General features: G+C 51.2%; 35 protein-coding genes (2 of these 35 cut by a window edge). 34 read left to right on the top strand and 1 reads right to left on the bottom strand.

The features are described from left to right. The 23 genes from NST43_RS14715 to NST43_RS14825 form a co-directional block, all read left to right on the top strand. Positions 1 to 280, top strand: partial view of a HAMP domain-containing sensor histidine kinase gene (locus NST43_RS14715; protein WP_339225071.1) — the final stretch only. Its footprint begins 419 nt before the window's first position; 280 of the gene's 699 nt are visible here — the last part of the coding sequence; the start codon falls outside the window, past its left edge; the stop codon is at positions 278 to 280. A gap of 92 nt (positions 281 to 372) precedes the next feature. Next, a complete protein-coding gene (locus NST43_RS14720; protein WP_339225072.1) occupies positions 373 to 1,086 on the top strand; it encodes an ATP-binding cassette domain-containing protein in 714 nt (237 codons plus the stop codon). Beyond that, the gene (locus tag NST43_RS14725; RefSeq protein WP_339225073.1) at positions 1,083 to 1,868 is read left to right on the top strand and encodes an ABC transporter permease; all 786 of its coding nucleotides are present in this window, start codon (positions 1,083 to 1,085) and stop codon (positions 1,866 to 1,868) included. Before NST43_RS14720 ends, NST43_RS14725 begins: the two co-directional genes overlap by 4 nt. After that, the gene (locus tag NST43_RS14730; RefSeq protein WP_339225074.1) at positions 1,865 to 2,614 is read left to right on the top strand and encodes an ABC transporter permease; all 750 of its coding nucleotides are present in this window, start codon (positions 1,865 to 1,867) and stop codon (positions 2,612 to 2,614) included. Before NST43_RS14725 ends, NST43_RS14730 begins: the two co-directional genes overlap by 4 nt. Before the next feature lie 99 nt (positions 2,615 to 2,713). After that, positions 2,714 to 3,142 (top strand): VOC family protein, encoded by a 429-nt coding sequence (locus tag NST43_RS14735; protein WP_339225075.1) that lies wholly within the window; start codon positions 2,714 to 2,716, stop codon positions 3,140 to 3,142. A 317-nt stretch (positions 3,143 to 3,459) separates the two neighbouring features. Beyond that, positions 3,460 to 5,706: a hypothetical protein gene (locus NST43_RS14740; protein WP_339225076.1), complete on the top strand. Its 2,247-nt coding sequence runs from the start codon at positions 3,460 to 3,462 to the stop codon at positions 5,704 to 5,706. Between the two features lie 269 nt (positions 5,707 to 5,975). Next, a complete protein-coding gene (locus NST43_RS14745) occupies positions 5,976 to 7,700 on the top strand; it encodes an ABC transporter permease subunit (protein ID WP_339225077.1) in 1,725 nt (574 codons plus the stop codon). 11 nt (positions 7,701 to 7,711) lie between these two features. Continuing rightward, positions 7,712 to 8,998, top strand: coding sequence for a nitrate/sulfonate/bicarbonate ABC transporter ATP-binding protein (locus tag NST43_RS14750; protein WP_339225078.1), 1,287 nt, complete (start codon positions 7,712 to 7,714; stop codon positions 8,996 to 8,998). Further along, the gene (locus tag NST43_RS14755; RefSeq protein ID WP_339225079.1) at positions 8,985 to 9,377 is read left to right on the top strand and encodes a GNAT family N-acetyltransferase; all 393 of its coding nucleotides are present in this window, start codon (positions 8,985 to 8,987) and stop codon (positions 9,375 to 9,377) included. Before NST43_RS14750 ends, NST43_RS14755 begins: the two co-directional genes overlap by 14 nt. Before the next feature lie 173 nt (positions 9,378 to 9,550). Continuing rightward, a complete protein-coding gene (locus tag NST43_RS14760; protein WP_339225080.1) occupies positions 9,551 to 11,296 on the top strand; it encodes an ABC transporter ATP-binding protein in 1,746 nt (581 codons plus the stop codon). Positions 11,297 to 11,530: 234 nt separating this feature from the next. Further along, positions 11,531 to 12,367 carry a class I SAM-dependent methyltransferase gene (locus NST43_RS14765; protein WP_339225081.1) on the top strand — a complete coding sequence of 279 codons (837 nt, stop codon included), beginning with the start codon at positions 11,531 to 11,533 and terminating at the stop codon, positions 12,365 to 12,367. Positions 12,368 to 12,459: 92 nt separating this feature from the next. Continuing rightward, positions 12,460 to 13,491 carry a hypothetical protein gene (locus tag NST43_RS14770; RefSeq protein WP_339225082.1) on the top strand — a complete coding sequence of 344 codons (1,032 nt, stop codon included), beginning with the start codon at positions 12,460 to 12,462 and terminating at the stop codon, positions 13,489 to 13,491. Positions 13,492 to 13,527: 36 nt separating this feature from the next. Beyond that, a complete protein-coding gene (locus tag NST43_RS14775) occupies positions 13,528 to 13,830 on the top strand; it encodes a MazG-like family protein (protein ID WP_339225083.1) in 303 nt (100 codons plus the stop codon). A 101-nt stretch (positions 13,831 to 13,931) separates the two neighbouring features. Further along, positions 13,932 to 14,120 carry a hypothetical protein gene (locus NST43_RS14780; RefSeq protein WP_209994753.1) on the top strand — a complete coding sequence of 63 codons (189 nt, stop codon included), beginning with the start codon at positions 13,932 to 13,934 and terminating at the stop codon, positions 14,118 to 14,120. A gap of 113 nt (positions 14,121 to 14,233) precedes the next feature. After that, positions 14,234 to 15,790: a BCCT family transporter gene (locus NST43_RS14785; protein ID WP_339225084.1), complete on the top strand. Its 1,557-nt coding sequence runs from the start codon at positions 14,234 to 14,236 to the stop codon at positions 15,788 to 15,790. Between the two features lie 292 nt (positions 15,791 to 16,082). After that, positions 16,083 to 17,030: an ABC transporter permease subunit gene (locus NST43_RS14790; protein ID WP_339225085.1), complete on the top strand. Its 948-nt coding sequence runs from the start codon at positions 16,083 to 16,085 to the stop codon at positions 17,028 to 17,030. 13 nt (positions 17,031 to 17,043) lie between these two features. Continuing rightward, positions 17,044 to 17,913 (top strand): carbohydrate ABC transporter permease, encoded by an 870-nt coding sequence (locus NST43_RS14795; RefSeq protein WP_173137617.1) that lies wholly within the window; start codon positions 17,044 to 17,046, stop codon positions 17,911 to 17,913. 65 nt (positions 17,914 to 17,978) lie between these two features. Beyond that, positions 17,979 to 19,565, top strand: a complete 1,587-nt coding sequence (locus NST43_RS14800) for an extracellular solute-binding protein (protein WP_339225086.1) — start codon at positions 17,979 to 17,981, stop codon at positions 19,563 to 19,565. A gap of 115 nt (positions 19,566 to 19,680) precedes the next feature. After that, entirely contained in the window at positions 19,681 to 21,402 is a 1,722-nt protein-coding gene (locus NST43_RS14805) for a histidine kinase (protein ID WP_339225087.1), read from the top strand. Continuing rightward, positions 21,399 to 23,018, top strand: coding sequence for a response regulator (locus NST43_RS14810; protein WP_339225088.1), 1,620 nt, complete (start codon positions 21,399 to 21,401; stop codon positions 23,016 to 23,018). Before NST43_RS14805 ends, NST43_RS14810 begins: the two co-directional genes overlap by 4 nt. A 99-nt stretch (positions 23,019 to 23,117) precedes the next feature. After that, positions 23,118 to 25,334, top strand: coding sequence for an FAD-dependent oxidoreductase (locus NST43_RS14815; RefSeq protein WP_339225089.1), 2,217 nt, complete (start codon positions 23,118 to 23,120; stop codon positions 25,332 to 25,334). A 17-nt stretch (positions 25,335 to 25,351) separates the two neighbouring features. Continuing rightward, entirely contained in the window at positions 25,352 to 26,560 is a 1,209-nt protein-coding gene (locus NST43_RS14820; RefSeq protein WP_339225090.1) for a GDSL-type esterase/lipase family protein, read from the top strand. Between the two features lie 188 nt (positions 26,561 to 26,748). Then, a complete protein-coding gene (locus NST43_RS14825) occupies positions 26,749 to 28,212 on the top strand; it encodes an alpha/beta fold hydrolase (RefSeq protein WP_339225091.1) in 1,464 nt (487 codons plus the stop codon). Positions 28,213 to 28,288: 76 nt separating this feature from the next. On the opposite strand, the gene NST43_RS14830 is transcribed toward NST43_RS14825, so the two are convergent. Next, positions 28,289 to 28,978: a 4'-phosphopantetheinyl transferase superfamily protein gene (locus NST43_RS14830; protein ID WP_339225092.1), complete on the bottom strand. Its 690-nt coding sequence runs from the start codon at positions 28,976 to 28,978 to the stop codon at positions 28,289 to 28,291. A gap of 405 nt (positions 28,979 to 29,383) precedes the next feature. On the opposite strand from NST43_RS14830, the gene NST43_RS14835 reads away from it, so the two are divergent. The 11 genes in view from NST43_RS14835 to NST43_RS14885 are tightly spaced (at most 37 nt apart) and all read left to right on the top strand, a layout consistent with a single transcriptional unit that may run on beyond the window. Further along, entirely contained in the window at positions 29,384 to 32,056 is a 2,673-nt protein-coding gene (locus NST43_RS14835; protein ID WP_339225093.1) for a beta-ketoacyl synthase N-terminal-like domain-containing protein, read from the top strand. A gap of 1 nt (position 32,057) precedes the next feature. Beyond that, positions 32,058 to 36,530: an amino acid adenylation domain-containing protein gene (locus NST43_RS14840; protein WP_339225094.1), complete on the top strand. Its 4,473-nt coding sequence runs from the start codon at positions 32,058 to 32,060 to the stop codon at positions 36,528 to 36,530. Between the two features lie 14 nt (positions 36,531 to 36,544). Then, positions 36,545 to 38,110 carry a serine hydrolase domain-containing protein gene (locus NST43_RS14845; protein WP_339225095.1) on the top strand — a complete coding sequence of 522 codons (1,566 nt, stop codon included), beginning with the start codon at positions 36,545 to 36,547 and terminating at the stop codon, positions 38,108 to 38,110. Next, positions 38,107 to 38,814, top strand: coding sequence for an alpha/beta fold hydrolase (locus NST43_RS14850; RefSeq protein WP_339225096.1), 708 nt, complete (start codon positions 38,107 to 38,109; stop codon positions 38,812 to 38,814). The genes NST43_RS14845 and NST43_RS14850 overlap by 4 nt, the downstream gene beginning before the upstream one ends. An 11-nt stretch (positions 38,815 to 38,825) precedes the next feature. Continuing rightward, positions 38,826 to 48,746 carry an amino acid adenylation domain-containing protein gene (locus NST43_RS14855; protein ID WP_339225097.1) on the top strand — a complete coding sequence of 3,307 codons (9,921 nt, stop codon included), beginning with the start codon at positions 38,826 to 38,828 and terminating at the stop codon, positions 48,744 to 48,746. Positions 48,747 to 48,750: 4 nt separating this feature from the next. Beyond that, positions 48,751 to 53,199 (top strand): beta-ketoacyl synthase N-terminal-like domain-containing protein, encoded by a 4,449-nt coding sequence (locus tag NST43_RS14860; protein ID WP_339225098.1) that lies wholly within the window; start codon positions 48,751 to 48,753, stop codon positions 53,197 to 53,199. A 26-nt stretch (positions 53,200 to 53,225) separates the two neighbouring features. Next, positions 53,226 to 54,077, top strand: coding sequence for a 3-hydroxyacyl-CoA dehydrogenase family protein (locus NST43_RS14865; RefSeq protein WP_339225099.1), 852 nt, complete (start codon positions 53,226 to 53,228; stop codon positions 54,075 to 54,077). 19 nt (positions 54,078 to 54,096) lie between these two features. Then, complete coding sequence (locus NST43_RS14870; RefSeq protein ID WP_209993038.1) at positions 54,097 to 54,354, top strand: acyl carrier protein; 258 nt, start codon at positions 54,097 to 54,099, stop codon at positions 54,352 to 54,354. After that, positions 54,354 to 55,481 (top strand): acyl-CoA dehydrogenase family protein, encoded by a 1,128-nt coding sequence (locus NST43_RS14875; RefSeq protein ID WP_209993037.1) that lies wholly within the window; start codon positions 54,354 to 54,356, stop codon positions 55,479 to 55,481. Before NST43_RS14870 ends, NST43_RS14875 begins: the two co-directional genes overlap by 1 nt. 37 nt (positions 55,482 to 55,518) lie before the next feature. Further along, positions 55,519 to 56,841: an ACP S-malonyltransferase gene (locus NST43_RS14880; RefSeq protein WP_339225100.1), complete on the top strand. Its 1,323-nt coding sequence runs from the start codon at positions 55,519 to 55,521 to the stop codon at positions 56,839 to 56,841. Continuing rightward, a protein-coding gene (locus NST43_RS14885; RefSeq protein WP_339225101.1) for an amino acid adenylation domain-containing protein crosses the window boundary here: on the top strand, positions 56,838 to 57,671 show its 5' portion. Its footprint extends 801 nt past the window's final position; only the first 834 of its 1,635 coding nucleotides appear in the window; it begins with the start codon at positions 56,838 to 56,840; its stop codon lies beyond the right edge, outside the window. Before NST43_RS14880 ends, NST43_RS14885 begins: the two co-directional genes overlap by 4 nt.

The following is a 57,671-nucleotide window of genomic DNA, read 5'->3' on the forward strand; positions in this document are numbered from 1 at the left end:
TTGGAGAATAGATCCTAAGTGGATGACACGGGTGCTGGATAATGTATTCCAGAATATTCTGCGCCATGCCGCAGAGGGGAGATATGCTAACATTGTGGCGGATGTGGAACAAGAACGGATCATTGTGGCCGACAGAGGCCCGGGGATGGATAACTCTTCGTATGAGCATGGGGCGGGGATGGGCTTATCGACTGCAATTTATATGTTGAACCAGATGAAGCTGAACGCTGACTTCGCCTCCAATGTGAACGGCACGAGCGTAACGATTGGCAGAGCTTAACCTAAAGTTAACCCGGAAGTAAACAGGCGGATCACCGGGATGTAACTTTGCTTCGATATCATTAGAGCCATAACAGAAAGGAAGTGTTATGGTTGCTTACGATTCATAATCTGGTCAAACATCGCGGAGCAGAGGTCATCTTATCGGGGATCAGCTTTAGGGCGAGACCTGGCAGGATCACAGGCTTTCTGGGTCCAAATGGCGCAGGCAAAAGCTCCACCCTCCGTATCCTGCTCGGTCTCGACCGGGCCACCTCCGGCAGTGCGCTCATTCATGGCAAGCCATACGCAGAATTAGATCATCCCCTGGCTACAGTAGGTGCGGCACTGGATGGCTCCGGCGCTCACCCTATGCGGACAGGACGGGCACATTTGCACTGGATTGCCCGCGCCGCAGGCTTGCCCCGCTCACGGGTTGAGGAAGTGCTGGAACTAACAGGTCTGTCTGACGCCGCCGGCAAAAGGGTCCGGAATTATTCCCTGGGGATGGGGAAAAGACTTGGCATGGCAGCAGCTCTGCTTGGCGATCCGCAGCTGCTGGTGTTGGATGAACCTGTCAACGGTCTTGACCCCGAAGGAATCCGCTGGATTCGGACCTTCTTGCGTGAACGCGCTGCCTCCGGGAACACCGTGTTACTCTCCAGTCACCTCATGGGAGAGCTTGCCGAGACGGTTGACGATGTGGTGATTATTAAGCAGGGAACCATCGTTGCAGACGGAACCTTGGACGAGGTCATAGGCCGCCATTCCTCGCTGGAAGAAGCCTTTTTCGCCCTGACTGCCAGGCAGGCAGGTGACGGTGCATGAGAGCATTCCACGCAGAACTGTCGAAATTATTCTCTCTGCCGGGCATTTGGCTCGCTTGTCTGATTGGAGCGCTCGCCCCGGCAGTCATTGCAGCCTTGGACGCCATAGCCGAGAAAGAGGCGATTATAGCTGGAATTAGCACACGGCTGCCCGAAATGGGCTATAGCGGATTAGGTCTTGGTGTTCAAGGTGCCATTATTCTTGGCGTGCTTGCGGTCAGCAGTGAATATGTGACAGAGGGCAGTGAAGCGGGTGGAGGACAACAGATAACCACAAGCCTAGCGGCGGTTCCATCCCGGCTTCATTTCCTGCTGGCCAAAGCAGGTGCAGTGACAGTGATCAGCCTGCTGCTTAGTATGGTGGCCATTCTAACCACGGTGGCAGCAACGCAGCTCATTCTTGGGGACTATACACCTGAATTTGAAGGGTCCAGATTGATCGGTGCAGTGTGTTACTGGACATTCACGGCACTATTCGCCCTTGCGTTGACTTTGCTGACTAAGAATGGCATCATCCCGCTTGCTGTACTCCTAATTAATTCATCTCTTGTCTCCTTCAGTGTCTTGCTGTACAAGGTTACCAAGCTTGCGTTGTACTTACCGGACCGGGCTGGCTTTGAGATGTTCATGTTTACGGGCGGCGGGGTTCACACCCCGGGGACAAGCCCCTTATTCGTTCAATATCACACTCCGTTCACTGGCGGCTTAATCATGTTTGCCTGGGTAGCCGTGCTGCTCATACTTGCAGTCCTTGTGTTCCATAGGAGGGATGTTGCAGCATGAGTATCTCTTCCGGCAGGAAGATTACACGAATCTTTGGTGCTGAACTGGATAAATTAGTTACCCTTCCGATGATAAAACTCACTCTTACGGTTACATTCATTCTTAACTTCGTGATAGCCGCAGCATATACTTCGGTTGCTCTGCAAGGGGCAGCAGGAACGCAAAGTATTTTGAATACAGGACTTGCCTCGATGAGCTATCTTCAGGCAGGGTTCATTATTCTGGGGATCTTAGCGGCTTGCTCCGAGTATACGGGCGGACAGATACGAACGACTCTAACTGTGATGCCCTGGCGAGGTGTTCAGTTATCCGCGAAGATGCTGGTATTAGCGATGATTACCCTTCCTGCAGCGTTTATTAGTGCCGCATCAGGTGTGCTATATGCTTTTATCATGCTTGAAGACAAAGCACTAATGGCCGAGATAGACACAGTGATACTGACCTTAGCAGGTGCAACAGGCTATCTTACCTTAACCGCACTGCTCAGTGCAGCGGTAGGTGCTATATTAAGACGAACCACCCCTGCTGTAGTGATGCTGCTCAGTTATTATTTCATTGTCAGTCCATTGTCGAGAGATTGGCTGCCTGAATTTTTTCCGGATAAGGCTGGGCAGATTATGTATATGCGGCATTCCTCTAATGATCTGAACGTTCTTCCCTCTTTGCAGGGGGCGGCTATTTTAATGAGCTGGACACTGGTCCTTTGGGCCACAGCGGTTGCCTGTTACCGTAACCGGGATGCCTAAGAACAGACTAATGATTGAATGGCAAGGCCGCTGGACTTAGGGACGCTAAGTATATTAACATTAAAAATAATCTATTTAAAAATCTAAGGAGTGAAACGAATGTCAGTTGATGTTAATCTTATTTTTAATGGGAATGCTCGTGAAGCCGTTGAGTTTTACGCAGAGGTTTTTGGGATAGAAAAAAACCATTTTATGACCTTTGGAGAATTCCCCCCTCATCCAGACTATCCTCTTCCTGAAGAAGCCAAAAATTTAGTTATGCTCTCAAGACTTAATATTGATGGAAGCAATGTAAGGTTCTCTGATGTTTATCCAGGTTCGCCATTTATTGCCGGAAATAATATAAGCCTTTCCTTAGTTAATGCTGACATGGATAGAATTAAAGCTGCATTCGATAAACTTAAAGTAGGCGGCACTGTAGTCATGGAGCTTCAAGAAACCTTTTGGTCCAAATTATACGGTGGCTTAATAGATAAATTCGGGATTACTTGGCAGTTTAGTTACGAGGATGGTTCCATGAACATGTAATTTTAAATATACACGGAACAAATATTAAAGGATATAGAACTTTTCTTAGTGTTCATGCCTGCTTCAATCAATCGTTCATTAAGTAAGCATCACTTATTCTTGGCCTGTTCTTGGTATGACAAACGCTAATTTTGAGTTTGAGCCTTTTAAGTCCTGCCTTTTTCGCAAAAAAAGCCTCTAGCCGATTCATGCTTGAACCTTCAGGTGAAGGTTATAGTAAGCGTGTATCCAATGGCGTATTTGCGCCATTAACCCTACATAAATTGCATTTATGACGTATATACATATCTTGTAACGTGCAGAGGAGCGAGCAGGCGATGAGAAAAACATATTTATCCTTATTTACTCTGGTATTCTGGATTCCTGCGGTGATCCTTAGCTTCCTGGTCTGGAACGATTATTCCGGCTATGTGCGCAATGCAGCGGATCGCCTGCACCCGGTCAAAGCGCTGTATTATCTGGACCAGGGCAAGAAGGTGCTTGCGGTCACGGACAGCAGCAACGGGCTGATGGCGACGTTGTATGACGCTGGCACCCGTAAGGCTGAGCAGGAGGTGGAGCTGCGCTCGGACATCCACCGGCAGCGGCTGGTCTCTTATCAGGCCGGTAAGCTGGTGATCGCAACCAAAGATAAGACAGGTCTGCAGGTGAATGTTATTGATCCGGCGGATGGCGCAAAAGAGCTGGTACAGGGAAGCTTTAATATTCCAACATTTCTGAGCTCGGATGGACATGAATGGCGGGGCCGATTACTGTTCGCCGGGGCGGATAAAAGCTCAGCGGTCCATGTGGCAGAAGTCAGCCAGGCTCAGCTCCATTACGCGAATCTGAACGGATCAGCCGGGCTTCCCGCACGGCCGGTCTCGATCCGTGAAGCCTCCTTCAGCTTCATGGACGGGTATCAGCTTCCCTTCTATGAACTGGGACTCAAGGACGGGCGTACTGCTTATGCTTCTGCCCTCTTCGGCAAGGACGGCATACCTCTACTTGGGCTGAAGTGGGAGCAGGAGAGTGCTCCCGAAGCGCAGAAGAGGGTAGGGCAGGAGTTTGCCGCGCAGTTCGGACTGGACAATACCCGGCTACTGCGGGTAAGCAGCGAATATCCAAAACAGGTTCACTATTATAATGAGGCCGCAGGTAAATGGGGCGAAGCCGTCAAGACTCCGGAGCCGGTCTATCAGGCCAGGCTCTTCCCGCTGAACGACCAGGAGACGCTGATTGCCGGGTCCACCACGGAAGATGAAATCAATGGTGCCGTACATGGTTATTTGTATCATGGGCAGACCGGGGAATTTACGAATGTCAATGCCGCGCTTAAGACATTATCCTACGATCAGCTGCAAGATCCGAAGCTGAGCTTCTATAAAGAAGCGAATAATGATACACTGTACTATTCAAGTCCTGATTCATTGGGAGGCTGGCTGCTTGTCAAGGAGGGGCTTAGCGGACAGATCAGCAACGGGGAGCTGCAGCAATGGCAGATGGCTGCCGGGGAGGATCAATTATCTGCAGCGACCTTCAAGAACTATGTGCTGACATGGAATGCCCTGGTTGTGAACTGGGTGATCTGGCTCGTTATTCCTTTACTGATGGTGGTGGGACTACTCTGGCTGCCACAGCTTCTCATCCGTAAGCGGTGGCATAAGCTGGCCGAGGGGGTTCTGATTCAAGGCACGGTTATGAATCTGGCCGAGACGGGGATGCTGGTCAACGGACAACCACAGGTCCGGCTTACCGTCCGTTTCACGGACCAGGGCCAGAGTAAGGAAGTCCAGATCAAGCAGGTCATCTCTTATCTGAACCCGATCCGTCCAGGCGATCAGGTGATGATTAGCTATAACCGGAGCAAGCATAAGGCGATCCTGGTACGGGAGAGCGAGCTTAAGAACCAGGCGCCTCCCCGGATCATTCATGATGCGGTCTTAAGACAGATGGAAGCCTGCGGACCTGTAAACCGCGGGCAAGCACTGCTGCTGCACTTTGAGGCAGCAGGCCAAAGCTACAGTGTGCCTGTGGTTCAGCCCTCCGGCTTCGTCTACCGTACCGGAGAACGGGCAGATCTGATAATCACAAGCGGCAACGCCCGTTTGTTGAGATATGGTCCTGCGGAGCGGAGTGATCCGGCAACCCAGCTCACCTTAGAGGCTGAAATTACAAGAGTTCAGCGGTTGCCGGTGAAGATTGCCGGCCAGGATCTGCTGCTGCTTGAGATAGTGATGGTGAACGGGCAGGAACGTCTGAGCAAGGTGAACAGCCAGTTCGTCCCGGAGAATCTGGAAGTCACTGTAGGCGCGGTAGTTCCCGTAACTGCAAAGCCGGAGGAGGTTGCGCTTCAATCGCGGCTTCTGCAAGGCAAACAAGGCAGTGCCAGCGTTCGATCGGTCGACTACCGGGGAACGACCGGCGACCGGCCGCTCGCCACGATCACCGTCGAACGCGGCGGACAGAGCTACCGGATCCGGCAATCTATAGAACCGGTGTATGGCGTAGAAGCCGGGGATGAATTATGGATTGCCTACGATGAGCGCACCGGGGAAGCCACTATTGTTAATTATGCGACTTAGCAATTTATTATATGGATGCGGGAAGGGGAGAACGGATGATGGACAGTAGCAGTCGAATATGCGGTTCTAGGAATTTTAGGTTCCAGTTAAGCAGGAAGCACAACCTTCCCCATTGCAGTATAGGTCTGTCTTATTCAGTCTGTCTTCAGGGCCCTCTTGATGGCTGAATCGGACAGCCCTATATTTCTCATGAATGAAGGAATGTGCAACTCTCCCTGCTGATGCAGAGGAGAGTTTTTTTGATTTAGCTCAGATAGGAGTTGTTCACGATGCAATTGAATTTATTCAATAATGGTAATCCAAAAAGAACATTCGGCTGGGCGGATATTCTCGTCATTTCCTTGTTGTTATCCGTCCTGTATGCCGCAGCGAAGCTAGGCTCGGGGATGCAGGTACCTTTAGATCCAGAGGAACTGTCCTCGCTCAGTCTGGACCCCAAATGGCTGCCTTATTATGCAGGCCGCTCGCTGCTGCGGATGTTTATCGCTTTTGGAGCATCCCTGATCTTCACCTTCGTGTACGGCCGCATCGCGGCGTATAACCGGACTGCAGAGAAGTTTATGATTCCCGCCATTGATATCCTGCAATCCGTTCCTGTACTTGGATTCCTGTCGGCTACAGTACTGGCCTTCATGGCCTTGTTCCCGGGCAGCCTGCTCGGCGTGGAACTAGCTTCGATCTTCGCTATTTTTACCAGCCAGGTCTGGAATATGACCCTTAGCTATTATCATTCCCTTAAGACGATTCCGCGCGAGCTGAATGAGGCTGCCGCGATGAACCGATTGGGCGGATGGCATCGGTTCACGAAGCTGGAAGCCCCCTTTTCGATGATCGGTCTGGTATGGAACAGCATGATGTCATTTGGCGGAGGCTGGTTTTTCCTCGCAGCCAGTGAGTCGATCAGCGTGCTGAACCAGGATCTGCATCTGCCTGGAATCGGGACATACATGGCATTGGCCGCAGATGACGGCAATATTAGGGCGCTTATCTATGCGATCCTGACGATGGTTGTGCTGATTGTGATGGTAGACCAATTATTCTGGCGTCCGGTGATTGCCTGGAGTCAGAAATTCAAGAATGAACAGACGGAAGCAGGCGAAGCGCCAACCTCCTGGGTGTTAGAGCTTCTGAAGCGGGCCAGCTTTGTTCATTATCTTAACCGTAAGCTGCACGGCGGCGTTCATGACGGATTCCTGCGGCTTGCCACCCGAAGCGCACAGTTGAAGCTGCCTCATGTCCCGTCAAGGGTCAAAAAGGCCCTTCAATGGCTATTCCTGTCTGCGGCCGCTGTGCTGATGCTCAAGTATTTGTATTCAGGCATTCTCGAGATTGCCCAATTAAGCTGGGGCGAGCTGGTTCATGTGGTGTACCTCGGCCTGCTGACCGCACTGAGGGTAGTCGTCTCAACACTGCTGGCTGTAATCTGGACGCTGCCTGTAGGCGTGTTCATCGGAACAAATCCGCGGCTGTCAAGAATTGTTCAGCCTGTTGTACAGGTCCTGTCTTCTTTTCCGGCCAACATGGCGTTTCCAATATTCACGATTCTGTACCTGAAGTTTGGAATATCGATGGAGATTGGGGCCATTCCGCTGATGATGCTGGGTACACAATGGTATGTATTATTTAATGTGATTGCCGGGGCGATGGCCATTCCTTCCGATCTCAAGGAAGCCGCGGTAACTCTGAAATTGACGCGCTGGCAGACCTGGAAGACGCTCATTCTTCCCGCTGTTTTCCCCTTCCTCGTCACTGGCTGCATTACGGCAAGCGGAGGCGCCTGGAACGCCAGCATCGTCTCCGAAATCGTCTCCTGGAAGGATCAAGATCTGCAGGCAGCCGGGTTAGGTACATTCATTGCGCAAGCCACCACGAACGGGAACTGGCCGGAGATCATCTGGGGTATTCTCGTCATGTGCTTGCTCGTTGTGATCGTGAACCGTCTGGTGTGGCGCAGGCTGTATGCCTTAGCTGAAAGCAAATATCACTTGGATTAGAGGTGTAGAACATGACCACAGCATTGATTGAATTAAAGCAAATCACCAAACGTTATGATCAGCCGAAGCAGGCAAATGTGAGTATTCTGGAAGATATCAACCTTCAGATTAAAGAAGGCGAGTTAGTCTCGATCCTGGGACCTTCGGGCTCGGGGAAATCGACGCTTCTGCGCATCATCGCAGGTCTTGTGCCGCCTTCTCAAGGCTCGGTGCTCTATAATGGACAAGAGATAACCGGTACAAATCCGGGCGTCGGGATGGTGTTCCAATCGTTTGCATTATTCCCTTGGCTTACGGTCCTTGAGAATGTGAAGCTGGGACTGGAGAACAAACCGCTGCGCGAAGCCGACAAAATGCGTAAAGCACTCGCTGTCATCGATATGGTTGGTCTGGACGGCTTTGAAGGGGCATACCCCAAAGAATTATCAGGAGGGATGCGCCAGCGTGTGGGCATCGGCCGGGCGCTCGTCATGGAGCCGGATATTCTTCTGATGGATGAACCTTTCTCGGCTCTTGACGTATTGACCGCAGAGAATCTGAAACGCGACTTGCTGGAGCTGTGGACGGAGCGGCAAATTCCTACCAAATGCATTATTATGGTCACCCACAGTATAGAGGAAGCTGTCTATATGTCAGACCGGGCGATCGTCTTATCCAGAGATCCCGCCCGTGTGGTCTCCGATATTCCCATTGCGCTGCCGCACTGGCGGGATAAGCAAGAGCCGCAGTTCACCTCGCTGGTGGACCGCATCTATTCCATACTGACCCAAAGGGAAGTGAAGCCTGCCGGTCCGGCCGAAGAAAAGCAAAATACCATCGAGAAAATACCACCGGTTCCGGCAGGCGCCCTCACAGGCTTCATTGAACTGATTGACGATCTGGGTCAACAAGTGGACTTGTACAAGCTGGCCGATCAATTAAGTCTGAAACTGGAAGATTTCCTGCCCATCGTCGAGGCGGTGGAAATGCTGCAATTTGCTACGATTCTGCAAGGAGATATCGAGCTGACAGAGGTTGGACATCAATTCGCCGATGCAAGCGTCCTGTTGCGCAAGGAAATTTTCAAGGCCCAGGTGCTGGAGCATGTTCCGATCATGGACAAAATCATCTGGATTCTGCAATCAAAATCTAATAACAAGATGGAACGGGCCTTTTTCGTGGAGATTTTTGAGAAGCATTTTGAGGCAGAGGAAGCCGCACTTCAACTGGATATCCTGATCGACTGGGGCCGGTACGCGGAACTGATTGCCTACGACAAAAAAGCAAAGGTGTTGTATCTGGAAAATGATTCAGATTAACTTGGACATTCGCGCGGAGGAGGTTCCCGGTTTAAGAGAAGCCGTGGGCTGGTCAAGAAGAGACTCTGACTATCCAGCCCTGTTTCAGCGATGCAATTTCTGGGCGGGAGCCAGAGATCCCGAAGGGAGACTCATCGCTTTTGGCTATGTTGCCGGAACGGGTCTGGAGCACGGGTATATGGAGGACATTATCGTCCATCCAGATTATCAGAGGCGTGGAGTAGGACAGCAGCTCGTAAAAAAACTATTAGCTGAATCCACCTTACGCGGATTGGAAATTGTTACCCTCACTTATAGCCGTGAGCATAAGGAATTCTATGAAAAGTGCGGATTCTCGTCTACAGCGGCCGGGATCTGGCGGGCGGAGGAAGGAAAGTAATTCATACAAGAACTGAGAAGCCAGCGAACCCTCATGGACGCTGGCTTTTTGGCGACCGTAAACCGACAGTAATTCTATAATATGTAAGGTGATTTACTATTATTAGGCAGGTTAATTCCATCTTCCCGATCCGTTATGATTACATAATCTGCGCCCTTTGAAGGAGGTTCTGCATGCCTATGAATCCGACCCGGACATTGATTAAGGAGATATTGTCTGACAGCAAGAGAACTCTTTTTTTGATTCTATTCTTCAATATCTCAGCCGCATTGGTCTCGACTCTTCAGCCCCTCCTGTTCAAAGACCTGTTCGACGACATCCTGCCAGACAAGCAGATCGGGACGGCTGCATTCTATATGCTCCTGCTTATTCTAATTCCCGTAATCTACGCCGCCTTGAACAGCGTCACCTCTTATTACAATAATGAGTTGGGTAACCATTTATCCAAGAATCTGCGCCTGCGGCTGTTCTCTGACGTACTCCAGACCCGGCCAAGTAACGTGTACAGCATCGGCAAGGGCGAAATCATCAACCGGATCACTTTGCAGGTGGGGATGCTGTGTGAAATTTTCGTGGTAGACACCCTGATGTCCATGGTATCGAATGCTATTCTGCTGATCGCTACCCTGTGGATCATGTTCTCGATGAGTACCGAGCTTACACTCGCGGCCATCCTCTCATTCCCTCTATGTATGTACGGCTTCAAGCGCTTCAGGAGCAAGACAGAGCGCCTGGATAAGCAGTATCATGGTATTTTGGATAAGGGCATCAATTATTTGAATGATTTCTTCACGAATCTGAAGGCGGTCCACAGGTGTAACGGACATCAGGCAGAGCAGAAGCGCTGGAGGGAGTGGAATGACGAGGCGTGGAGGATATCCAGACAGTCCAGGCTATTTCATCATGTGGTGTTGAACCTGGTCGCGGATACGGTCATTTCCATCATTACGGGCATCATTTACGGCTATAGTCTGTTCCTGATTCTAAAAGGCCGCATCTCACCAGGCACATTGCTGGCCTTCATTGTGATTCTTCCAAGGCTGTATCACATTTTCAAGTCGCTGTTAACGCTGAACATCGATAGGAGCCGGATGACGGTCATTATTAACAACCTGAATGACATCCTTGAACTGGAGAAAATCGGATCGGGAGCTAACGCTCCTGACTATAGCCGTGTCCCCCTCCTGCAGATGAGGAATGTCTCGTACCGGTACGCTCCGGCAGATTCTTTTGGGATCACGGACTTTAATCTGGAGATTCAGCCAGGAGCCTTCGTGGGGATTGTTGGATTAAGCGGCTCAGGAAAATCTACGATATTCGAGCTGATCCACAGGTTCATAGAGCCGGATGAAGGAGATATCTGCCTGGACGGCGTTCCGATCCAAGAACTGGACATTCATGAACTAAGACGATATGTCGGCTATTCCCCGCAAAAGGGAGTGTTATGGAACAAGTCCATTCTTGACAACATTATTTATCCTTTGCAGAAGGAAGACATGAATGAAGAGACATGGCGGAAATTCAGCACTGCTGTTAACCTTGCCCATGTAGACCCATTTGTTCTATCCATGCCTGAACAATATGACAAGCAGGTGGAGAACCACGGCGACAATCTCTCCGGCGGCGAGATCCAGCGGATTCTATTAGCACGGGCCTTCATGAGTGAACCCCGGATTCTGATGCTGGATGAGTACACCTCAGCTCTCGACGCCTTGACAGAGAGTGACCTGAACGATACCCTGCTGAGCCTGAAGGGGAAGCCGACGATCCTGGTAATCGCGCACAGGCTGTCCACCGTGAAGAATGCAGATGTCATCCTGGTCGTGGATAAGGGCCGCATTGTTGAGCAAGGAAGTCCGGCAGAACTACTGTCCCAACAGGGGTTATATTACAAGATGGTGGAGAAGCAGAAAATTTAGACGAAAGAGGACCTCAAGCCCAAAACTTCTCCGGAGTCACGGTAGTCCCACACTGAGGAACTTTTGTTTGGAAACTTTAGTTTGGGAAATTTAGGATGCCAAATGAGCCGAGGCTTAGTATAATAGGTGCAGACGGATTCCAAGGAGGTGGTGGTTGTATGAGTGCAGGCGATATTAGCGACATTAGCGGCATTACTCCGATGTTCCAATTGAATATGAAAAGGAGAGGCTTTCATGAGCTACAACCCCGAAATCCCGAGAACCCGGTATGACACCTATGGTGACCGTGAATGGACACGGCTTACGAAGGATGGGCCAGGCGAGCTTTTGTATCAGGTGCATCTGGATATTCTTCAGCGTTACACTAAGCCTACAGATACCGTGCTGGAGATTGGTGCAGGTTCAGGCAGGTATACTAAGGACCTCGTGACCATGTGTTCAGAATTGACCGTTGCTGACCTGTCCAGCCATCAGATTGAATTCAATCAATCCAAAATGCAAGAGCTGTCCCTGGCGGACAGAATCAAGGCGTACCATGTACTAGATGTGCTGGATATGAGCGTGTTTGAAGATGCTTCATTCGACACTGTGGTATGTATCGGCGGTGTAATTAATTATCTCTTGGACAAAGAGACGGATGGAATCCGGGAGCTGCTAAGAGTAATGAAGCCGGACGGGATACTGATTCTGGGTTCCATGAGCTTCATCGGCTCTTCCATGTATTATCTGGACGGCATCCGTTATGAGAAAGACCAGTTCGGCATTGAAGCTACCAAGTGGATCATGAACACAGGGATACAAGACGAAGAGCATTATCCCGTTCCGAGCAAGCATTACGTCCATATGATGAGAAGCGCTGAATTAGATGCTTTATTTGCCCAGTTTCCGGTTAATATTCTGGAGAGAAGCTCCGCTGGACTATATACGCAAGCTGGAGACGCTGCCTTGGAGAATGCCCGGGAGGACCAGGAATTCTGGAAGCTGATTGTCGAACAAGAAATTGCGTTCACCAAATTACCTGGCACGCTTGATTGTGGGATGAATCTCATCTACGTGGTGCGCAAGTTATAAGGCTGTCGCTCTATAAGCATGGCTTAGTCAAAATCCCGTCTGCCACAAACAGGCGGGACTTTTCATATCCAAACGAACGGGGGATCACGGGAATGGGAGTATGGACTAGTTCTATGAACGGCGCACCTTGGACCAAAAGTAAAATGAGTACAGCGGTGAAGCAATTGCGCGAACGGGCGCTTATTTCGTATGTCATCGATGTGGACAAGCTCCATGATCTGCAGGAATTAGATCAGCATGTATTTGCCGAACGCCCGGATCTGGTCTTGTCAATTAGCCAAGTGGACGGGAAAGTGCGCTATCCGGAGGAATTGCTGCAGACTTTAGCGGAACTACAGCACATCACAGCCTTAGAGTTGAATCTGTTTCATAGTGTGGATCTGAGTGTGCTTGGCAAGTTAGCGCGGCTTCAGTTTTTATCCATTTCGGCCAAAAAGCCGATTGACCTAAGCTTTCTCGCAAGCTTCAAGCAGCTGCAATATCTCTCGGTCCATGGACCATTTCAGGACTTAACGCCGATAGGCGATGCTTCCAGCCTGGATACCTTAATCTTGCGGACTACGATTCATGAGCTGGAATTTGTGCGCCGGTTGCCAAAGCTACTGTGCCTCTTCATTCATGACTCCATCTTGAAAGGATCACTGGAGGCGCTTGCAAATTCTACAGTCCCCATGCTGAGTCTGGCGGCTATCCGTAACTTAACGGAGGTGGGTGCTTTGGAGTCCATGAGCAATCTTACATACCTGCACTTATCCTTGCCGAAGCTTGCGGCTTTGTGTGACTTTTCGAATATGCCGGGGCTCATACAGCTTGAACTCGATCAGATGAAATCCCTGGAGGATATTGATCCTTTATGGACCGCAACGAAGCTTGAAATGTTACAGCTAAGAGAGATTTCAGCAGCTGTGACCGCGAAGGAGTTAGAGCCTTTGACCGCAATGGAGCATCTGAAGCAGGTGGACTTCCAGTTCCTTGATCTCAAAAAAGGAAGGATCGCAGCCTTACGTGAGTCGTTTACCCAGGCAGGCAAGAGCCACCTTCTGTATGAGAATATCGCCGAAGCCCAGCGAATCCAGCCCATGATGTTAGTGCATTTGCGCAAGCATATGGGATTAGTTCAATAAGTTAGTTCAATAAGACAGAAGATAGGAGTGATCACAGTGATTGATTTAGTACAACTCCAGAAGAGAGTGTATCAGAACAAGCTGGAAAAGGGGTTCAATATCACAGATATTTATCAGGAATTCTGCCTGACCCACGGCGAACTGTCTGAGGCCTGCGATGCTTACCGGAAGAAGAAAGACGACCTCGGTGAAGAGTTGGCTGACGTTGCCATCTACCTGATTGGACTGGCGGAGATTCTGGGGATTAACCTGGAAGAAGAGATTATGAACAAGATCGACAAAAATGAAAAGAGGAGCTATGAGAATAGGGACGGAGTGCTAATAAAAGTGAAGGAGTAGAGCGCATTCTCCAATCTTCGTGCATAAGCACCCCGATAGTATGGAAAAACTTCTATAGTGCAGATAAACAGCATGAATAGATTTCTCAGGAGGTTAGCGTGATGACAACTCAGGACCCGAAGGAGCTTTTGAAGCTGAAGCATGAGCAGGACGAGGAGAAGAGACAGTTCACTACCTTTGCCCGGGCTGTATCCGAAGACGGGGAAGTAGAAGCAGGTCAGGAATTCAGTCATGACCGGGTGCCTGACGACCAGAACCGTATGAAATCGGTGGAGAACAGACAGAACTGAGCAGGACCCTGACGGAAAAGTACAATGGATGGACCCTCAGGAAGCCTTTTATGCGTTCCTGAGGCTTTTTTTGTTTATTTTGTATACATACACTACTCATGGAGGTTCATTTAATGGTTTTTATCATCTCAATTACTATCGTAGCGATTTTTGCAATATGGGGAGCAGTGGCGCCTGACCAGATGGCCAGTACCGCTAATGCCGCGTACACTTTTTCCATTCATAATTTCGGCTGGTTCTATTTGCTGGCGACTCTGTTTTTCTTGATCTTCACTTTTTATTTGGCCTTCAGCAGGTTTGGCAGTATCCGGCTGGGTGACGATGACGATGAACCGGAATATTCCACAGTCTCCTGGCTGTCGATGCTATTCAGCGCAGGAATGGGGATCGGGCTTGTCTACTGGGGAGTGGCTGAACCGCTGTCCCATTATTTATCTCCGCCGGAGGGCGTAGCGGGAGGGACGACAGAAGCTGCACGGATCTCCATGCGCTATTCTTTTTTCCATTGGGGACTGCACCCATGGGCCATCTATGCCGTCATCGGATTGACACTTGCTTATTTCCAGTTCCGCAAAGGGTACAAAGGCTTGATCAGCTCAGCGTTTATTCCTCTACTCGGGGAGCGGCTGGTATCCGGCTGGCTGGGCAAGGCCATTGATATTTTGGCGGTGATTGCCACTATATTTGGGGTAGCGACTTCGCTGGGTCTCGGGGCTCTGCAGATTAACGGAGGTCTGCATTATTTATTCGGACTTCCGAACACCGTAGCCGCTCAGATTGCAATTATTGCGGTAGTGACCGTGCTGTTCCTCATCTCCGCTACCAGCGGCTTGGACAAGGGAATCAAAATCCTCAGCAACACCAACCTGGTGATCGCCGTTCTTTTGATGCTGTTCGTATGGATAACGGGTCCAACCTCGTTTATCTTTGATACCTTTACAACCACATTAGGCAGTTATCTGCAAAACATCGTCAATATGAGCTTGAGGCTAACGCCTTTTTCCAAGGGAACCTGGGTCGGGGCGTGGACATTATTCTATTGGGCCTGGTGGATTGCCTGGGCACCCTTTGTCGGAACGTTTATCGCGAGGGTATCCAAGGGAAGAACCATTAAGGAGTTTGTCATTTGCGTGCTGATTGTACCGAGTCTGTTCGGATTCGTCTGGTTTTCGGTATTTGGCGGAACGGGCATGCAAATGGAGCTGTTCGACGGTGTCCAGCTGGCTGAAGCCGTTAAAGGAGATACGACCACCGCCCTTTTCGTCATGCTGGAGCAATTGCCCTTAGGCACCCTTGTATCGTTAATAGCTACGATCCTGATTATGATCTTCTTCATTACATCAGCCGATTCGGCTACCTTTGTACTGGGCATGCTGACCTCAGACGGCAAGCTGAACCCTAGCGCAAGAGTCAAATTAACCTGGGGAATTCTGCAATCCTCCATCGCTGTAGTGCTGCTGATTAGCGGCGGATTAGGCGGGCTTCAGACCGCTTCCATTGTAGCTGCGCTGCCTTTTGCCATTGTTCTGATCGGCATGTGCTTCTCCCTGCTTAAAGCGCTCAAGGAGGAGGACAAAGAGCGCCGTCAACGGGAAAAGCGCCAACGCCAAAAGCTGAAACGGCTGCTGGAGGAGCAAGAAGCGGCCCAGCCTAATGTTGATTCCATTTGATCATTCATTTGTGGTGTGTGTTAAAGATCACAACGGATACTCTTAGGACAGAGCCTAACGGGATGAAGCTAGTTGTAGAGAACTTAGAAAAAGATTTCGGCGCGGTTTAGCTTGAAGTAATATACAATGTATGAACCCTCAGGAACGCGATTCTAGCGTCCTGAGGGTTTTTTCGTAATCAGCCTTCATTCATAATTCAGATTAATATCTTATAAGAAATTCTTGAAATCACAGAAATTTGTCCGGGTAGGGGGTGCTACTATACAACTATAAATAGAGACGAGGTGATGAAATGCAAGCGAAATTGGCAGCGGACGCCATTCCCCTCTCCAAAAAGCGGAACTCATGGATAAGGACGATAAAAAAGTATAAAGTGATGTACGCGCTCTTGTTCCCGGCATTAATTTATTTTGCCGTATTCAAATACATTCCTATGGCGGGAATCGTGATTGCTTTTAAGAACTATAACCTGGCTTTAGGACTATGGGATAGCCCGTGGGTGGGATTTAGGAATTTCACAGACTTTATGAACGGCGTTTATTTCTGGGACATCATGAGAAACACGATTATCATATCGCTCTATAAGCTGTTGTTCGGTTTCTCCGCTCCTATCATTCTGGCTTTGCTGCTTAACGAAGTGTATACCCAATGGTTTAAGAAAATCGTCCAAACGATCACGTATTTACCCCATTTTCTGTCATGGGTCATTGTGTATGGAATGATGGTGGCTTTATTAGCCCCGGGGGATGGTCTGTTTAACATGATTTTGAAGGAAGCTGGAGTGGAGCCTATCTCCTTCCTGACAGAACCTGCCTGGGGCAGACTGCTGATTATCTTATCTGAAATATGGAAGGATATTGGCTGGGGAGCAATATTGTACCTTGCCGCATTAGCGGGAATCGATCCAAGTCTATATGAAGCGGCTAGAATGGATGGCGCTTCCAAATCGAGACAGCTCTGGCATGTAACCCTTCCCGGCATTCGGGGAGTTATGATTCTGATGCTGATCCTGAAGTTAAGCCATATCCTGGATGCTGGTTTTGACCAGATATTCATGTTTGCCAACAGCTTCAATCAGGAGAAGATCGACATTATCGACACCTGGGTATACCGGGAAGGGCTTGAGCGGCTTAAGATTGGCCTGGCTACGGCTGTAGGATTGTTTAAAGCGGTCATCGGATTTATTTTAGTGCTGACGGCGAATAAGATCGCCAAAAAATTCGACGGGCAAATCTGGTGAGGGGGTGATCGAAATGATCAATTTAACAATCGGGGAAAAAGTCTGGCAAGCCGTCGTTTATTTTATTCTGATTCTGCTATCCCTGCTGTGCTTACTCCCCTTTCTATATGTGGTTGCAGTCTCAGTGACCCCGGAATCGGAAGTGCTAAGAAGAGGAATTGTGATTATACCAGAGACCTTTACCTTTCTAGCCTACAAAGAAGTATTCATCTCTCATGGCATCGGGCAGGCCTATAAAATCACCTTATTCCGGACGATTGTAGGCACTTTGCTGAATGTGTTTTTTACGGTAATTGCAGCGTATCCCTTATCCAAAAAATATTTGCCGGGGCGAAGCCCATTCCTGCTATTCATTGTCTTCACGATGATGTTCGGGGGAGGATTAATTCCGACTTATTTATTAGTCCGCTCGCTGGGATTGCTGAACAGTCCATGGGTACTGATCATTCCACAGCTCATCAGTGCCTTTAATCTGGTCATCATCAAAGGATTTTTCGAGCAATTGCCCGCAGAAATCGAGGAATCAGCGAGGGTAGACGGGGCAAGTGAGCTTCAGTCGTTATGGCGGATCATTTTACCCCTGTCCTTGCCCGTCCTGTCCACCATCTCCTTATTCTACGCAGTCGGGCATTGGAACAGTTACTTCGATGCTATTGTGTATATCAATGATTCGAGCCTGATGCCGCTTCAAGTCATCTTGCGTAACATCCTGCTTAACGTCGCCACCCAAAGTGCTGATTCGCTTGCCAATTCCGGAGCGGTGAGTACGTTCGCAGTGCAAATGGCTGCAGTTGTTGTGACTACCGTCCCGATCTTAATCGTCTACCCCTTTATGCAAAAGCATTTCACCAAAGGTGTACTCTTGGGGTCGGTCAAAGGTTAAAAAGCATTTCAACCGGAGTTGTTACGGGGAAACCGTGATAATATAGAAGCAAAGGAGAGGTCATTATGCAACGTAAAGCGATTTCATTGGCTATTCTGGCAGCAATGGTCGGGGTGGGAACGGTGTTGTCTGGATGTGGGGAAGCTAAAGAGGATACATCGACAGCTCCAGGTAATTCACAAGACCCGTCGAGTCCCTTTAAAACTAAACTAAAAATCTCGATGTTCAACCAGGGGACGTTCAATGCTGCTGCTCCGATTCCTCCCCGTGAAGAAGATATCCAGCGTCAAATGCTGGAGAAAGCCGTCAACATCGACCTGGAAATGATGATTCCTCAATCCGGGCAAGCAACGACTAAATTAAATACGCTCATTGCCGGCGGAGATATTCCGGATCTGATTTTCTTGAAAAGCCGGGCGGATCTCGCGCAATATTATGATCAAGGTGTTCTTGCGGATCTGACACCGTATCTGGATCAATTCCCTGAATTGAAGAAACGGTTCAGCAGCGACTCCTGGGAGGCGGTGTCCTATCAGGGACAAACCATTGGGGTTCCCGGTTATGATAATGTGAACGGGATCAGCCGAAGCTACTTCATCCGCCAGGACTGGCTGACCAAGCTGAATATGGAAGTGCCCACGACACCTGACGAGCTCTTTGAAGTTATGAAAGCCTTTACAGAGAAGGACCCGGACGGTAACGGCAAAAACGATACGTACGGCTTCATAGGCGGTATGAATAAAGAAGGCAATCTGCAAACCTACGGCTTCGATAGCCTGATGTGGATGTTCGGCGTCAATCCGCCATCAGCCATTGATGTGAAGGACAATGAACCGGTGTTCCTGTTTACCGACCCCAAAATGAAAGAAGCGCTCGCCTATATCCATAAAATGATGGAAGCCAAGGTTGTAGATCCGGATTGGGTGACGATGAACACGCCCGATTTGCTCGACCAAAAGCTATTTAAGGGGAAAGTCGGCTTCATGATCAGAGACGCCCGCAGGCTGGAACCGGATTATCAGCAGAAAATGAAAGAAATCAGCGGAGAGGTGCCGGAATGGATCGTGATTCCTCCAATGACAGGTCCTTATGGTGATCAGATTGTAGAGAGAAAATCGTTCCAGGGCAATTCATGGGCCATCTCCAAAAAAGCGGATAAGGAGAAAATCATCCGCATCTTGTCCATGCTGAATTATTTCTTCACGGACCAGGAAGCCTATCCGAATTTTGCATACGGGATCAAAGGGATTCATTGGGATGTGGTGGACGGCAAGATCAAAAATAAAACCTCCGAATTATCGAAGGATATGAAAGAAAAGTACCTATGGGTCGATCATTATAGAATGCCGCGCCGCGGGGATGATGCGGAGTACTTCAGCTTCCAGAATCCCAAGACGGCAGAAGCTTTTGAGAACAACCAGCAATATGTGGCGGCTACCTTGCCCGGGAATCTATTGACTGAAGACCCGAATGATTCATTGGCAGCCGACCGCCAGCGTTACATTAATGAGAGCCTGGTCAAATTCATGACTGGCAAAGAACCTCTGTCGAACTGGGATAATTTCCTCGATACACTGGAGACCAAGTTTGACATGCAGAGATATAAGGAATCTGTAATCAAACAATTCAAAGAAGCAGGCTTAATCAAGTAAAATCAAACGAAGAGAGCGGCTAACCTTAGCCCCTCTCTTTGTTGTCATATGCTATGATTTGTTCAATACAGATGCAGAAGGAAGATGATCCATGCGAAGAAGAATCAGCTTGCCTTTGAAATTGTTTTTAATCGTGTTTGCCTTTGTGTTAAGCTGCATCATCTTGATCAGCCAGTTGTCTTACCGTTATGTCCAGAAGGAAATAAGAACCACGGATGTGTATTACACCAACCAGATTCTTGACAAGATAGACCAGTATTTCACCGTTAATTTCTCCTCCTTCCAGACGATCCTGTTCTCGGTCGAATCATCGGTGAAGGCCAACATTAACAATACGGATGTGATTAAAAAGCAATTAAGAGTGCTGTATGAACTTAACAGTAATTACGTCAGTAATATATATCTGATCAAAAGCGATTTATCCATTCTAGGCGGAAGCACACCTACCCGGATATTCGATGAACCTTTAGCGGAAAGAGAACCGTTGTTTGCTGCGGCTGACAAGGACAGAAGGACTACCTTTGTCAGCGACCCTTACAAATCCAAGTACTCCGGCTGGACAGTGACAATGGTCCGATATCTGAACGGCGCTCCGTTTCCTATAGCCATTGCGGTAGATCTGGATCTCAATGCCATTGAAGAAACCCTGTTCAAGATTAATCGGCAAGAACAAATGAATTTGGCTCTAATCACCGCATCGGGCAAAATCATTGCCGGATTCTCGGAAAATAAGGGCCCTCTGAATATTCAGGACCATACGTTCTCCATCGGTGAAACGTCAGCGGAACAAATTCTGGATACTGCAGAATCAAGCCTTCAATTGCATACGAGGGAGGGGATTCCCGTCTCCCTTCTGAAGAAACCGACGGAGAAATTCAACTGGACCATCCTCTCGATCAACGATGAATCTCGCCTGAAAGCGGCTTTGTCCAGATTGGAAACCTATTATATCGAGCTTCTGGCCGCAGGTTTTCTCTTAAGCCTGTTCGTATCCTTCGTCATTGCCAAATATATAAGGACCCCGCTCTATGCACTCAAAACAAAAATGAAGCGGGTGGAGCAAGGCCTTCTGACAACTACGATATCTATTAACCGGAACGATGAGTTTGGAGATCTCTCCCGGGCCTTCGACCGTATGCTGCAGCAGATTGTGGAGCTGATCCGGGGAGCAGAGCTTCACAATGAACTGGAACGCAAGCTAGAAATTCAAGTGCTGCAGTCTCAAATCAACCCTCATTTTCTGTATAACACGCTGGGTTCTATCAGCAATGTCATCCGGCTCGGACAAATCGAGAAAGTAGATGTGGTGATCGAGTCTCTGATTTCAATCCTGGAATACGGGATAGCTGACGCTTCGGAGAAGGTCTCACTGCGTCAGGAACTGCAAAATGTATCGGACTATATCGCGATCCAGAACATCCGCTATAACCGAAACTTCCAATTAATTGAAGATATTGAAGCAGGGTTAATAGACTTTCCTGTTTTCAGAATGCTGCTGCAGCCGCTTGTAGAGAATAGCATCTTCCATGGTTATAACGGAGGGGGGATCGAAGGCCCTATTACTATTCACGCTTACAGGGAGCGCGGCAGGGTCATCATAGAAGTCGTTGATCAAGGCGAGGGTATTCCAAGCGATAAGCTCCAGCATGTTCTAATCTCAGAACCCAGTGATGTGGAAGTGAAACGGAAAAGAATCGGATTAAACAATATTCATGACCGGATCAGACTGCACTACGGAGAACAGTTCGGACTCCAAATCATAAGCATACCCAAGGAAATTACCCGTGTTCAGGCCTTATTCCCGGCAGGCTTGTTTAAAGGAGATGCATCATTGTGAGAGACTACACCTGCTTCATTGTTGACGATGAGGATCTAATCATTCAGAGACTGGAATTGTTTTTTCATGAGCTTTCCCTTAGGGACAGGCGATTTCATCTGGTGGGCAAAGCGAGTAACGGGCTGGAGGGGCTGGAGGAGATCGTAAAGCTTAAGCCGGATATCGTGATCTCTGATATTGTTATGCCGCGAATGGACGGGATTTCCATGATTGAGCAGCTGAAGCCCATGCTTCCCCGGACCCAGTTCATTCTTTTGACCGCTTATTCATCCTTTGAATACGCCCAGAGAGCGATTCAAGCCAACGTACTGGAATACATTGTTAAGGTTCCGCTCAGGGAAGCCGATTTGAACCGGGCTTTGGATAAGGCGGCCGGAATTCTAAATGAGGTTAAGAAAAAAGAAGCGGAATTTCAATCGTTAAACGTATCCGTGCTGGAAAATAAATATAGAGTCCGCAAGCAATTTTTCAACGAGCTGATCAGGGGCGAAATTCCTTCGCACCGGGCATCGGATTTTGCCAACCGCATGCAGTTTCATTTCTTTCAAGCCAACTATCGCTGCTTCATTGTCGAAATGAATCGGTATGAGAGCTTCCGGAACGCGTATTCAGCTTCTGATCAGAACATCTTGAGATATGCGATTACGAATATCATCGAAGAAACGGTGATGAATGGCGGCAGTGGTGTAGCTGCGGATCTATCCGATAACCGTTTTATTGGCTTCCTGTCCTGGGAGAATAATCGCAGTGATCTGGAGACGGAATATGATTGCCAGGCATTAGGGGGACAGATCGTCTCCCATTTGGACCAATATTTGAATCAAAGGGTATCTGTCGCCTTCGGAGGGCCGCACCGGGGCTGGGAATCTATCAAACAAGCGTACACGGAAGCACACCATGTGAGTGACGATTTCTATTATCATACGGAGAAGGCCGTACAAACACCTATGCATCGCTTCCAATACCAGAATGACAGAAAAGAGGAATTTCAGCAGAAGCTGGCTGAATTTCTGGCCGGGGTGAAAAGAAAGGTCTCCAAGGAAGAGCTGGAGCAAGCCTTTGCGGAGCTGAACCAGTGGGTTACAGACCATAAAATCCATAAATCCATCATGGCGCCTATGCTGCGGGACTTGTACAGAGACATTACTGTGAAATTTAAATCAGGGAACAAGCTGACCACGGAAGTAGCGGAGTTTCCCATAGAATGTATGTCTTTCCGGGAGCAGCTTGCCTATATTGGTGACTTCACCTATGAATATGTACATGCCGGCCAGCTTTTACATCGAGTAGAGATCATGAGTGCTATCCGGTTTATAGAGCAAAACCTGAAACAGAGATTAACGCTTGAGGCGATTGCCGAGGAAGTGAATTTAGCCCCATCGTATTTCAGCAGCTTATTCAAAAAAACAATGAACGAAGGCGTTATCAGCTACATCAATCGTAAAAAAATCCATGTAGCTCTTGAGCTGTTAAATGTTCAGGATTATTCAATATTGGAATTGTGCGAGGAAGTAGGGATTGTGAACGAAGGTTATTTCTGCAAATTATTCAAAGAATACACCGGGGATACGCCTAAGCAATACCGGATAAAAATGACGCGGTATGAATCCAGATAACATTGCAACAATTGTATAATTTTTTCGTGAAATCATGTAAAAAAAAGCTCTTCAAAAAGCTTACCATGAGAGCAGGATCTAATCATGGAGGTTATCAAAATGGAGCTTATTAAAGCAGATGTAACTGTCATAGGCGGAGGGATTGCCGGGATCTGCGCTGCCATCGCTGCCGCACGCCAAGGGCTGCAGGTCTCCCTAATTAATGACCGCCCGGTTCTTGGGGGGAATGCGAGCAGCGAGGTCAGGGTTCATATCAACGGGTCGGCCTATCTCGGGAAAAGTCCATCCTATTATGCACGCGAGGGCGGATTGGTAGAGGAACTCAAACTGAAGATTTTCCACTACAATCCGTTGTACAACAAGAAGCTAATGCTGTCGCTATCGGATACGGTCTTGCTTGACATGGTCTATGGTGAGGCTAACATTTCTCTATTCCTGAATACAAGCATGCATGACACGGGCATGGAGAACGGCAGAATTAAGTGGGTGGATGGCCTTCAATTAGCTTCGGAGCGGAAATTCCGTTTCCAAAGCCGGACCTATATTGATTGTTCGGGAGATGGAATTGTCGGATATCAGGCAGGGGCGCTCTTCCGGCGGGGGAGAGAGGCGAAGCATGAATACGGGGAAGAATTGGCGCCTGAAGTGGCGGACCATTACACCATGGGCGATACGATCCTGTTTCAAGCCCGTGACGTAGGATATTCTGTTCCCTACCAGAGGCCTGGCTTTGCGTATGATATTACGAAGCTGGCTTTTTTCGATAGTATCCGAAAAGGCTTGAACCACCGGGCTTTTCCCAGAAAAATCAACGGGCTTGGCGGCTTGTGGTGGCTGGAATACGGCGGGCATCTGGATGTTATCAAGGATAATGAAGACATCGCCTTGGAGCTGCGGAAATTGGTGTACGGAATTTGGGACTATATCAAAAACAGCGGCGAATTCGATGATGTAGACTCTCTCATCCTGGATTATGTATGCCCGATTCCGGGAAAGCGGGAGTCAAGGCGGTTTATTGGTGATCACATGCTGTCCCAGAACGATCTTACGGCAAAGCCGCATTTCGAAGATGCTGTATCCGTCGGCGGATGGTATATGGATTTACATGCGAATAAGGGCATCTATGATGAGGGACCGGCTACAGCCTGGAATTTCGTGCCGGGACTATACAATATCCCTTTTCGCAGCTTATATTCACGGAATATTCCTAATCTTATGTTCGCCGGCCGCAATATAAGTGCTACCCATGTGGCCTTCGGATCGACCAGAGTAATGGCAACCTGCGGTTGTATGGGTCAGGCGGTTGGAACGGCTGCTTCGTTATGCCTGAAATATGAGATAGACCCTGCGGCCATAGCTGAGGATCATATGGGGGAGCTGCAGGCGCTGCTGCTCCGGGACGGGCAGACCATTGTAGGACTGCAAGAGGAATTGGACCCTTACTTAGCGGACGGATTAACGATTCGGGCCTCGTCTCAGCGCAGCTATGACAATCTTCATCCCACCGAAGAGATCTCCTTGGAGACCGGGTTATGTCTGGTCTTGCCGGTTCAGACAGCCGCGGCTGACAGCGTACAGATCAGAATTAAAAATAAGTCCGGGCATCCGGAAACACTGCATGTGAAGCTGCTTGGCGGGGACCGGAAGGAGAATTATATTCCCAACAGCGAGTTGAAAGACTACCGGTTGGCGATTGCAGCCGGTCATGACGACTGGATTACGCTGGACCTCGGCTGCAAGAAACCGGCTGACGACAAAATCTACATCGTATTGGAAGGTACGGCGGGCCTTGCCGTATATGGCAATGAAGAGAAAGTGACCGGAGCGGTCAGCTTCTATTATAGACCGGAAGAGCCGTCCAGACTGAAGAAATTCAACAAGAGCATCTGCTTCAAGGATCTGTTGCCCGCCCAGGATATGTACAATCCCGGGAATGTCGTCAACGGCTTCTCCAGACCTTATGGTCTGCCGAACAGCTGGATCTCTGAACGTACGGAAGGACACGAATGGCTGGAATTCAGTTGGGCCAGCCCCAAAAGTCTGGACGAAATCCAGCTTGTGTTCAATTCGCAGCTTGATCTGGAGCATTTCGACGATCCGATCCAGTCGCTTATCCAAGATTATGTTATGACCTTAACCTTAGAAGACGGAAGCGAGCGGACCATCATCACCCGGGGGAATTATCTCACCTTGAATAAACATAAGGTGGAGGCCAAAGGCGTCACCCGAATCCGCTTCGATTTCTATGCAACGTATGGTTCGCCTTATTTTGAAGTATTTGCTGTGAAATGCTTTGCTCCTAAAAACGATAAGTGAGGTCAGGTGAAGTCGAGATGAAGGAAGCATTCCCCCGAAGAGGGCTGCCTAATGTAATTCAGAAGCTGGAAAATGGGGATACCGTAACCATCGTCTATTTCGGTGGCAGCAATACGCGTTCGGAAGGATACAGGGTCATGACGGCAGACTGGCTGCGTGAGCAATATCCTCAGGCAGATATCCGCACGGTGAATGCAGGCATTAACGGGACAGGATCGGATCTCGGCTGTGCCCGTGTGGAGACAGATGTACTGCGTCACAAGCCTGATCTGGTATTTGTTGAATTTGTCGGTAACGATGGCGGAGATCCCGAATCCAAGGCGCGGATCGAGGGGATTGTCCGTCAGATCCGCAAGCGGAGCCGGTTTACCGATATCCTGTTCGTGTATACGCTGAAGGAGCGGGATGTGGCCTTATTTCAGGCCGGGGAATACCAGAAGGGGGCTCTGATGCAAGAGGAAGTGGCTGACTATTATGGTATTCCTTCGATTCATCTGGGCGTAGCGGTCAGTCATCTGGTGTCGAAGGGTCAACTCATATTCACCTCCAGAGAAGACGTATCTATTTCCGGAGCCGTTATTTTCACACATGATTCGATCCATCCGACCATTCCCGAAGGACACCAGATTTACACGGATACGATCACCCGGTCCTTTGAGCTCATTAGAGAGCTACAAGATCAGCCGGGAAGGTTCGTACATCACCTGCCTCAGAATCCGCTGGTCCCCGCTAATCCTTGGGAGTATGCGACCATGCTGCCACTGGATAGTTTGACTACTTTTTCTGCAGGATGGTCATATCTGACACCGGGTGATTCTGCTCTAGCTCGCGAGTACAGCTGGTTGTTTCCCGGCCTGTGGCGGGCAGCCGATCCTGGAGAGGCGGTCACGGTGCAGTTCGAGGGCACCCGTATCGGATTATTCGATATCGGAGGACCTGATTCCGGCAGATTGAAGGTGACGGTGGATGGCGGAGAACCCTTTATTGTCGATCGCTTCACACTATACAACGATCATAACCGGAATCAGTATGTATTCCTGCCGGAGCTCCCGAACGGGCAGCATACGGTCCGCTTCGAAGTCGATACCGGCAAGACAGACAAAGCGGCTGTGTTCGAGGCATCCGGCAATGAACGGAGCAGTGAGCATATCCGGCAGCATCCGGATTGGTATGATCAAACGGTGATCCGGCTTGGGAAGCTGTTATTGGTGCAGCCTCCCTTATAATGGCTCATTAGACATTATACAATGGATGAACCCTCAGGAACGAGATCCTAGCGTCCTGAGGGTTTTTAGCTTTTGTTTCATTTCTTTTGTCCGTTCATATTCAGTTCATATTGACGTCACGGGGAGTACACTTTCATTGGTTAAGCTTACATCTTAGCAAAAGGAGAAGTAGAAAGAGAGGGTGTCAAATGAGAATATTTGAGATACTTTTAGTTCTATCCTGTTTCGCGCTACTCGCAGATCTATTGTTTATCAGAAGAGGGGCAAAGACAACAGGACTGGTTTTGGGAATAGGAAGCAGCGTTATATTGGTAGTTCAATTATTTGTAGAGGGATACAGATGGCAGTTGCTTTTGGTATACATGATGACGGTGTTACTCATACTCATCGTTATACTCAGGCATTTAGGCAAGATGGGGAATATAGGGAATATAAAAGCAGGGAAGCTGTTGAAATATAGTTCATCTTCCATCATCGTCATTCTGCTTGTTATATCTACCGGCTTGTCTGTATACTTGCCAGTCTTTCATTTGCCGAAGCTTGAAGGTCCGGAGAAGGTGGGTACTCAAACCTTTCATTTTACAGATCAGAACAGAGATGAAATCTTAACTGAAGATCCTAGCGATAAGAGGGAACTAATGGTTCAAGTGTGGTACCCTACTGCAAATAGCAGTAACAAGAAGAGTGAAGCTCTTTTTCCAAAAGATAAAGAAATGTTCAAAAAGTATATCCAGACCTATTCTAATTCATTAAACCTACCAGACTTTGTATTCGATTACTGGAAGTATAGTAAAACCAACTCTTATGAAAATGTAGAAATATTGCCTTCTACAAGTCCTTATCCTGTGGTACTGCTATCTCACGGTATGGGAACCAGTCGGGTTCTACATGCTTCACAGGCCGAGAATCTCGCCAGTCATGGGTATATCGTGGTCACCATCGATCATACGTATAGCACCTTTGCTACCATTTTTCCGGATGGCCGTGTAACGGACTATACAACCAAGACGACTACCGTAGAAGATCGCAGAAGAATTGGTGATATATGGACGAAAGATGTGGAGTTTGTAATCAACCAAATTGAAAAGCTAAATTCAGGTGCAGTCGAAAGTCAGTTTAAAGGAAAAATAGATCTAAATCATCTAGGCGTAATGGGGCATTCCTTCGGGGGGGCAACGGCGTTTAATACTACTTATGTAGATCCTAGAATCAAGGCCGGAGTCAATATGGACGGGTCACTGATCGAAGTGGAACATAGAGATGATCTAAACAAGCCGTTTATGTTCATAAGATCGGGAAGCTTTAAAGACTGGTTAACAGATTTTAAGAAGGATACCAATCCGGATAACGAAGTCACTAAACAACTTGCAGAAGAGCTGCACATTATTAAAAATGTGATCAATCAGGGAGGGCGTGCAGTTTATGTTGAAGGTACCGAACACTTCAATTTCACGGACCTTCAATTCTATTCTGAGCTGATCAAACTGACTGGAATCACAGGCGATATAAATGGTAAAAGAGGATCAGACCTCGTAAATCAATATGTCCTCGATTTCTTTAATAAGCAGTTGAAAGGAGAAGGGGGACAACTGATTGAGGGTCCCAATGACAGCTATCCAGAGGTGAAATTTATAAAGCCGGAAGACCTTTAATATGAAATAATATACGATTTTGACATAATGATAACTGAAGCTATTGGAGGATATTCGCACCAAGACATTGTGAACCTCAATAGAGAGATCTATAGAGCTCACTGAGCTTAATAAAAGTGGCTGTTTCCGGCAGTGTGCAACAGCTTGAACAAGCGGCAGCTTTGTAGTCTGGGGCGATAGTATAGGTCTGTAAGTACATTGATTCTGCTTGTGTGATCAGACCAAAGCTGCCATCTTCACGCTGCTGTACCGTAAATGAATCAAGTGGCCGGGACAGCCCGGTGCCAATCGCCTTGACATAGCTTTCCTTCAATGTCCACAAGTCATAAAAAAAATCCTGCTGCTCTCCGGCAGACTTGCCCTGTAACGCCTCTCGCTCCTCCACAGAAAAAAACCGCTCCGCTATTTGAATATCTATAGGCCGTATCTGCTCAATATCTACTCCGAGAGAACCCTCATTCATTCCCCAGATCATCAGCACCCAATCTCCTGAATGAGACACATTATACTCAAAATCCGGCAGCCCAGACACCCCCGGTTTGCCGAATGCATTCTCCTCGAATTGAATATTTCCATTCCGTTGACCCAGCTGGCTGCAGAGGATGTAACGCACCAGTATCTCGCCAAATAAAGAACGATACGCATCTTCCTTATGGAAAAACCGGGCGAGCCGTGCACGACGTTCTTCTGTTACCTGTGCTGTAAAATAAGCATAGCTCTCCAGACTTAGCTGCTCCGGGAGCTTAAAAGCAAGAATTTTGGACATATCCAACACCTGTCTTAGAAGATTTTGATTTGTTTTCGTTATTGTGAAGCTTGCGAAATATGCAGTCCGTTCTCAAAACAGGATAGCTATACGATTCTACGATTCTAGCATATTAATTTGAAGTCACTCTATACCTAAATTGATACTAATAGCACTTTCCGGAATTTGCGCATTATTTAACTACTGGCATATTACGACATAATCGGACGTCGAATGCTGTTGATACATAGACTATTTTATTATTTAACTTAAATTTAAAATAATAATTTTTATTGTTATATAGTCCTAAAGTATGGTATTTATTTAAATATTTTCATAGTATAGTAGGTAATATCAAGCCCTCGTCAAAATCAGTTTTAATACTACAATGATATTGAATATAAGCAATATTACGGGAGTGATCTCATGTCATTGGAGCACGAATATGATGATAATAAGGCGGATATTGCCATTATCGGCCTCTCCATCCGTCTGCCTGGAATTGATACCGTTTCCCAATTTTGGAATTTAATTCTGGCTGGCGAAGAGGTCGTTGCTGACACATCCTTACAGGATACAGTAGAAGTTACTTCTGCGGAGGGAAAGCACAACTTTATTTGCACAAACACCAACATCCGGAACATTGAGAATTTTGATGCTACATTCTTTAATTTCAATATCAGAGAGGCGTCTTTAATGGACCCGCAGCATCGTCTGCTGCTGGAGATGGCTTGGGAAGCACTGGAGGCAGCGGGATGTGATCCGGGAACCTATGAGGGTCTTATCGGGATGTATGCTGGTGTGTACGCGAACTATTATCAGATGTTCAACCTAATGCCGCTTCTTAATGGCAACAGAGCAGCCTCCGAACTCCAAATGCAGATCGCAAGTGAGAAAGACCATGCGGCGATGATGGCCGCTTACAAGCTAGGCCTTACCGGGCCAGTGCTGAATGTCCAGTCTGCCTGTTCCAGCTCGCTGGTTGCTGTACATTTGGCGTGTGAGAGTCTGCTCACTTACTCCAGTGACATGATGATATGCGGAGGGGCGACACTTGGCATTCCCCAAACCAACGGCTATTACTATCAAGATAATGGGTTGTTGTCTGCTGATGGGCATCTCAGGGCGTTCGATAAGCAGGCTACTGGAACCCTATACAGCGACGGGGCAGGTTGCGTCGTACTGAAACGATACAGCGATGCCCTTGAGGATGGCGACACCATTTATGCTGTTATTAAAGGTTCTGCCGTCAATAATGACGGAGCCCTCAAAGCCGGATATACAGCTCCCGCTGTCACAGGTCAGATTCAGGTTATTGAACGCGCACAAATGAACGCTGACGTAAGCGCCAGGGACATCAGTTACATAGAAGCTCATGGTACCGGCACTCCTTTAGGAGATGCGATTGAGCTTGAAGCACTGCATGAGGTATTTGCCAGACATACTGAAAAAAACGCTTTTTGTGCTTTGGGTTCGGTTAAATCTAACGTCGGTCACACGGGACCAGCCGCAGGTATCGTTGGGTTAATCAAGACCGTCATGGCCCTGCGAGAGAGAATACTGCCACCCGCTATTCACGCAGATACACCACATGACAGGTTGATGACCGGCCAGAGCCCGTTTTATCTGAATCCAGTTCCGCTGGAGTGGAGCAGCCCCAATCAACGGCGTCTGGCTGGGGTCAGCTCATTCGGGCTTGGAGGTACCAATGCACATGTTATCCTGCAAGAAGCACCGGCGTTGCCGAAGGGACCTTCCTTGCGGCGCAGCAAATTGTTCGTACTCTCCGCCAAAAGTGCAGAGGCGCTCAAGAGGAAAAAGCACTCCTTGCAGCAATTTCTAAGCCCGGCTTCAGAAGAGCTGTTAGCAGATGCAGCCTTTACATTGCAAACCGGACGGAAGCTGTTTGAGCACCGGGCCATTTGGCTATACGGCTGTGGAGGGGAGACAGAGTGGATGGAACGGGAGACTGGGAAGAAAGATGCCCCTGAGCTTGCGGGCATGCCCTTGTTCCACTTCCCGGATCTATCCAGTTTCGAGACTCCTGAGCTTGGGGAATGGATGGCTGAGGAAAAGGTATTCTACAGCAACTTCGTGCAGGGTAACAACCTGGCAGAGGAATGGTTCAGCAAGGGAGTTGAGGCATTGCAGGCACAAGCCGCATACGCCTTAACCGTGCAGATCTCCTTATTCAAACTCTGGGAGAGCTGGGGAATCCATCCCTCGGGCTGCCAAGTTACAGGCAGCGGCTTATTTGCCGCCGCTTATGCCTGTGGCCTCCTGACTCATGAGGATGCTTTGTATCTGGGCAGCTCCTACACAGCCGCACTCGCAACTTCGGGGGAGGCGCAGGATACCATTGTCCGAAGCTACCGGCAACGCGTCTCCAGTATGAGAACGGGACCGATGAAAGTTCCGCTTGCAGCACCTCCGGGGAGGAGCCAGATGACTCATGCAGAGTGGAGCAGTAGTGATTATTGGACAGCGTATCTCACGGATGCCCTGGAAGACGGAGCCTCAGTACAGACCAGCAGTAGGAATGAGAACGATCGGCTGGTGCTGGATATGAATCTCGCTGAATCTTCGGGGAGTCATGGAACCACAGAATGGAAGAGCGTTTACCTTCTTCTCGGCAAAGTCTGGATGGAAGGCTACCCCGTCAATTGGAAGGCTTATTATCAAGGGGAGCGCCGCCGCCGCATTGAATTGCCTGCCTATCCATTTGAAAGAACACGCTGCTGGGTGGAGCGTGATGATTCTGCACTGGATACTACGGGACCGCTTCAGCCCATGGTGGAACCCGTCAACTTGCGGCCAGAGCAGCTGGGTGGATACATCGCACCAAGAACAGAGGTTGAACGGGAGCTGGTTGCAGCTTGGGAGCTGTATCTGGGGGTGGCCCCGATCGGAATCAACGATAACTATTATGAACTGGGAGGCAACTCGCTGCTGGCAGCTTCCTTACATGCACATCTATGTGAACAGCTTTGCGTGACACTTAGACTTGAAGTTTTTTTGGAGCAGCAGACGATAGCCCGATTAGCCGAATCCATTGAATCCTGGAGATTGAATTCTATATCTGCGAAAGGCGGACACTGACATGGATCTTGTGAATAAGGCCTTGCATCGTTTAAGCCATCCCCAAAAGAGAATTTGGTATACCGAATGCCTTCATCCCCAGACAGCCGTACATCATATTGGTGGCTGTGTCCGTATTCACGGAACGCTCGATTTCCCCCGTTTGGAAACTTCGATCCAGCATGTGATTCAGTCTCATGATGGCCTGCGCCTGCGTTTGCAGGCACAAGACGGTGAACCGCAACAATATGTAGCGGATATTCATTCGCTACAGCCGTTGCCCCACTACGACTTCAGTTCATATGCCGATCCCCAGACGGTTTTTGAGAGGTGGGTGAAGACCGAAGCGGCCCAACGATTTGAGCTTTTCGATGCTCCTTTATACCACATCGCTACCTTCAAGGTGGGGGAGCTGAATAATGGTTTTCTCCTGAAAGCCCATCATATCATCTGCGACGGCTGGTCCATGGACCTGCTGACCAGACAAATTCTCGGACATTATGAATCGCTGGGCAGGGAAGACATCTCTGACAGTGCTGTGTCCGAACCCTCCTATTTGACTTATCTCGATCTCGAAAATCAATACCTTAGCTCTCAGCGTTGTCAGAGCAACAAACAATTCTGGGAGAACAAATTTGATGTTCTTCCCGAACCGCTATTTGACAAAAGGGCCACTGCTCCCGCCGGCAGACGTTACACCCGCCTGCTCGACAAGCAGGCCACAGAGCAGATTACCCGTATTCTTCCAGAGCTTAATGTGTCATTGCCCCTATTTTTATCTGCCGCATTCGGTTTGGTATTAGGAAGGTATTACCAGAGAGAAGATGTAATCCTGTCTATACCCGTATCCAACCGCTCTTCTCACACCAAGGGAACCGTTGGCATGTTCACTGGCAATCTGCCGCTGTCGCTGCATCTGAAGGAAGGCCTGTCCATCCGGGCATTTTTACAACGGGTACGCCGTGAATATTCACGTAATCTCGCTAATCACAAGTATCCGTTCGATCTCCTTGCACAGCAGCTTCAGCTGCGGAAAAATGGGCATGGCAGCCTATACCAGGCCGCTGTGAATTATTATAATACCCACCTGTTAACCACCGTGGACAACATGAGGATTAGCAATGAGGAGTTCTACTCCGGCGAGCAGGCTTATCCCGTACAGTTGATGATCAAGGACTGGTCTGAGGATGGCACGTTATTGTTCACTCTGGACTACCAGACTCAGATCATTGGCAAGGATGAGGCTGAAACGCTGGTGGACTGTCTCCTGCATGTATTGAATCAGATGGTGCATACTCCAGACCTCCCATTGAAGGAACTGACCCTGACTACCGAAAGGCAATGGAAACAAACCTTGATTCATTACAATCAGCCTTCTATCCACAACTATTCACTTGAAAAGACGGTTATGGATCTATACGCAGAGCAGGTTCGGCTCCATCCCAACCGGATTGCCCTGAGCTGTGCAGAGGAGCAGCAGACCTTTGCAGAATTGGCGCAGCAGGTTAATTGCCTTGCGTCAGCACTGACCGCAGAATTCCCGCATGTGTCAGGCGTAATAGGTGTACGGATGCATCATTCTCCCGAACTGGTCATTGCAATCCTGGCGATTCTTCAGTGCGGTGCGGCTTTTCTGCCGCTTGACCCCGGAGTTCCGCCCGCCAGAGCGGAGTATATGCTTCGAGACTCGGGGGCAATATGCCTGTTGACCGATCTGTCAGAGGAACCGGCTTCCGGCTGGCTTATCCCCACGCGCAATCCCCGGCATCTGCTCCGGCATAGGCCGTTGTCTCAGGAGGCACAGCAGAGGTCGAGGCCTGAAGAAACAGCTTACATTCTATATACCTCGGGATCTACAGGAGCACCCAAAGGGGTAAAAGTTCTTCACTCTAACCTGGCCAACTATATCACTTGGGCAGCGGCAGAATACTTGACCTCGGAACACGAGGTGTTCGCCTTTTATTCCTCAATTGCCTTTGATCTGACGCTGACATCCTTATTCGTACCCCTAGTCAGCGGCACCCAGTTGAGGATATACCCCTCCAGTGGCGAGGACTATACCTTGAGCCGGATTCTGAACGAGAACAGGGCTACAGTAATCAAGCTTACCCCATCCCATCTTGCGCTTATGGGGCAAGAACGGAGGCCGAATGCTGCCTTGCGGACACTGATTGTGGGCGGGGAGAGTCTCAAGACCGGTCTTGCGGCGGCTGTTCAGCAAGCCTACGGTCCTACTCTGGCTATTTATAACGAATACGGGCCAACGGAAGCAACCGTAGGCTGTATGATTTACCGTTATGATCCCTTAGCAGACAAGGGAGCAACCGTGCCTATCGGAGTACCTGCTGCAAATGCGAAGCTATATATATTGGATAGGGATTTGCGGCCCCTGCCTCCAGGCGCGAAGGGAGAACTCTACATTTCCGGCCCCGGTGTTGCAGATGGCTACGTCCATCAACCCGGGCTGACGGCGGAACGCTTCTTGCCGGATGCAGTGAACAAAGGCAACCGGATGTATCGTACGGGGGATCTGGTCCGGTGGGGTGAAGGCGGTGTGATGGAATATATCGGCCGCTGTGATACCCAGCTTAAGGTTAGAGGCTACCGAATCGAGACGGAAGAGATCGAACATCACCTGCTGGAGATGGAGGGTATCCGTAATGCAGTTGTCATGACGGAGGGTGAAGGTCCCGGCATGGAACTGGTCGCCTGTATTGTCGGAGGCTCGCTTACAGCGCTCAATATCCGCAGCCGTCTAGCAGGCATCCTGCCTGGATACATGGTCCCGGGACGTATCATTTTTAGAACAGAGATTCCGCTCACTGCTAATGGGAAGACCAATCGGAGACAGCTTGCACAAGAACTAGATGACGCCGCAGTACAGGTCAAGGAGTACGAAGGGGGGGGCCAGACTGAATGGCTTTTATCCGCACTGCGGACCGTTCTGGAGCGTAAGGAAATCAGCCTGGAGGACCGTTTTTTCAATCTGGGCGGGGATTCCATCAAAGCCATTCAGATTTCAAGCCTACTCAAAAATCAAGGACTTCAACTCAGCGCGGCAGATATTCTGGATCATCCTCTCATTAGCGAAATGCTTCTGCATCTCACTGAAGATAAAGAGGTTCATACACAGGGGCCGCCGGAGGGAATCATCCCGTTGACACCGATCCTGTCGTGGTTCTTCTCCCGTGAGCTTGCGAATGAAGACTACTATCTGCAATCGATGCTGCTGGAGATCCGGGAAGATATTGCCATGCATACCCTTGAAGACAGTGTAAGGCAGTTGATTCAGAACCATGACTCCTTGCGCTTGTATTATGACTCTGTAGAGCAGCAGCTCTCCTATAACAACGAACTTTCTGTGGCTAAGTTTCAGCCTAATGTACTTGATTTGACCGAATTTGATCCTACACAACGGGAGCAAGAGTTCCTGACGTATACCTCTGCACTGAAGGCAGGCATACGCCTTACTAAGCAGGATCAGTTCCCTTTCCGCGCCTGCTTAATTATTGAGCCGGGACGTGCTAATCGTCTGCTGCTAGCGGCTCACCATGTCTGTATAGACGGTGTCTCATGGCGGATTATTTTGGAGGATTTGGGACGATTGCTTCGGGGAGAACGCCAGTGGCTGCCCAAAACATCATCGTTCAAGCACTGGGCGCTGGCACTGAGCGAACGCGCTGAACCGCTGGTCCAGCGGGAGCTGGAATATTGGAATGGAAATTACAACCTCCCAGATGATCATTGGCTTTGTTTTGGGCAACCGGGTAGTGGACGCACAACACTTCGTACGCTGACGTTCAGCCCTGCTGAAACGGGGCTATTGCTTGAACAGTGCCAGCAGATTAACGGTCTGCAGCCCCATGAGCTGCTGCAGACTGCACTTGCCCTGGCATTTCAGGATACCGGGAACTGGCAGACGCAGGTCATTTGGCTGGAAGGACATGGCCGGGAGCCCTTATTCCCTGACATGGATCTCTCGCGTACCACTGGCTGGTTCACCAGTCTGTATCCGGTCAGAATCACCGCTCAGGCCGGTACAACTGTAATCGAGAGGAGGGATAACATCCTCCAACAGTTCAGGGCGGTGCCCCGCAAAGGTCTGGGATATGGCATTTTAGCTTATGGATTGGGACTGATTACACCGGCTGTTCCCCGGATTGTGTTCAATTATCTTGGGGAATTTCAGGAGGATTACGCGAATGGGCTGTTGCGTGTTCTGAATGAACCCACAGGACCGGATATAGCTGAAGACAATGCAACACCATTCGTACTGGAGATCAACGCTTATATTCTGAAGCGCATACTGTATCTGGAGTTGCGTTCTCCCTCCAGTATGCCGGACAAGGTCATGGAGCAGTGGATGGAGCGGTATAAAGCCCACTTTGCAGAACTCCTCAGTCAACCGCCTGTTCATAGGGAGCCAAGCTGGACGCCCGCTGATTTTGATGCGGTGGATATAACGCAGGAGGAATTGGATTCGTTATTCAAGTAACAGGGGGGAATAACATGAACCGCTTGCTAATCAAAATGCTCTGTGTCTGTATGCTGCTTGGCATAGCTGCGATGCCGCCAGCTTCGGCAAATACTGCTAATAGCGGGATTTCAGCTGAGTCCGTTGATAAATATGTGCTTAAGCTGATGGATCAGATGGATCTTCCCGGTGTCTCTGTAGCGGTGCTTCGCGGTGACAAGACTTATGTTAAGGGGTATGGAAAAGCTGATGCCAGCCGGAATATACCGGTAACCCCAGACACCTTGTTCGAAATTGGCTCCAACAGTAAAGCCTTCACCAGTGTCGGTCTGCTGCTGCTTGTCGAACGAGGGCTTGTAGACCTGGAAGCGCCAGTAACCCGCTATCTGCCATGGTTAACACTGCAAGCAAGAGGGGAGTCTGCCGAACCAACGGTTGGGCATTTCCTTAACCAGACCAGTGGGCTGGGCAGTGATTCCGTTGCGCAGATAGATCCGTCCACCGAAGACACCGCACTTCAGGATACGGTGCGCGGACTAAGCGAGCAGCCGCTCTGGTCTAAACCGGGGACCCAATTTCTGTACTCCACCGGTAATTATGATGTGCTTGGTGCAATTATTGAAGCTGTGAGCGGGATGTCCTATGAATCTTATATGTCCGCTGAAATCTTTCAGCCTTTGGGTTTAGAGCTGACAACCGCAGGCAGGGCGATATTGCAAGGCGGCAAGGAAATCTCCCAAGGCTACAAGCCTGGACTTATCGGCAACAGAGAGTATCAAGCCCCCGTCTACCGCGGGAATACACCCGCAGGCTACATCTTGTCGAGCGCTACGGATATGGCCCGCTGGTTGAATCTGCAGATGAACCCGGCAGCGGCGCCTTCAGCGCTTGGGGGAGCCATTGCCCGTGCACAGATTCCTGATGAAACGGTCAAGGCAACACTAACTCCTCCGTATATAACATCTTTTCGCTATGGGGGTGGCTGGCTAGTATTTAACAAAGGAGATCATACCCTTTTTTCACACGGAGGCAATAATCCCAATTTCTCTTCGTACGTCTTGTTTGATCCAGTCCAACAAATCGGAGTTGCTGTTCTGGGTAACCGGAATACGACGGCGACTTACGCCATTTGCGAAGGACTATATGCCTTGCAGCAAGATCTGAGTCCTGCCGCCGCACCCATGGATACTATGGACACAGCGAATCTCGCAGGACAGATCATGATCCTTATTTGTACGGCTCTATGTCTCTGGCTGCTCTACGCATGGGTCAAGGATCTGCGCTTGATCCGCAATGGCAGACGGCTGCGCAGGGGACCTTCTTTCTCCCTATACGCCAAGACATCAGGTTTGGTGATCCTGGCCGCTCTTATTATGGGCGTGACCTGGTATATACCCAAAATGCTTTTTTGGGGTTATCCCTGGAGATTTATTGTCGTATGGGCACCGTTTACGATAGTTCCGGCTATGATTATGACCGCAATTACAGGAACGATGTTCTCCGCCTTAAGACTGTTAAAAATGTGGTTCCCGCTAAACCCAGCAGTGTTAACGGACAACCGGACACAGCCGCAAGTGATTCAAGAGGAGGCTTCCTTATGACTATCAAGCTTTTTACAATTCCTTATTCCGGCAGCTCCGCAGCCATCTATCTGAAATGGAGGACCCTGCTGCCGGCCAATATCGAAGTGGTTCCCCTTGAATTTCCAGGCAGAGGCAAACGGTTCGGGTCCAAGCTATGCGACAGTATGGAGTCATTGATTGACGATCTTGTACAGCATATGGGCAGCCAGCTTCAGGGGAGTCCCTATGCGCTGTACGGACACAGCCTGGGAGGACTGGCGGCTTATGAACTGAGTGTGCGGCTTCTGGAGAGCGGACAGGCGCTTCCGGTACATGTCTTCTTCTCCGGCTGTAATCCACCGCACCTGCGTTATGGAGAGGAGCAACTGCATAAACTGCCTGACGAGCTATTCCTTCAAGAAATTCTCAAGCTGGGCGGTACGGCTCAGGAACTGGTTAATCATTCAGAGCTAATGAGAGTTTTCCTGCCGATCATCAAAGCGGACTATAGAATCTACGAGTTGTATGCCGGCAACGGCCGGCGCGTGAAGCTTCCGGTGGATTGCACGGTCATGGTCGGCACCGATGATCCCTTGATGCCTGCAGAGAACGGGATAGAGTGGGAGCAGTATATCAGCGGGAGCATGAAGATCAAAAATCTGCCCGGCGGGCACTTTTTCATTCATGACCGTCAGGATGATGTGATCGCCGCCATTCAGGATGCACTTGCCGTTCATAAGTGAGGAGGCCCAACATGAAGGTTGAGAAAAACAACGTCCAGGATATATGGCCGCTGCGGCCGCTGCAGCAAGGGATGCTGTTTCATTATTTGCAGGAGGAATCCAAAAGTGAATACATGGAGCACCTTATACTTAGTCTACAGGGGCAAGTAGATAACCGGCTGTTCAATGCAGCCTGGCTCGCTGTCTACCGTGCGAATGACGCATTGCGGTCCGTGTTCAAATGGGAGGGGCTCCGGGCACCTGTGCAGATTGTGCTTCGGAACCGTGAACCGTTGCCGGAAATCTATGATTTCACGGGCGGAATGATCCCTGATGAATTCAAGGCCGTCCTTTCCACTGAAGACCAACAGGCACTGAAGCAGACGAGGAGCAAGAAAGAACGGATACAGCTAATTTCAGAAATCATAGGTAAACGGAACCGTACCATGCGCTTCGATCTGACCCGGGAAACCCTGCGAATCGTATTATGTAAGTTCGACGGGGAGTGCAGATTGTTCCTGACATTCCATCACATTGTGCTGGATGGCTGGAGTCTCGGCATTGTGCTGGAAGAATGGCTTCATGCCTACCGGGCACTCGCTGAAGATCAGGAAGTATCCCCTTCGGCAAAGCCGGGAATGAAGGCTTACCTGGCGGCTGTCAAAGGCTCACGCCAACCGGAACGTGAAGCGGTATATTGGGCTGATTGCCTGCGGGATTATGAAATAAAACAAACGATACAACCGTTCTACAAACCCCGGCGCCCGGGATTCAAACGGGTATCCCTGAGCATACCGGAAACGGCAGCGGCGGGAATGCGTCTATTCTGTCAAAACAATGGCATGCCGGTAGCCACCTTGATGAATGGTGCATGGGGCCTATTGCTCCAGCGGTTCAAACATGTCGATGATATTGTATTTGGCTCGACGTTATCCGGCAGGGGCGTTAGTCTTACCGGCATCGAGCGTATGGTCGGGCTGTTGATCAATACGGTGCCGCTGCGTCTTTCCAGCCGAAAGAGGGAAAGTGTTCTGGAATATTTGGCGGGCGTTCAATCCGCAATTACAGCCAGGCGTCCCTATGAAATGGCCGGTCTGTCCGAGATCCGGGGATACGCCGGGATTCAAGGTACCGAAGAGTTATTTGATACCTTGCTGGTCATGGAGAACTATCCGCTGGATAAGGTGCTCCTGGAGCAGCCAATGGCAGGTTCCGCAGCGGAGGGCCTAACCGGACAAGCTCCCTTGTCGATCAGCTCCTTTGAAATGGTGGAGCACACGCATTATCCGCTTACCCTGCTCATTCGGGAGAGCAGCGGTTTCGAAATGGACTTCATTTATGATCAGGAAAGCTATGACTATTTTGTGGTAAATCAGATGTCACAGTGCTTTGTGCAACTGCTGCACAATCTGGTCACGCAGCCGGAGGCACAGGTGTCAGACATTAGGATCGCCGAACCTGACGCCTTAAAAATGAACGGACTGCTATCCGCCGCCGGACCCCTGAAGCAGTTCCGTGAACAATCGATTCCGCAGTGGTTCACCACGATGGCACGGAGCCATCCCCAGAACATTGCCATCATTCATGAGCAAGTCAAGTGGACCTATGCTGAGCTTGACCGGAGGTCTGACCAGGTAGCCGCTGCACTGGTTCGTCTTGGAGCCGGGCCGGAGCAATACATTGGAATCGAGTCTCGGCGGAGCCCGGAGACGATCATGGGACTGCTCGCGATTCTGAAATCCGGGGCGGCTTATGTGCCTCTGCACCCGGATTATCCTGAAGAGCGGATCAGATTCATGATCGAAGATTCAGGGATGCGGCTTATGCTGTCTGACAGGGACAGCCGGCTTTCTTTTATGACATCGATGAATGTAGACACGCTGTGTTACCAAGATATCCTTGAGACAGAAGATACGGATCTGCTGGGCAGCTTCCCTTCTCCGCATGATGGCGGACACCGTGTAGCCTGCATTGTGTATACTTCCGGATCTACCGGAAGGCCCAAAGGCGTGATGATCGAGCATAGAGGGATCGTGCGGCTGGTGAAGCATACAGAGTTTGTTAATTTCAGCACCAGCGATGTGATTTTGCCGACATGTCCGTTTGAATTCGATGTCTCCAACTTCGAGATCTGGGGGGCACTGCTGAATGGAGCGTCACTGTACCTGATGGATCAGGATAAGCTGCTGATGCCTCAGGTATTAAAAGAAACGCTGCTCCAGCAGAAAATAAGCCTGATGTGGATGACTACACCGCTGTTCAATCAATTAGCCAGTGTGGATGCTTCGCTGTTCCGTTCACTGCGTTATCTGATTATTGGTGGGGATACGTTGTCGCCAAGACAGATTAACAAGGTGAGACAGGCCTGTCCCGCTTTGACACTTGTCAATGGCTATGGTCCATCCGAGAATTCGGTGCTGTCCACTACATTTGCGATTGAACGGGAATATGAGACCAGAATTCCGATCGGCAGGCCTGTCTCGAACTCCACTGCCTATATTCTGGACCGGAATCAACAGTTTTTGCCCGTGGGAGCGATTGGTGAACTATGCGTCGGGCTGGAAGGCGTGGCAAGAGGGTATCTGAACAACCCTGAGCTAACCGAGGCCAAATTTATTCCCGATCCGCTATATCCAGAGTACAGGATGTACAGAACAGGGGATTTAGCCCGCTGGCTGCCCGATGGGAATATTGATTTTCTCGGAAGAGCTGACAATCAGGTGAAGGTTCGGGGATACCGGCTTGAGCTGCAAGAAATCGAACATGAATTAAGCCGGTTGCCCGGAATCGAAGACTGTACGGTTATTATGATTCACTCAGTGGACCGGGAGAAGGAGCTGGCTGCTTATTTCGTAGCGGGTAACACACTGCAACCAGGTCCGCTAAGAAAAGCTATGCTGGAACGGCTGCCCTCCTATGCGGTGCCTACGCGTTACATGCAGCTTGCTGCGCTGCCGCTGACGATTAACGGAAAAATTGACAAGAAGGCGCTGCGCAACCTGCCGTTCCCTTCCTCAGTCACTGGAGGTACGTCTGTTAAATCACTGGCCTCAATGGAAATCACGGTGCTGGAAGCCTGGAAAGAAGCCTTAGGGGTGGAACAAATTGGACTGGATGCCCCTTTTTTTGATATCGGCGGCAATTCGCTCTTGACGATCCGTATCAGCGATACGCTGCGTGCTTCCACCGGTATTGAACTGTCGGTAACCGATTTATTCCGATATCCAACGGTCAGAGAGCTCGCCGCGTACATGGCAGCGAAGCAGTCAGAAGATAGTCCAAAGAACGACACCGATCATGTGGCTGCTGCCTCCCAAGTAGAGCAACCGCCGAAGGAAGACGCTTCCGTAACAACCAGTGATATTGCTGTCATCGGACTTGCGGGAAGGTTCCCAGGCGCTGCTGATCCGACGAGTTTTTGGAGCAATCTGCGGGAGGGGAAGGAGAGCATTTCGTTCTTTTCCGATGAAGAATTGCGTGCTACCGGAATTGCCGAGACGCTGCTGCGTGACTCCAGGTATGTGAAAGCGAAGGGGATGCTTGAGGATATCGAATACTTCGATGCGGAGTTGTTCCATTACAGTCCGCAAGAGGCCGAACTGATGGACCCCCAGCTTCGCATTCTGCATGAACTCGCCTGGGCGGGCCTGGAGGATGCCGGATACGATCCCATGCGGTACCGGGATGCCATTGGCTTATTCGTGGGCGCAACGGTCCATTTGAACTGGGTGAACCGGCTGTTCGATTCCCTGGAGGACGATACAGAACGCTGGAGGGCGGCCAATCTAAATGTACATTCCTTGAGCATGCCCGTCTCTTATAAGCTCAATCTGACAGGTCCGTCGTTAACCGTAGAAACCGCATGTTCTTCGTCACTGGTTGCGGTGCATCTAGCCTGCAATTCCCTGATGAGAGGAGAATCAGATCTGGCGCTTGCAGGTGGGGTGTCGATCTCAGTACCCAAGAAATCGGGCTACACCTACCAGGATGGCATGATTAAATCGCCCGATGGGCACTGCAGAGCCTTCGATACAGATGCCAAAGGAACGGTCAGCGGCGATGGTGCGGGTCTTGTGGTGTTAAAAAAGCTGGATCAGGCGGTTCGGGATGGCGATCACATCTACGCTGTTATTAAGGGTTCTGCGATTAACAACGATGGAACGCGCAAGGCTGGATTCACTGCACCTAGCGTTCAGGGACAAATAGATGTTGTGACGGCTGCCCTGGAAGCCGCAGCTGTCTCAGCGGAATCCATTAGTTACATTGAGACACATGGTACAGGCACCCCACTGGGTGATCCCATTGAGATCGAGGCCTTGTCCGGGTTGTTCCCCGCCTCCAATGGAACCGAAACAGCCATCGGGTCTGTCAAAACCAATATCGGACATCTCGATGCTGCTGCCGGAATTGCCGGATTCATCAAAACCGTGCTGGCACTGCATCACAAGCAGTTGCCTCCCAGCTTGCATTATAAGCAGGCAAATCCAGCCATTAGCTTCGACAAAAGTTCTCTGTATGTCAATGCCACGCTTCAGGATTGGCTGCCGCCGGAGGGTTCGCCGCGCCGTGCCGGCGTAAGCTCGTTCGGAATCGGCGGAACCAACGCGCATGTCGTCCTGGAGGAGGCCCCGCTTCCCGTCGCCGCAGATTCCGGGAACAGACAGAACCGGAGTGAGGGGTCACCTGAATTATTCTTATTATCCGCTGCGACAGAAGAAGCCCTGCTGCAAAAAACAGAAGACTTGCTCCATTATCTCAGTTCAGCAGAAGGGCAAGGGCAACAGATTGCGGATATTGCCTTTACGCTGAATACAGGCCGGCAAGAACTGAACTTCCGGATGGCATGGATTGCCACAGATGCTGCTGAGCTTGCTGCCGGCCTGCAGGCTTTCCTGAGTGGAACACGCAACATTGCCCGTATCCGGGAGGTTGTGCATGTGGTATTCGCATTCCCGGGCCAAGGAACCCAATACGCAGGAATGGCACGTTACCTGTATGATACGCAGCCGCTATTCCAGCGTGAAATGGATCGCTGTCTGGAGCTGGCCTCACCGATCCTGGCGACCGATTTGCGGTCCATCTGGCTTCCGCTGCAGGAGCCGGACCCGGGAGGGCCATCACTGCCGGCAACGGCTTTACACGCTATCGACCAGACCGAAATTGCCCAGCCGCTGCTGTTTATGGTGGAGTATGCGCTGGCCCGGCTTTTGCAGCATTGGGGCATCTCGCAGACGGCTATGATCGGGCATAGCCTGGGTGAATACACAGCGGCCTGCCTCGCAGGCGTGTTGACATTGGAGGAGACCATCCGGCTGGTGATCCGCCGATCCTCGTTAATGCAGCAGATGGAACACGGCGAGATGATTAGTATTGGCCTCGGGCACGAGCATGTGCTCCCACTACTGGGCGGAAGACAAGCTCTGTCCGTTGCTGCGACCAACAGCCCGGAACTCACAGTGGTCTCGGGACCGCCCGCATCCATTCGTGCCCTGTCAGCCGAGCTGCGGCAAAGTGGCCATGAGCCCTTCCATCTCCAGGTATCGCATGCCTTTCATTCCGCGATGATGGAGCCGATGCTCGGCCCCTACAGCAAAGCGCTCCAAGAAATCAAATGGGCGGCTCCGGCAATTCCGTATATCTCCAATGTTACGGGGGAGCTGATCACAGCCGAACAAGCGGTGGACCCTGAATACTATGTGAATCATGTCCGGCAAACCGTCAGGTTCTCGGAAGGCGTGGCAACGCTGGCGGAACAGCTTGAGCCTGTATTTCTGGAAGTCGGCCCCGGCCGGACGCTGGGTCAACTGATCCGCCGCAATCCGGGTGTCCGCAGCAATAGTAAGATTCTTAGCGTAGTACCCAAAGCCTCCGAGGCACAGGCTTCAGGTGTCCATCTGCTTCAGGCCTTGGGCGACCTATGGATGAGCGGAGTGGCTATCCACTGGGAGAGAGTATTTGAGAAGCGCAACGGACGGCGGGTTTCCCTGCCGGTATACCCGTTCGGGAAGCAATATTACTGGAAATACCAGCAGGGGAAGGCAGAGGATATCCAACCGGACAGCTCGATTGCCCGCAATCGCCCCGTTTCTGAATGGGCTTATGCCCCGGACTGGAGTGAGCAAGAGGACAGTATGGAAGACAAGCGTTCTGGCTGCAACGGACAGACGGTGCTGTTGTTCACTGAACGGAGCCTTCTCGCTGACCAGTATGCAGCGTTGCTGGAGGAGCAAGGGGCTCAGTGGATCAAGGTCTACCCCGAAGGGACCTTTCAGAGGGAGTCTGCTGCGGAGTATACCCTTGATCCAGGCAACCCGGCCCATTATGCTCAATTATTCGCAGGGCTTGCGGAAGCCGGGATACAGCCACCCGAACAGATCATTCATTTGTGGAGTCTCGAATTGGACCAAGCTGAGACCTTAGCTCAGGCCCAAGTAGCGTCTGGACGAAGCGGGGAGAATCTTGCCGACACTGAGGTGCTTAACCGCTGCATGTACAGTGTACTGGAGCTGGTGCGTGCTGCCGCTGTAGCTGCGCAAGGGAAGCCGCTGGAGCTAACGCTGGTCACAGATCAAATGGAACGGGTCCATCCGAACGACATCGTAGATCCGCTGAAAGCTACCCTGCTTGGGATAGCCAGCGTGATCCCGCTGGAGTATCCGCATATCCGGGTGCACACACTGGATCTCGATCAGGAGTCCATCGCCGCGAATCCCGGAATTCTGCTGACCCTGCCTTTCGAAGGATCGGCTAGTAAGGCTAGCCCGTTGCCCATCCGGCAAGCACTGCGGTCCTCACACCGATATGAACATGGTTTCATCCGGGTACCCCTTCCCCGGAGAGCCCTTCCGGCCGGAGCTTTGCGCAAGGGAGCGGTGTACCTGATCACTGGCGGCCTTGGCGGAATCGGCCTAGCACTCGCCGATTATCTGGCTAGTCAATATCAGGCCAAGCTTGTGCTGGTTAGCCGCAAGCCGCATCCGGTACAGGACCGGCTGGAACAGCTATATTTGAGCGGAGCACAGGTGCATGTCGAATATGCCGATGTCGCTGATCTTGCTTCGATGGAACGTGTCATTTGTGCAGCGGCGGAGCGCTTCGGCCCGCTGGACGGAGTATTTCATGCCGCAGGAGTGCCGGATGGAAGCATGATCCACATCGCAACAAGAGAGCAAACCGCAGCGGTGCTGCGGCCCAAAATCGCAGGGACCACAGTCTTATATGAGGTGCTTGCAGCTATGCAGCAGCCACCGGCATTTCTCCTGCTGTTCTCTTCGATCAGCGGCACATTCGGTGCTTTCGGACAGAGCGGGTACGCAGCGGCCAATGCCTTCATGGACGGATTCGCCCGTGCACATGCCGGGGATTCGTCTGGAATGCGAGTAGTCAGCGTGGATTGGGATGCTTGGAAGGAGACGGGGATGGCAGTCGAAGCTGTGAACCGATATAACGGCTCCGGCACAGATGAGGCGGAGCACCCGGCCGGCACAAAAGGGCAAGCGGAGCTCCCGCTGCGCATCACCCACCCGCTGCTAACCTCCAAAAGGGAGTCGGCAAGCGAGACGCAGACGGTCTATATATCCAGATTGTCGGCAGAGCATCATTGGATACTGGACGGCCACCGGATGCTCGGTTCCTCCATTTTACCGGGAACAGGTTATGTAGAGATTCTGAGGGCATCGTTTGAAGAGTTAACCGGAGATACCGGCCTGAACATTGTAGAACTGTTTTTTGTACAACCGCTTGTGGTCGAAGAAGGGTGTGAGCTAAGAACCGTATGGTCCAACAATAGCAGCGGCTGGGAATTCTCCATGTCCTCCATAGGAACAGCAGGGGAATGGATACAACATGCCAAAGGCTGCGCGGAGCGCCTGGATGAGCAGAATGATCGGACCCTCAGCGGCGCAGAGCTCAATAAGCTCCAGAACGGTCTACTGGCAGCAGCGGTTCCTGTAGAAGCAGAACGATCCGGCGAGAGCACGGGGGTACGCATGCAATATGGCCCTCATTGGAACAACATCCGCCGTTTCTTCCGCAACGGGAACGAAGCGGTTGCCGAATTGTCACTGCCAGAGGGTCTGGCAAGAGACTCGGCTGATTACGGAGTTCATCCTGCTCTGATGGACCGGGCAACGAGCCTGCTGGGCGGACAGTCGGAGGACAGCCGTGCGTATCTGCCTTTTGCCTATAAGAACCTCCAGATTCTCCGGCCGTTCTCTGCTAATCTCTACACCATTGTGCAAGAAGGGGAACAAAGTGAGGAAGCCCGGACATTCACCTGCCGCATTACCGATCTGGAAGGCAGTGTACTCATGGAGATTGAAGAATATGTCATGCACAAAGTCCGCAACCAGTCACTGTCAGACCCATTGCCGCTGGAACGCAATGGAACATTGCCTGAGGTCGGCAATTACCGGCTGGGATTAGCTGTGCCGGGTGAACTGAACAGCCTCCATATCCTGTCTGAATATCGGCTGCCTCCAGAACCGGATGAGGTAGAGATTAGAGTGGTAGCTAACGGCCTGAACTTTAAGGAAGTGCTGTATGCACTCGGTGTGCTTAAGCTGCCGGATTCCTATGGTTTCAGCTTCGGCCTGGAATGTGCGGGAACGGTAACGAGGGTGGGGGCAGGTGTAACCGATTGGCTGCCTGGAGATGAAGTGATGGCGATAGCCGGAGCAAGCTTGGGCAAATACGCGCGGGTCCCGGCAAGCTCGGTGGTACGCAAGCCTTCACGGATATCGTTTGCTGAAGCGGCAACCCTGCCGATTGCCTTTATGACAGCTTACTACGCGCTAATTATCCGTGGACAGCTCTCGTTGGGCGAGAAAGTGCTAATCCATACGGCAACAGGCGGCGTGGGTCTGGCAGCCGTGCAAATCGCCCAGTGGGTTGGAGCGGAGATTTATGCAACGGCCGGTACCGAAGAGAAACGAGACTACCTGCGTTCACTAGGTATCTCGCATGTGTACTCCTCGCGGGATCTTGCTTTTGCCGACCAAATCCGTGAGTCTGCCGGAACGGTAGACGTCATTCTGAATTCCCTAACGGGTGAGGCTGTCGAGCAAGGGCTCTCCTTATTGGCCCCGCACGGCAGATTTCTGGAAATGGGCGTAAAGGACATTATGGAGAACAGCACGCTGGGAATGCGGATTTTTGAGAAAGGAATTTCTGTGTCAGCCATCAGCATGGACAGCGGCCTGCCAGGCTACACAAGGCTGTTCCGAGAGCTTGCCCGGCATGTGGAAGAAGGTACGTTCATACCGCTGCCTGTGATCCCTTACCGGTTCGCAGATACGGAAGAGGCTTTCCGGTATATGGCATCAGCCAAGCATATTGGCAAAATCGTCATTACTCAGGAACATGCCGCAGCTCCAAAGCCGGAGATGGCGCAGCTCCAGGGTGGAATGACCAATGCTGAAGGAATGGATGTGCTTGAGCATATTTTATCCAAAGTCATGAGTGTAGAGTTATCACCCGTTCAGTGGCTGTTGTCAACGACCGACCTGAACACCCGCTATTCCTTACTTGAGGCCAACACGCCGGAGGGGATAAAACCTGTTAATAATAAGCCTCTCCCTACGGGGCGCAAGCGCAAACGGATGGCTAGCAGCACCGAATATGCACCTCCGCTTACACAGACACAGAAGAAGCTGGCAGAACTGTTCATGGACTATCTGGAGCTGGAGGCGATTGGGCTGCACGACAATTTTTTCGAAGCGGGAGCAAGCTCACTGGATCTGATTCAGATTAATGCCCAACTCAATGCTTTATCTGTCAAAGATACGTCGATTGTCAAAATGTACTCCTACCCGACGATTCATCTGCTGGATGCCTATTTGTTCGCGGACAGGGAAGACCAGACAGACAAGAGCGAGGTTCTCAAAGATTCTGAAGACCGTAAAAGAAAAGCAAGCCGCCTAAAAACACTGGAGTCCATCAAGGGAAGAAGGTGATGTAATGAGTGAAGAGACCGCAGAGACCGGACTTGAGATTGCCATCATTGGCATGAGCGGTAAATTTCCGGGCGCGGATACGATCGAGGCGTATTGGAATCTGCTGATCCACGGCGTATCCGCGGTAACCCAATTCAGCTTCGAGGAGCTTCGGGAACAAGGGATTTCTCCAGAACGTTTGAACCATCCCGATTACGTCAGAGCGAAGCCTTACCTGGATAACGTATACGATTTCGATGCTTCTTTATTCGGATATGCCTCCTGGGAAGCCGAGAACATGGACCCCCAGATCCGTCTGTTCCACGAAATTGTCTATCATGCGCTAGAGAATTCGGGCTATCACCCCGACCGCTATGAAGGACAAATCGGCATGTATGCCGGGGCTCCGCTCGACCTGAAATGGACGGGTGATCATCTGTCCCGCCACGGAGACGGTGAAGATGTGCTGGAGTCGGGTATCGTGTCGAGCAAGGATTTCTTAAGCCAACTGATCTCCTACAAGCTCAATCTGACGGGACCCAGCTACACCCTGTACACCGCCTGTTCAACCTCACTTGCAGCAGTACATCTGGCTTGCCAGGGTCTCCTGCTTGGAGACTGCAATCTGGCCGTTGCCGGAGGGGTGACGCTGGAGCAGCCGGGCAAGTCGGGTTATCTCTACCAGGAGGGCACTATTTATTCCAAAAGTGGCGTTTGCCGCCCTTTCGACAGCCGGGCCGATGGGACCATCTTCGGGGAAGGCGCGGGTGCAGTGGTGCTTAAGCGCCTCTCGGAAGCTATAGAGGACGGCGACCATATCTATGCTGTGATTAAAGGCTCGTCAAGCAACAATGACGGGCGGCGAAAAGTAGGCTTTGCTGCCCCCAGCCTGGAGGGCCAGAAGGAGGTTATCCGCTCGGCCTGGAACCTCGCGGATATTGAACCGGATACCATCGGTTACATCGAAACCCACGGTACCGGCACCAACGTCGGTGACCCGATTGAATTTACCGCCTTACAGCAAGTGTTCGGTCAGGAGAGCCCGCACCGGCCCATCGGCTCGGTCAAGGGCAACATCGGACATCTGCACGCCGCTGCCGGAATTGCCGGCTTGATCAAGACTGCTCTATCGCTGGAACGGGAGATGATTCCGCCGACAGCCAATTATGCTGAACCCAACCCGCTGCTGGAGATGGAGAAGTCGGCATTCTACCTCAGCCGGGAACCCGTGGCGTGGCCTAGAGGGAAGCTGCCGCGCCGCGCAGGCATCAGTTCGTTTGGCGTTGGCGGCACCAACGTCCATATGGTTCTTGAGGAGCCGCCTCTCCGGGCAAACAGTGAGCCGGCGGAGCTTCCGGCAGTTCTGCTGCTCTCGGCCAAAAGTCCTGCTGCCCTGGAGCGGATGCAAGGCGAATTGGCAGAACATTTGGAGAACCTCTCAAGCAGTGTACCGCTGGCCGATGTTGCGTTCACGCTGCAAATGGGACGGGGGCAATTCAAATACCGGCTCGCCTGTACTGCAGCGCAGACAGAAGAGGCTGTCCGCCTCCTAAGAGATTCTGAAGGTGCTGGACTGATTCGATCTTCTCAGGAGCGTCTTAACCGTCCGGTGGTATTCATGTTCACGGGCCAAGGTTCGCAGGTCATGGGGATGGGCGCGGAGCTGTACCGGCGCCATCTGTCCTATCGCCAGGAAGTGGACCGGCTGTCGGAGCTGCTGCGTCCGAAGATTGGCCTGGATATCCGCCGCTATATCGGTGTGGCGGACGCCGAAGCTCTGAGTCTTGCTGGCACTTTCTCCGATTCGGAACTAGACCAGACCTGGCTCGCCCAGCCCGCATTATTCGTCTTGGAGTATGCGCTTGCCAGTGCCTGGATGAAGCTTGGCGTCCGCCCTTCCCACATGGTGGGACACAGCATCGGAGAATATGTTGCGGCAACACTCGCCGGGGTCTTCACCCTTGAGGATGCGCTCGATATTGTGGCGGCTCGCGGACGACTGATGCAGTCCGCTCCAGGTGGAATGATGTTAGCCGCAGCTATTCCTGCATCTGAAGCAGGCCGGTATGTCAGTGCAGACGTATCGCTCGCAGCTATTAACCAGCCGGGGTTATGCGTATTCTCAGGCGACGAAGAAGAGCTGCGGCTGCGGCAGGAGGAGTGGAGCCAAGCGGGGATCTTCACGGCTAGGCTCAACACCTCTCACGCGTTCCACTCTTCACGGATGGATACCATTCTGGAGCCGTTCCGCGAAGTACTCCGCTCCAAGCACCTGAATACACCTGAGCTGCCGTTCTATTCCTGTCTGACCGGCGAACCTGTCACCGGCGAGATGGCAGTGAATCCCGAGTATTGGACTGCTCAGCTTCGCGGGACGGTGAACTTCTCGGCCATGGTCAGCGGCTGTCTGGCTGATGAGGACAATATCTTCCTTGAAATAGGCCCAGGCCAGACGTTATGCCGTCTGGTGAAAGCCCAGAGCGGAGGTGACCGGCTGGTGCTGTCCAGCCTGGGGGCTGCGGCAGCGGCCAGTGAAGCAGCCGTTTTCGTGCAGACCTTGTCCCAGCTCTGGCTAGCCGGGGTACCTGTCCAGTGGGACCAGCTTTATCCGCCGCAGTCCCGCCGGCGGCTGCCTCTGCCTATGTACAGCTTCGACCAGCAGACCTATCTGCCTCGGCCAGCGATATCAGAACCGCCTCAGGCGGTAACGGCGGGGCCGGACATTTCCTTGCTCTATCTGCCTGCATGGAAGCAGGAGCCGCTCTCGGACCCGCCAAGCAATACAAGCCCGCATCCGCTAACCTGGCTCATTCTGCGTGGAGAAGGCCGGGCTGCCGAGCGATGTCAAGAACGGCTTGTTGAACAAGGGGACCGCTGTATCGGGGTGCTGGCTGCCGCGCAGTATCAACGACATGCACCGGATCGGTACGAGCTGAATCCGGTCCATGCCGGGGATTACCAGCGGCTCGCCGATGATCTGCGAAGGGACGGCATCGTCATCGACCGCATTCTCCATGCCTGGATGCTGGAAGAGCAGGCGCCGCGCGGAATTCCGTCTGCTGTAGAGATGTCAGGAGCAGTAGCCGAGCGCGGATACCTGTCGCTCATTCATCTGGTCCCTGCCCTGGATAAAGAACTCTGCGGGTCGCAAGTCCAGTTAACGGTTGCGACTAGCCGGATCTTCACAATCTTTGGAGCAGGAGGAGGTGAGGCCGAACGGCGGGCCATCCTTGGGCCGCTCCTGACCTTGCACCAGGAGCAGAACGGCTGGCAGGGCCGGCTGATTGACTTCCAGCCTGAGGAGTCCGAAAGACGTCTGACAGACAAGCTTTGGCTGGAGCTTATATCGCCTCCCGGTACTTCGGTAGTAGCCGCTTATCGGGGCGGGACGCGGCTGGTGCAGGCTTTTGAACCCTTTACAGCTCCAATTCATAAGGGTGAGCCTGCTAGCTTCTCTGAAGCAGCGGCAGCAGCACCCGGAGAGGTTTATCTGGTGGTCTCTCCCGCTGGCGGTGCGGAGTTGATCCGCAGTTTCTTGGCAGCTCGGCCTGGTGCAGAGATCATAGCATCTGAAGGTCTCGGATCAGATCAGCTTCGCCAGGCCATTGCGGCAGCGGCGGGAATCTGCGGCCGAATTGACGGGGTGGTATACGAACCGGAGCTGCAAGCCTTGGAATGGCGGACACTTGCGGCATTATCTGCGGCGAAGAATCCCCAGGTTCCAGCGCCCCGTACCTTCCAGGAATTGAACAAGCTGCTCCAGAGCTGCGGTGCTGAGATCGGTTTTGGCTGGATATTATCTTCCTTATCCTCCGTAGTTGGCGGAATCGGCCTCACCGAACTGGCAGCGGCAGCAGGTGTGCTTGATGCGGCTGCGGAAGATGCGGGCTGCGGGAATATCCCCTGGCTGTCGCTAAGCCGTGATTTCACCCGCAGCAAGACAGTCCAGGGTCCGGGCATTACCCGGGAACAGGAATATGTCTTATATGAGCAGCTATGGCCGATCCGGGGACAGATCAGCCGGGCGGTCATCTCTGCCCAGCCTCCCCTGGCCCGGTTGAAGATCGCCTCAGAGGATCGGCCGCTTCCGGCGGAATCCCATCCTTCCGCCCATCCTTACGATGCTGCGGGCAGTCGTGAGCGCCCGGCTTATCTGGGGCCATATACACCTCCAGTGACAGAGCAGGAGGCGATCATCTGTGAGATTATCGCCGAACTGCTTGGCGTACATCCAGTGGGTGTGGACGATCATTTTTACGATTTGGGTGGACATTCGCTGCTCCTTACACGACTTCTGTCAAGAATCAAGGATGTGTTTCGCACCGAGCTGCCGCTTCGTACCGTGATGGAGAATCCAACGGTGGAAGGGATGATCCACAGCTTGGTGAGCGAGTGGGGGGATGCCGGAACCGTAGCAGACATTGCAGATGCCTACCGGGAGTATCAACGGCTGACCTATGGAGGTGTGCAGTGAGCAGAATTAAGGATGGAGGAAGAACGATGGAACAGAGGATTGGCGTTGTAGGCTCAGGTGTGATGGGCAGCGGTGTAGCCCAGGTCTTCGCTCAAGGGGGGTACGACACGGTAGTTGTCGATGTATCCGAAGAGCAGATGCGCAGAACCCGGGAGAAGATCCGGGAGAGCCTTCGTTTTCAGAAAATGATGACGGGTGTGGCCCCGCTAGAACGTGCCGAGGCGGTGCTGGACCGCATCCACTTCACCCAGGAGATCGAAGCGCTCGCTGCGTGTTCGTTCGTGGTGGAGAATGTAACCGAGAGCTGGGAGATCAAGCAGGCGGTATACGAACAGCTTAACAAAGTCTGCGCGAAGGATTGCATTCTGGGGGTCAACACATCGGCGATTTCAATCACCCGGGTTGCTGCACTAGTGGAACGCCCCGAGCGGGTTGTCGGGATTCATTTCATGAATCCGGTGCCGCTCAAGCCTATGGTTGAGGTCATCAAAGGATATCATACCACCCCGGAGACACTGCAAATAACGCAGGAAATGCTGGGAACCCTCGGCAAGCAAAGTGTAGTTGTTGAGGATTCGGTCGGGTTCGTGACGAACCGGGCAATGATGATTTTTGTGAATGAAGCCATCTTCATGGTACAGGAGCAGGTGGCTTCACCGGAGGACATTGATATTTTGTTCAAACAGTGTTTCGGGCACAAGATGGGTCCCTTGCAGACAGCCGACCTCATTGGTCTGGATACCATTCTCAAATCACTTGATGTGCTGTACGAAGGCTATAACGACAGTAAATACCGCCCTTGTCCCTTGCTCAAAAAAATGGTCGATGCCGGGCTTCACGGTATGAAATCCGGTCAGGGTTTCTATTCTTACAATTAATTTCAGGAGGCTGATCCCAATGAATCATGAAGAAATCAAAGCACAGGTGACCACATTTCTTACCCGCTCACTGCGTACCAAGGAGCTTAAGGAGGACGATAACATCCTGGAGCTGGGCCTTGTGCATTCCCTGTTCATGATCCAGTTGATTATGTTCATCGAGAAGACCTTTCATCTGGAGCTGGAAGAAGAGGATTTGGATATGGACAATATCAAGACGGTCCGCGATCTGGTAGTTCTGATCGAACGCCATCAACCTACGGGAGCTGAAATCTAATGAATACGCCACTAAAAGCGACCTCCGTCCCTACTGCCCTGGGCATCCGCCAGTTTGTTGACACGCATATCCTGCCGCAGGCCGCCCAGATGGATCAGGAGCAGGAGATTCCGCGCGCATTGTTCACTGAGATGGCAGCCGAAGGACTTACAGGCCTTGCGGTTCCAGTCAAATATGGGGGAACTGCCGTCGATTATGCCACACTTGGAGCCATTCATGAGGAGCTGGGGCGCGGATATGCTTCTGTGCAGAATGCCTGTACTGTGTTCGGCATGGTCTGCAAACCGCTGGCGCGGTTTGGGTCGGAAGCCCAGAAGCACAAATGGCTGCCCGCCATCGCGGCTGGCGAGGTCATCCCGGCGATTGCAATCACCGAACCGATGGTGGGCAGCGATATTGCCAAGCTGGAGACGGAGGCGGTGCAGGAAGATGGACAAATCATCCTGAATGGCCGCAAGAAGTACATCACGCTCGGGCAAATCGCTGATGTGTTCCTGGTGTTCGCCCGATTGAACGGGCGCGGGGTCGCTGTACTGGTGGAACGGGGAACTCCCGGTTTGCAGATCGATCCCATGCGGGGGCTGATGGGGCTGAGGGCCAATATGATCGCTGAGCTGACCTTCGAGCATTGCAGTGTGCCTGTGGAGAATTTGGTTGGCAAAATCGGCTTCGGGTTCACCCATGTGGCGAACTATGCGCTGGACGAAGGCCGTTACACCACCGCCTGCGGCAGCGTCGGGTTGGCACAAGCCTGCCTGGAGCAAAGCATCCAGTATGCCGGTGAGCGGTTCCAGTTCGGTGAACCTTTGCGCAAGCATCCGCTTGTGCAGAAGATGCTCAGCGAAATGATTACCGGGTCCAAAGCCGCCCGTGAGCTGTGTGCCGCCGCCGGGAGACTGCGGGAGCAAGGTGATCCTGCGGCCATCACAGAGACCTTGGTTGCCAAATACCATGCTTCCAAAACGGCTGTCCATGCAGCAGATCATGCCCTGCAAATACATGGGGCTTCAGGCTGTATGAGCGGCAATCCGGTAGAACGGTTCTACCGCGATGCCAAGATTATGGAGATTATTGAGGGAACTTCACAGATGCATGAGCTGCAAATCGCACGCAACTTCCGTTTGTGACACTGCGCCGCATCTTTGGCAGAAGGGTGAGGATCGGATGAACCATCAAGCAGACCTGGCTTTGTTATTCCCTGGATCAGGGTCCCAATATAAAGGAATGATGAGGAGTCTCTATGAATCCTCGCGCATGGTGCAGGACACCTTGCTTGAGGCAGATGACATTCTCGGTTTTGAATTATCCCGGCTGATGATGGAGGGCAGCACGGTCAAGCTGAACCGGATCGGGCATATGCTGCCGGCCATCTGTGCGGCGAGTGTTGCCCATTACCGCCTATACCGGGAGCAAGGCGGACCGCTTCCAGCCTATATGGCGGGACACAGTCTGGGCGAATATTCCGCACTAATCTGCAGCGGTGTCTTGTCCTTCAGGGACGGGCTGACTCTGGTCCGCTTCCGTGCCCGACTGGCGGAAGCGGTTATGGAATCCACGGGCGGTGCCATGAGCATTATGAAATCGGTTAATCCAGCACAAGTCGCATTGCTGTGCCTGAGCCTGCAAGCCGAGGGACGGGCGGTCAGCATTGCCTGTCAGAACTCCCGCAGCCAGATCGCGGTTTCCGGTCAGGACGCTGCACTGGTCGAGCTGGAGCAGCGGGTAACAGAAGCGTCAGATGATGCACAGATCAGCCATTTGATCGGAAGCGCCCCTTATCATTGTGCTCTAATGCAGCCGAGCGCGGCGGAAATGACGGAGGAACTGCTCAAGTATACCTGGAGCCTACCGGCAGGTCAGCTTCTGTCCAATGTAACCGGACGGCCCTATACATCGATTCAGGAGATGCAGGGGCTGCTGGCGCAGCAGCTATATAAACCGGTGTTATGGCAGAACTCCATCCTGTATCTGCTGGAGAACGGGGTCCAGACTTTCATTGAAATGGGTCCGCAGAACATCCTCAAAACACTGATGCCCGAAATTTCTGCACAGACCCGTGTATATGCCCATGATGAGAAGGTAGACCGGATGACCATCCGAGATCACTTCGCCGCTGCTTCCGCCACTCCTGTGACAAGGCCCAAGGCTGAGACAAGCCCGCCCGCCGCAGATTTGCGGCTTAAAGCAATAAGCATGTGTCTGACACATGCCATGACCACCCGCAATAACAACCAGGCTGATGTTCCGGTTATGCCGTCCTTGGAGCTGTATGCGCAAGTCAAGCAGATGAAGCAAGAGCTTGATCAAGGGGGACTAACACTTGGGGAAGAGCAGGTTGCCCTGGCAATATCCATGCTGCAGGCTGTGTTTGAAGATAAGCGTACCCCGGACAGTGAACGGGAGCTTCGATGGCTGCAGATCAAGGAGAAGACCGGTGTAGAACGGCAAGCTGAGAGTACTCCCACCACAAGGAGGGGACCGGAATGAGTCTGCCTACTGTTGAGAACGAATTGCTGCTGCATACACTGCGCGGCTTTAACGATACCGCTGCGCCTTATTCACAGGACACCACCATTATCCAGCAGTTTGAAGCACGCGTGGCAGAGCAGCCGCTCGCGCCTGCTGTATACGTGAAGGAGGCCATCTATACTTACGGGGAATTGAACCGTGCGGCGAACCGGCTGGCTCATGCGCTGCGGTCCGGCGGTGCCGGAAAAGGGTCGATAGTCGCCTTAATGCTTGAGCGTTCCTTTGACATGCTGGTTGCCATATACGGAGTACTCAAAGCCGGAGCCGCGTATTTACCGCTGGATCTGGAGAGTCCGCCTATGAGGCTGCAGACCATGCTGTCTGACAGCGCCCCGGGCTGGGTTATTACGGAGAGCGGCGTTTCCCGTCCGTCTGTGCTGCCTGTAACAGCAGAATGGGTCACGCTGGATAGTCTGGCGGACCGTGATCTGCCGGAGACGAATCTGCCGGACGGACCAGAGCCAGGTGACCTGGCTTATGTAATCTATACTTCCGGTTCCACCGGTAACCCCAAGGGTGTGCTTGTAGAACATGATGCCTTGACCAACCGGATCGAATGGATGCAAAAAACCTTCCCCATTACCCGCAAGGATATCCTGTTCCAAAAAACAGTATATACCTTTGATGTCTCGGTCTGGGAATTAGTCTGGTGGTCAACCGCAGGCGCTGCGGTCTGTCTTCTGCAGCCGCGCAAGGAAAATGATCCGCGCGTGTTCGTGAAACTGATCGAGAAAACAGGGATTAGTGTCATTCATTTTGTTCCCTCCGTCTTGCGTTTGTTCCTTGAA

It is taken from the genome of Paenibacillus sp. FSL H8-0332, assembly GCF_037963835.1.
In the GTDB taxonomy this organism is placed as follows: domain Bacteria; phylum Bacillota; class Bacilli; order Paenibacillales; family Paenibacillaceae; genus Paenibacillus_AQ; species Paenibacillus_AQ rhizoplanae.

What these genes read in the sequence shown, in the direction of transcription:
- NST43_RS14840 (WP_339225094.1), top strand. Translation starts at nt 32,058, where the DNA reads ATGGATCTTGTGAATAAGGCCTTGCATCGTTTAAGCCATCCCCAAAAG.
- NST43_RS14820 (WP_339225090.1), top strand. Translation starts at nt 25,352, where the DNA reads ATGAAGGAAGCATTCCCCCGAAGAGGGCTGCCTAATGTAATTCAGAAG.
- NST43_RS14725 (WP_339225073.1), top strand. Translation starts at nt 1,083, where the DNA reads ATGAGAGCATTCCACGCAGAACTGTCGAAATTATTCTCTCTGCCGGGC.
- NST43_RS14880 (WP_339225100.1), top strand. Translation starts at nt 55,519, where the DNA reads ATGAACCATCAAGCAGACCTGGCTTTGTTATTCCCTGGATCAGGGTCC.
- NST43_RS14800 (WP_339225086.1), top strand. Translation starts at nt 17,979, where the DNA reads ATGCAACGTAAAGCGATTTCATTGGCTATTCTGGCAGCAATGGTCGGG.
- NST43_RS14860 (WP_339225098.1), top strand. Translation starts at nt 48,751, where the DNA reads ATGAGTGAAGAGACCGCAGAGACCGGACTTGAGATTGCCATCATTGGC.
- NST43_RS14845 (WP_339225095.1), top strand. Translation starts at nt 36,545, where the DNA reads ATGAACCGCTTGCTAATCAAAATGCTCTGTGTCTGTATGCTGCTTGGC.
- NST43_RS14780 (WP_209994753.1), top strand. Translation starts at nt 13,932, where the DNA reads ATGACAACTCAGGACCCGAAGGAGCTTTTGAAGCTGAAGCATGAGCAG.
- NST43_RS14740 (WP_339225076.1), top strand. Translation starts at nt 3,460, where the DNA reads ATGAGAAAAACATATTTATCCTTATTTACTCTGGTATTCTGGATTCCT.
- NST43_RS14750 (WP_339225078.1), top strand. Translation starts at nt 7,712, where the DNA reads ATGACCACAGCATTGATTGAATTAAAGCAAATCACCAAACGTTATGAT.
- NST43_RS14815 (WP_339225089.1), top strand. Translation starts at nt 23,118, where the DNA reads ATGGAGCTTATTAAAGCAGATGTAACTGTCATAGGCGGAGGGATTGCC.
- NST43_RS14790 (WP_339225085.1), top strand. Translation starts at nt 16,083, where the DNA reads ATGCAAGCGAAATTGGCAGCGGACGCCATTCCCCTCTCCAAAAAGCGG.
- NST43_RS14855 (WP_339225097.1), top strand. Translation starts at nt 38,826, where the DNA reads ATGAAGGTTGAGAAAAACAACGTCCAGGATATATGGCCGCTGCGGCCG.
- NST43_RS14735 (WP_339225075.1), top strand. Translation starts at nt 2,714, where the DNA reads ATGTCAGTTGATGTTAATCTTATTTTTAATGGGAATGCTCGTGAAGCC.
- NST43_RS14745 (WP_339225077.1), top strand. Translation starts at nt 5,976, where the DNA reads ATGCAATTGAATTTATTCAATAATGGTAATCCAAAAAGAACATTCGGC.
- NST43_RS14765 (WP_339225081.1), top strand. Translation starts at nt 11,531, where the DNA reads ATGAGCTACAACCCCGAAATCCCGAGAACCCGGTATGACACCTATGGT.
- NST43_RS14875 (WP_209993037.1), top strand. Translation starts at nt 54,354, where the DNA reads ATGAATACGCCACTAAAAGCGACCTCCGTCCCTACTGCCCTGGGCATC.
- NST43_RS14850 (WP_339225096.1), top strand. Translation starts at nt 38,107, where the DNA reads ATGACTATCAAGCTTTTTACAATTCCTTATTCCGGCAGCTCCGCAGCC.
- NST43_RS14870 (WP_209993038.1), top strand. Translation starts at nt 54,097, where the DNA reads ATGAATCATGAAGAAATCAAAGCACAGGTGACCACATTTCTTACCCGC.
- NST43_RS14795 (WP_173137617.1), top strand. Translation starts at nt 17,044, where the DNA reads ATGATCAATTTAACAATCGGGGAAAAAGTCTGGCAAGCCGTCGTTTAT.
- NST43_RS14830 (WP_339225092.1), bottom strand. Translation starts at nt 28,978, where the DNA reads ATGTCCAAAATTCTTGCTTTTAAGCTCCCGGAGCAGCTAAGTCTGGAG.
- NST43_RS14825 (WP_339225091.1), top strand. Translation starts at nt 26,749, where the DNA reads ATGAGAATATTTGAGATACTTTTAGTTCTATCCTGTTTCGCGCTACTC.
- NST43_RS14770 (WP_339225082.1), top strand. Translation starts at nt 12,460, where the DNA reads ATGGGAGTATGGACTAGTTCTATGAACGGCGCACCTTGGACCAAAAGT.
- NST43_RS14755 (WP_339225079.1), top strand. Translation starts at nt 8,985, where the DNA reads ATGATTCAGATTAACTTGGACATTCGCGCGGAGGAGGTTCCCGGTTTA.
- NST43_RS14760 (WP_339225080.1), top strand. Translation starts at nt 9,551, where the DNA reads ATGCCTATGAATCCGACCCGGACATTGATTAAGGAGATATTGTCTGAC.
- NST43_RS14785 (WP_339225084.1), top strand. Translation starts at nt 14,234, where the DNA reads ATGGTTTTTATCATCTCAATTACTATCGTAGCGATTTTTGCAATATGG.
- NST43_RS14835 (WP_339225093.1), top strand. Translation starts at nt 29,384, where the DNA reads ATGTCATTGGAGCACGAATATGATGATAATAAGGCGGATATTGCCATT.
- NST43_RS14865 (WP_339225099.1), top strand. Translation starts at nt 53,226, where the DNA reads ATGGAACAGAGGATTGGCGTTGTAGGCTCAGGTGTGATGGGCAGCGGT.
- NST43_RS14730 (WP_339225074.1), top strand. Translation starts at nt 1,865, where the DNA reads ATGAGTATCTCTTCCGGCAGGAAGATTACACGAATCTTTGGTGCTGAA.